This is a genomic window from Actinacidiphila rubida (assembly GCF_900110255.1).
Lineage (GTDB): Bacteria > Actinomycetota > Actinomycetes > Streptomycetales > Streptomycetaceae > Actinacidiphila > Actinacidiphila rubida.
Genome location: NZ_FODD01000032.1, coordinates 1 through 56,188, shown reverse-complemented (window position 1 = coordinate 56,188; position 56,188 = coordinate 1). Strand labels below are relative to the sequence as shown.

Here is a 56,188-nt window from a genome sequence, read left to right as displayed (position 1 = left end):
ACGTCTTCAAGTTCCTCGGCATCGGCGTGGCGACGCTGTTCCGCTTCTGGTCGTACCGCACCTGGGTGTTCAAGGCGCTGCCCGGGGCGGGCGCGGTGGGGCAGGCCGAAGCCATACTGGCCGAGTCCCGGGTGCAGGAGCGGCCCGGCAAGGACGGCCCCTCCCCGGCGAAGAAGCGCCTCTGATCCCGCGCGCCCCGGCCGGCCGGGGCGCCGGTCGGTCCTCGAGGCCCTCGGCGGCTCAGCCGACAACGTCGTCCGGGGGTGGCTGCGGGGTGATCTCCTGGGCCAGGAAGAGGGCGAACACCGGCGGCCTGTGCTGCAGCAGTTCCAGCCGGCCGCCGTCGGCCTCGGCCAGGTCGCGGGCGACCGCCAGGCCCAGCCCCGTGGAGTTGCGGCCGCTGACCGAGCGCTCGAAGACCCGCGTGCCCAGGTCGGGCGGCACCCCGGGGCCGTCGTCGGTGACCTCGACCACGGCCTGCGTGCCGGTGACGCGGGTGTGCAGCGTGACGGTGCCCGCACCGTGCATCAGCGCGTTCTCGATGAGAGTGGCCAGCACCTGGGCGACCGCGCCGGGGGTCCCGACCGCACGCAGCCGGCGCGCCCCGGTCAGCACCATCGAGCGCCCCTCGCCCTGGTAGGCCGGGCGCCACTCCTCCACCTGCTGCCTGACCACCTCGTCCAGGTCGAAGTCGACGGCCGAGCCGCTGCGCGGATCGCGTGAGTTCGTCAGCAGCCGCTGCACGACGTCGGTGAGCCGCTCGACCTGGCCGAGCGCGATGGCCGCCTCCTCCTTGACCGCCTCCTGGTCCTCGGCGGTGGCGACGATCTCCTCCAGCCGCATCGACAGCGCGGTCAGCGGGGTGCGCAGCTGGTGGGAGGCGTCGGCGGCGAGCCGCCGCTCGGCGGTGAGCATCCGCCCGATCCGCTCGGCGCTGGCATCCAGCACGTCCGCGATCCGGTCGAGCTCGGGCACCCCGTAGCGGCGGTGCCGCGGCCGGGGGTCGCCGGAGCCCAGGCGCTCGGCGGTCTCGGCGAGGTCGGTGAGCGGGCTGGTCAGCCGGCGGGCCTGGAGCACGGCCAGGGCGACCGCGGCCAGCACCGCGAGCAGCGCCACCGCCAGGATGACCAGCAGGGTGCGGCCGACCTCCTGGCTGACGGTGGACCGGGACTCCTCGACGGTGACGGTCACGCCGTGGTCGCCGTGCTGGGTGGAGCTGAGCACCGAACCCTCGGGCCGCGTGCCGAGCCGCACCTGGGGGTGGCCCGGGACGCGGACGACGGCGAAGCGGTCCTCCGCGATCTGCCGGCCGAGCCCGCTGCTGTCGATGGGCTCGCCGGCCGCGATGCGGTTCTCCACGACTCCGGTGAGCCGCACCGCCTCCGAGTCGACGCCGTCCTTGGCGGTGCTCTCGATGGCCCGGCTCTCGACCAGCACCAGGGACAGGCCGAAGACGCCGATGACGACGAGCACCACGGCGAGCGTGGACGCGATCAGCCGGCGCCGCATGGAGGGGCGGACTCAGTTCTTCTCGAAGCGGAAGCCCACACCGCGCACGGTGGAGATGAAGCGCGGGTTGCCCGCGTCGTCACCGAGCTTCTTGCGCAGCCACGAGATGTGCATGTCCAGGGTCTTGGTGGACGACCACCAGGTGGTGTCCCACACCTCGCGCATGAGCTGCTCGCGCGTGACGACCCGGCCGGCGTCCCTGACCAGGACCCGCAGCAGGTCGAACTCCTTGGCGGTGAGCTGCAGTTCGTCGTCGCCCATCCAGGCGCGGTGCGACTCGACGTCGATCCGCACGCCGTGGGTGGAGGGCTGGGCGGGCTCGGTGGTGCCGCGGCGCAGCAGGGCCCGGACCCGGGCGAGCAGTTCGGCGAGGCGGAACGGCTTGGTGACGTAGTCGTCGGCGCCGGCGTCCAGGCCGACGACGGTGTCGACCTCGTCGGCGCGCGCGGTGAGCACGAGGACCGGGAAGGAGTGGCCTTCGGTCCGGATGCGCCGGCAGACGTCGAGGCCGTCCATCCCCGGCAGGCCCAGATCGAGCACCACCAGGTCGACCGAGCCCAGCAGCGCGGTCTCCAGAGCGGTGGGTCCGTCCTCGCGCACCTCGACCTCGTACCCCTCGCGGCGCAGTGCGCGGGCAAGGGGCTCCGAGATGGATGCGTCGTCCTCGGCCAGAAGTACGCGGGTCATGGGCTTGATGGTAGTCCGCACGGAGCAGCCGCGACCCGGTGGTGGGCAGAGCGGATGGCCGCCGTGGGGCGGCCACCGCCAGGGTGCGCGAAGAGGGTCGGGACCCCTGAGGGAATTGCCGCGGGCACGGTTCCGCGATCGCCGGATGATCTCGCCCGACCTTGCCGACCTTCCGGACAATCCGGGCCGCGTCCCGTCGTGTGACCCAGATCGCAGATCGACCCATACCACACCTCTGAGTGTCATACAGTATTCAAACGCCCGTTCCCGGATAGTCATGCAGGCTTCCGGATGCGGAGCAGTCCTGCCGCGGTGACCGGGCCTGGCGACGATGCCGTGCCGCCCGCCTCCGCGGCCTCCCGGCCTCCCGGCCCCCCACGGGCCACCTGGGGCCCTCCCCCACGAGGACTCAGCACATGGCGACCAGCCTGACGAAGAAGGACGCCCGCGAGCGCGCCACCGGCGCGCCGTCCGGACGGACCTTCTTCGGCCACCCCCGCGGACTGGCCACCCTCTTCATGACCGAGATGTGGGAGCGATTCAGCTTCTACGGCATGCGCGCGCTGCTTCCGCTCTACCTGATCGCCGGCGGTCCCGCCGCCGACAAGGGGTCGCAGGGCGGCGGACTGGCGATGACCGCGGCCACGTCGACGGCCATCTACTCCATCTACCTGGCGATGGTCTACCTGCTCGCGATGCCGGGCGGCTGGTTCGGCGACCGCGTGTGGGGTCCGCGCAAGACCGTCACCATCTCCGCCGTCATCATCATGGCCGGCCACCTGACGCTGGCCCTGCCCGGCGAGGGCCCGTTCTTCGGCGGCCTGGCGCTCGTCGCGCTCGGTTCCGGCCTGCTCAAGGCCAACATCTCCACGATGGTGGGCCACCTCTACGACGGGCCGGACGACCCGCGCAGGGACGGCGGCTTCACCGTCTTCTACATGGGCATCAACATCGGCGCGTTCGCCGCGCCGCTGGTGATCGGCACCGTCGGCCAGAACTACAGCTGGCACCTGGGCTTCGCGCTCGCCGCGGCCGGTATGGCGCTGGGCCTGCTGCAGTTCCTGATCGGCACCCGGCACCTGAACCCGCGCAGCAGCGAGGTCCCCAAGCCGCTGAGCCGCGCCGAGCGGACGTCCGTGCTGCGCAAGGGCCTGTCCTGGCTGGTCGTCGCGGCCGCCTTCTACTCGGTCGTGGTGCTCACCGGCACCTACACGCTGAACTGGGCGCTGGTCCCGATCACCGTGATCGGCCTGGTCATCCCGGTCGCCGTGCTGCTCCGGATCAAGCGGGACCGCGAGCTGTCGGACTCCGACCAGTCGAAGATGACCGGCTACATCTGGTTCTTCGTGGCCGCCGCCGTGTTCTGGATGATCTACGACCAGGGCGGGTCGACGATGTCGATCTTCGGCGACACGAAGGCGTCCGGCGAGCTGTTCGGCTTCGGCTTCCCCTCGTCCTGGTACCAGTCGGTGAACCCGCTGTGGATCATGGCGCTGGCCCCGGTCATGGCCTGGGGCTGGATGTGGCTGGCCCGCCGCAACCAGGAGCCGAGCACCACGGTGAAGTTCGCCATGGGCCTGGTGCTGATCGGCGTCTCGTTCTTCGTCTTCGTGGTGCCGATGGCGATGGCCACCGGCGACACCAAGGTCAGCCCGATGTGGCTGGTCGGCATCTACCTGATCCAGACCGTCGGCGAGCTGTGCCTGTCGCCGGTGGGCCTGTCGGTCACCACCAAGATGGCGCCGGCCAAGTACGGCAGCCAGATGATGGGCGTGTGGTTCCTCGCCGTCACCGCGGGCGACTGCACCACCAGCCTGCTGTCCCTGGCGGGCGTCGACCTCAACGGCACCGGCATCGTGACCATGGAGGCCGCGCTGGCCTGCCTCGCGGGCTACGCGATCTGGATGTACCGCAAGCGCGTCACCGCCCTCATGGGGGACGTGCGCTGACCCTGGCGGGAAGCCCCTGAGCGGGCGGGCACCGGTTCCTCCGGTGCCCGCCCGCTCGTCGTCCCCCCGCTCGTCGTCCCCCCGCTCGTCGTCTCCTCCGCTCCCCGCTCGCGCTCAGCCCAGCGGCCACGGGCGGGCGACGGCGCCCAGCCGGTTCCAGGCGTTGATCACGGCGATCGTCCACACCAGTTCCGCCAGCTCCTTCTCGTCGAACTGGGCGGCGGCGCGCGCGAACACCTCGTCGCCGACCGGCTGCTCGGTCAGCCGGGTGCCCGCCTCGGTCAGCTCCAGCGCGGCCCGCTCGCGCGCGGTGAAGAAGGGCGTCTCCCGCCACACGGGCAGCGCGTACAGCCGCCGCTCACTCTCCCCGGCGTCCCGGGCGTCCCTGGAGTGCGCGTCCACGCAGTACGCACAGCCGTTGAGCTGCGAGGCGCGGGCCCGCACCAGTTCCAGCAGCGAGGCCTCCAGGCCCACCTCGCGGGACGCGGCGTCCAGCGCGTTCATGGCGCGGTTGACGTGCGGGACGAGGCGGTCGACGGCGAGGCGGACGGGCGGGACGACGATCGGGGAGGCGGGCGCGGCGGCGGGCGCGGCGGCGGAACCGGCGGTGTCCTGGGCGGCGGAGTCAGCGGCGGTCCGGGCGGCGGTCTCGATGCTCTGTGTGCTCATGGCCTCGACGTTACGGCGCGAATGGATCCCCGATAAGGTCCAGTTCCATGGCTGATTCCTGGCCCACTTTCCCGGGTTCCTCGGGCGTCGACCTGCATCTGGACCTGGGGGCGTCACCCGGCCCCGGCGGGCGCCGCGCCGCGCTGGAGCGCGCCCTGCGGGACGCCGTCCGCGGCGGGCGCCTCGCCCCGGCCGCACGGCTGCCGTCCACCCGGCGCCTCGCCGACCAGCTCGGCCTGTCCCGCGGCACGGTGAAGGCCGCCTTCGACCAGCTCATCGCCGAGGGGTACCTCACGGCCCGGCAGGGCTCGGGGACCGTCGTCGCCGAGCGGCCCGGCCGCGCGTCCCCCGCCGCGCCGCCCGCGCCCGGCTCGGTGCCGCCGCCCCGGCACGACCTGCGGCCGGGCAGTCCCGACGTCACGTCGTTCCCCGCGGCCGCCTGGGTGCGGGCGACCCGCCGGGCGCTGGCCGCCGCGCCCTCCGCCGCGTTCGACTACGGCGACCCGCGGGGCGCCCTGCCGCTGCGCACGGCCCTCGCGGACTACCTGGGCCGGGCCCGCGGCGTCGTCGCCGACCCCGAGCGGATCGTGGTGACCTCCGGGTACGTCCAGGGGCTGGCCCTGCTGGTCGCCGTCGCGGGCCCGGTCGTGGCGATGGAGGACCCCGGGCTGCCGTTCCACCGCGAGGTGGTGCGGCGCGCCGGCGGGCGCGTGGTGGCGCTGCCCACGGACGCGCTGGGCGCCCGCACCGACCTGCTGGGCGGCGCGGTGGACGCCGACGCGGTCGTGGTCACGCCCGCGCACCAGTACCCGACGGGCGTCACCCTGCACCCGGCCAGGAGGCACGCGCTGGCCGGGTGGGCGCGGGGCGGCGGCGGGCTGGTGGTCGAGGACGACTACGACGGCGAGTTCCGCTACGACCGCCAGCCGGTCGGCGCGCTCCAGGGCATGGCCCCCGAGCACGTGGTGTACCTCGGCACGGCCTCCAAGACGCTGGGCCCGGCGCTGCGGCTCGGCTGGATGGTGCTGCCGGCACGGCTGGTCGGGCCGGTCGCCGAGGCGAAGCTCTACAGCGACTTCCACACCGGCGCCGTCGGGCAGCTCGCGCTGGCCGAGCTGATCACCGACCACGGCTACGACCGGCAGGTGCGCGCGGGCCGGCTGCGCTACCGGCGGCGGCGGGACCTGCTGGTGTCCCGGCTGGCCGGGCGGCACGCGCCCAGTGGCATCGCGGCGGGGCTCCACGCCCTGCTGCGGCTGGACCCCGAGGGCCCGGACGAGACGGCGGTCCGCGACCGCGCCGCGCGCGCGGGTCTGGCCCTGGGCACGCTCGGCGACCACTGGCACGAGCCGGCGGACGACCGGCCGCAGGGCCTGATCATCGGATACGGCACGCCCGGCGAGGGCGGCTACCCGGCGGCGCTGGACGCGCTGGTACGGGTGCTGCGCGGCTAGGGCGGGTCGGCGGGGGCGCGGACCGGGCTGGGCCGGGCCCGTGGGCGGCTGGGCGTGCGGCGGCGCTCAGGACGGCGCGGCGAGCTCCGCCCAGACCGTCTTGCCGGGCCGGTCGGCGTTGCGCACCACGCCCCAGTCCAGGCACAGGCGCTGGACGATGAACATGCCGTGGCCGCCCGGGCGGCCGGAGCGGTGCGGAGTGCGCGGCGCCGGGTCACCGGTGCCGCCGTCGACGACCTCCATGCGCAGCGCCTTGGAGTGGCGCCACAGCCGGAGCTCCTCCGGCCCGCCGGCGTGCAGGCAGGCGTTGGTGACGAGTTCCGAGACGACCAGCAGCACGTCCTCCGCGGCGGCCCTGCGGTCGGCGGTGGCGGCGGGCAGCCAGCCCCACGCGTGCAGCGCCTGGCGGGTGAAGTCCCGGGCGCGCGGCACTATGCCGCTCTCCCCGGTGAGCGGCAGGGTCAGCACCTGCTCGTCGAGGGTCGGGGCCTGCCCGTCCAGGCCGGACGACTCGACGGTGTCGCCCGTGTCCGGACCGCGGTCGTCCGCGGCGTAGGGCCGGGTGGTGCTCATCTCAGCCTCACCTCACGGATGTCCGGCGCGGTTCCGTCTGTCTCCTGCCCGGTCGATCTCCGGGAACACGTCCGCGGTGCCACAAAAGCCCGGCCCCCACGGCTCACCTCTGCTGTGCGCAGTTCCCCCACCCCCACGGCGCGCTATTCCTGAAGTGCCTGGTCAAGGGTGTCGTGCAGGGTGAAGACCGCTTCCGCGCCGGTGATCTCGAACACCCGGGAAACGGTGGGCTGCATCGCCGCGAGGTGGACGCCGCCGCCCATCTGCTCGGCCCGCAGCCGGGCCCCCAGCAGCACGTTGAGGCCGGTGGAGTCGCAGAAGGCCAGGCTGCCGCAGTCCACGACCAGGCGGGAGATCCCGGTGTCCATGGCGTCGGCCATCGGACCCGACAGGAGTTCCGCCGTGTGGTGGTCGAGTTCGCCGGACGGGGTGAAGATCGCCGACCTGCCGTGCTCTCGCACCTCGACGTGCAGTCTGCCGAGGTCGGCGGTTCCGACGGCCTCGCGGTCCATGTGCGCTCCTTCGTGATCCCGGTGAAGCCCGTTTGACCCTACGCGTTTAGCGCACCCGGCGGTAGTCGGTGTGATTCGGGCTCTGAACTTGCGCCATACGAGGGAAAGGGGGTAGGGGTGGAATACGGCTAAGGAGCGGCCATCGGCCACGGCACAGCCATCCGCCCGCCGCAAGAGAGGGATGAGCACATGACACCCCGGCTCGGCCTGGATCATGAGCAGGAACAGCAAGGGGCAGCGCCCGTCCGCACGGCGCCCGTCCACACGGACAGCGGAGACAGCGGGACGGCACACGGCGTGCCGGCGGCGTTCGAGGGCCTGGAGGACCTCCCGGTCATCCCCCCGTACGACGAGATCGGGCCGGTGGACGCGCGAGCGCTGTCCAAGACGCTCTTCGCCCGCCTGCAGTCGCTCGACGAGGGCACCTACGAGTACTCCTACGTGCGCAACACGCTCGTGGAGCTGAACCTGGCGCTGGTGAAGTTCGCCGCGTCGCGGTTCCGCACCCGCAGCGAGCCAATGGAGGACATCATCCAGGTCGGCACGATCGGTCTGATCAAGGCGATCGACCGGTTCGAGCTGAGCCGCGAAGTGGAGTTCCCCACGTTCGCGATGCCGACGATCGTCGGTGAGATCAAGCGGTTCTTCCGCGACACCAGCTGGTCGGTGCGCGTGCCGCGCCGGCTGCAGGAGCTGCGGCTCGACCTGGCGAAGGCCGGCGACGAACTGGCGCAGCAGCTGGACCGCACCCCGACCGTGCGCGAGCTGGCCGAGCGGCTGGGCCTGCCCGAGCACGAGGTCATCGAGGGCATGTCGGCGAGCAACGCGTACACCGCCAGCTCGCTGGACGCGCAGCCCGCCGAGGACGACCCGGAGGGGGCGCTCGCGGACCGCATCGGCTACGAGGACCACGACCTGGAGGGCGTCGAGTTCGTCGAGTCCCTCAAGCCGCTGATCGCGCAGCTCCCGCAGCGCGACCGGACCATCCTCAGCCTGCGCTTCGTGGGCAACCTCACCCAGTCCGAGATCGGCGAGGAGCTGGGCATCTCGCAGATGCACGTCTCCCGGCTGCTGAGCCGCACGCTGCTGCGGCTGCGCCGCGGCCTGCTCGTCGAGGAGTGACACCCAGCCCGTATCCGGGAGCCCCGCGTCCGGCGGGCCCCGTTCCGGCACCCGAGGCGGCCCCTGCGCGTCAGCGCAGGTAGGCCGCCTTGCCGCGTCGCCACACGGCGCTGGTCAGGGGCACGCCCGGGCGGTAGGCGAGGTGGACGTGGCTGGGCGCGTCCAGCAGCAGGAGGTCGGCCCGCGCGCCGGGGGTGACCCGGCCCACGTCGTCGCGGCGCAGCGCCCGCGCGCCGCCGTAGGTCGCGGCGTGCACGGCCTCGTCCGGCGTCATGCCCATGTCGCGGACCGCGACGGCGACGCAGAACGGCATCGAGCTGGTGAACGACGAGCCGGGGTTGCAGTCCGTGGACAGCGCGACGGTCACGCCCGCGTCGAGCAGCCGGCGGGCGTCGGGGTAGCGGGCCCTGGTGGAGAACTCCGCGCCCGGCAGCAGCGTGGCCACGGTCGCGCCGCCGCTGCCGGCGAGCGCGTCGACGTCCGCGTCGTCCAGGTGCGTGCAGTGGTCGGCGGAGGCCGCGCCCAGCTCCACGGCCAGCTGCACGCCCGGACCGTGCCCGAGCTGGTTGGCGTGCACCCGCGGGGTCAGGCCGCGGGACCGGCCCGCCTCCAGGACGGCCCGGGCCTGGTCGCCGTCGAACGCGCCGCGCTCGCAGAACACGTCGACCCAGCGGGCGTGCGGCGCGCAGGCGTCCAGCATCTCGCCGGTGACCAGGGCGACGTACCCGGCCGGGTCGTCGGCGAACTCGGGGGCGACGATGTGCGCGCCGAGGTAGGTGGTCTCCTCGGTGTGCGCGCGGGCGATCCGCAGGCTGCGGGCCTCGTCCTGGACCGTCAGGCCGTAGCCGGACTTGGTCTCCAGGGTGGTGGTGCCCTGCCGCAGCGCCTCGGCGACGTAGCGGCCGACGGCGCCGGACAGTTCGGCGTCCGAGGCGGCCCGGGTCGCGGCGACGGTGGTGCGGATGCCGCCGGCGGTGTAGGGGCGGCCGGACATGCGGGCCGCGAACTCGGCGGTGCGGTCCCCGGCGAAGACCAGGTGCGAGTGGGAGTCGACGAAGCCGGGGAGCAGCGCGCGGCCGTCGGCGTCGACCGCGTTGTCGGTGGCGGGTGCTCTGCTGGAGGGGCCGACCCAGGCGATGCGGTCGCCCTCGATGGCGACCGCGGCGTCGCGCAGCACGCCGAGCGGGCCGGACGCGGGATCGGCGTCGGGGAGGGAGGGATCGTTGGTGACCAGGCTGCCGATGTGGGTGATGAGCGTGCTGGCCGTCATGGCCGTCGTTCTCCGTTTCCGTGTGCCGTCGTGGGGCAGGTGGTCGGGCCGGGGCTCCCGGCGCTCCGGCTCGGGGTGCGGCCCGGGGCGCCGGGCGGGGTCGGGGCGGGACGCGGCCCCGGCCGGGGGTCCGGCCGCGGGTCCGACGCCGGCGCCCGCACCGGGAGGGGATGAAGGGGAGGCCCCACCGGTGCCGGAGCTCAGCCGGTCGTGCCGCGGACGACGGCGGCGATCGCCGCGGCCAGCGCCCCCGGCACGTCGTCGATCAGCTGGTGCGCCCCGTCGCGGACGATCTGACGCCCCGCCACGACCGTGTGCCGGATGTCCGCCGCGCTCGCGGCGAACACGGCCGTCTCGGCGGCCAGCCGCGGGTGGGGTCCCGCGGTGCGCACCGAGTCCAGGGCGACGGTGGTGAAGTCGGCGAGCGCGCCGGCCTCCAGCCGCCCGGCGTCCGCCCAGCCCAGGCAGGCGTGGCCGTCCTCGGTGGCGGCACGCAGCAACTGGGCCGCCGTCCAGTGGCCGCGGGTACGGCTGCGCAGCCGCTCGTCGAGTTCGAGCGCCCGCGCCTCCTCCAGGATGTCGATCACCGCGTGGCTGTCACTGCCGAGGCTCAACGGACTTCCCGCACGCCGGAGTTGGGGCGCCGGGCCGATGCCGTCGGCCAGGTCCCGCTCGGTGGTGGGGCACATGCACACCGTGCTGCCGGCCCGCCCGAGCAGCGAGATGTCCTCGCCGGTGAGGTGGGTGGCGTGCACGGCGGTGGTGTGCGGGCCCCAGAAGCCGGAGTCGGCGAGCAGGCGCGCGGGGGTGCGGCCGTGGAAGGCGAGGCACGCCTCGTTCTCGCCCGGCTGCTCCGACAGGTGGATGTGGGTGGGCGTGTCCCGCGTCCACTCGGCGAAGAGCTTGTAGCCGTCGCGGTCGGAGAACGCGCGCACCGAGTGCAGGGCCGCGCCGATCCTGGCGTGGTCGCCGAGGTCGCCGTCGTCGAGCTGCGACCAGCGCGCGTGCCAGCGGTCCGCGGTGCCGTCGCCGAACCTGCGCTGCGCGCCCTCCAGCGGCTGGTAGCCGCCACGCGCCAGGCCGCCGTGCAGGTACGCGGTGTCCAGCAGCGTGATCCGGATGCCGGCCTCGGCGGCGGCGGCGATCAGCGCCCGGCCCATCGCGTTGGGGTCGGCGTACGGGGTGCCGTCCAGCTGGTGGTGCAGGTAGTGGAACTCCCCGACGCAGGTGATGCCGGCCAGTGCCATCTCGCCGTACACCGCGCGGGCCAGCTCGAAGTACGAGTCCGGGGTGAGGTGGTAGGCGACGGAGTACATGAGCTCGCGCCAGGTCCAGAAGGTGCCGGTGCCGACCTGGACGGTGCCGCGCAGGGCGCGGTGGAAGGCGTGGCTGTGGGCGTTGGCGAGGCCCGGCAGGGTCAGGCCGCGCAGCACCGTCGCGCCCGGCGGCGGTTCGGGCACTGCCGTGCGCACCTCGGTGATCCGTCCGTCGGCGGCGGTCAGCGCGACCCCCGGTTCGACGTGGGTGCCCAGCCAGGCGTGCTCCAGCCAGTACGTCACCTGCACGCGAGACCCTCCAGTACGTCGGCCAGTGCCGTCACCCCTGCCACGCAGTCGTCCTCGGCCGCCGATTCGGCCGGGGAGTGCGACACGCCCGTGGGGTTGCGTACGAACAGCATGGCGGTCGGCACGGCGGCGGAGAGGATTCCGGCGTCGTGTCCCGCTCCGGTGGGCAGCACGGGGACGGGGGCGTCCGGGCTGACCAGCGCGGCGAGGGTGTCGCGCAGTTCGTGTGCGAACTCCACCACGGGGGTGAAGGACTCCCGCGTGACCGTCACGTCGACGCCGTCGCGGGCCCCGCGTTCGCACGCCGCCTGTTCGATGGCCGCGACGACGGTGGCGAGCGTCTCCTCGTCGGCGGCCCGCGAGTCCAGCCAGCCGCGGACCAGGGAGGCGATGGCGTTCACGCCGTTGGGTTCGACCTGGACCTTGCCGAAGGTGGCGAGCGCGCCGGCCAGCCGGGCCTTCTTGCGGGCGGCGAGCACGGTGGTGGCGTAGGTGAGCATCGGGTCGCGGCGGTCCTCCAGGCGGGTGGTGCCCGCGTGGTTGGCCTGGCCGCCGAAGTCGAACCGCCAGCGGCCGTGCGGCCAGATCGCGGAGGCCACGCCGACCGGGCCGCCGCCGAGGTCCAGGGCGCGGCCCTGCTCGATGTGCAGCTCGACGAACGCGCCGATGCCCGCGAGGCGTTCGGGGTCGGGACCGATCGCGTCCGGGTCGTGCCCTGCGGCCTCCATGGCCTGCGGCAGGCTCACCCCGCCGGCGTCGCGCAGCTCGCGCGCCTGCTCGGGGCGGAGCTGGCCGGCGGTCAGGCGGGAGCCGACGCAGGCGAGGCCGAACCGGGCGCCCTCCTCGTCGCCGAAGTTCACCACGGCGAGCGGCCGGCCGGGCCGGGCGCCGCGCGACCGCAGCTCGTCGAGGGCGGCGAACGCGGAGACGACGCCGAGCGGGCCGTCGAACGCGCCGCCGTCGGGCACCGAGTCCAGGTGGGAGCCGGTGACGACGGCATCGCCCTGGGCGGGATCGCCCAGCCAGGCCCACTGGTTGCCGTTGCGGTCGACCTCGTAGGCCAGGCCGCGGGCGGCGGCCTCCTGCCGGAACCAGGCGCGGCAGTCCGCGTCGGCCGCGCTCCACGCGTAGCGCCGGTAGCCGCCGGTCCGCGGGTGCCGGCCGATGCCGTGCAGGTCCCGCCACATGGCGTGGAAGCCGCTGCCCGCGATGCTGTCCGGGGCGCCCGCGGACGCGGCGGATCCCGCCGCGCCGGGGGTGTCGTGCGTGCCGCGGGTCACCGGGTGTCGCCCTCCCGCATGGGAACGCGCACCCCGCGGTCGGCGGCGACCTCGTCGGCGCGGTCGTAGCCGGCGTCGACGTGGCGGATGACGCCCATGCCCGGGTCGTTGGTGAGCACGCGGCGGATCTTCTCGCCGGCCAGCGCGGTGCCGTCGGCGACGGTGACCTGCCCGGCGTGGATCGAGCGGCCGATGCCGACGCCGCCGCCGTGGTGGATGGACACCCACGAGGCGCCGGAGGCGACGTTGACCATGGCGTTGAGCAGCGGCCAGTCCGCGATGGCGTCGGAGCCGTCGAGCATCGCCTCGGTCTCCCGGTACGGGGAGGCCACCGAGCCGCAGTCCAGGTGGTCGCGGCCGATGACGACGGGGGCCTTCAGCGTGCCGTCGGCGACCATCTCGTTGAAGCGCTCCCCGGCGCGGTCGCGCTCGCCGTAGCCGAGCCAGCAGATGCGGGCCGGCAGGCCCTGGAAGTGCACGCGCTCGCCCGCCAGCTTGATCCACCGGGCCAGCGACTCGTTCTCGGGGAACAGGTCGAGGATCGCGCGGTCGGTGGCGGCGATGTCGGCGGGGTCGCCGGACAGCGCGGCCCACCGGAACGGGCCCTTGCCCTCGCAGAACAGCGGCCTGATGTACGCGGGGACGAAGCCGGGGAAGGCGAACGCCCGCTCGTAACCGGCGAGTTGGGCCTCGCCGCGGATGGAGTTGCCGTAGTCGAAGACCTCGGCGCCGGCGTCCTGGAAGCCGACCATGGCCTCCACGTGGCGTGCCATGGACTCGCGGGCCCGCTGGGTGAAATCGGCGGGCTTCTCGGCGGCCAGCGCGGCCATGTCGTCCAGGTCCACGCCCAGGGGCAGGTACGCCAGCGGGTCGTGGGCGGAGGTCTGGTCGGTGACGACGTCGATCGGGGCACCCATCGCCAGCAGCTGCGGGACGAGCTCGGCGGCGTTGCCGAGCACGCCGATGGACAGCGGCCGGCGCGCGTCGCGGGCCTCGGTGGCCAGCTGCAGGGCGTGCTCCAGGGAGTCGGCCCGCACGTCGAGGTAGCGGTGCTCGATGCGCCGGGTGATGGCCCGCGGGTCGCAGTCGATGCACAGGGCCACGCCGCCGTTCATGGTGACCGCGAGGGGCTGGGCGCCGCCCATGCCGCCGAGGCCGGCGGTCAGCGTGATGGTGCCGGCCAGGCTCCCGCCGAACTTCTTGGCGGCGACGGCGGCGAACGTCTCGTAGGTGCCCTGGAGGATGCCCTGGGTGCCGATGTAGATCCAGCTGCCGGCGGTCATCTGCCCGTACATGGTCAGGCCGAGCGCCTCCAGGCGGCGGAACTCCTCCCACGTCGCCCAGTCGCCGACCAGGTTCGAGTTGGCGATGAGCACCCGCGGCGCCCACTCGTGGGTCTGCATGACACCCACCGGCCGGCCGGACTGGACGAGCATCGTCTCGTCCTGCTTCAGGCCGCGCAGCGTGCGCACCATCGCGTCGAACGAGTTCCAGTCCCGGGCCGCCTTGCCGGTGCCGCCGTAGACGACGAGCTTGTCGGGGTGCTCGGCGACCTCGGGGTCGAGGTTGTTCTGCAGCATCCGCAGCGCGGCTTCCTGCTGCCATCCCTGAGCGCTCAGTTCCGTGCCGCGCGGTGCGCGCACCGGCCTCGGTCCCGTCATCGGTCCGGCCTCCTCGTCGTGATGTGGTCCATTCACATCCTGGTCAGCTGAATAGCTCTAGTCAACAGGTCCGCCCACTGGACCGGGTGGCGGCGCTCCGAGACGAGGTGATGGGATGGCAGTCATGACGGATGAGCTGGGGATACGGCGAGGGCACGCGCTGCGTGCCGCGGTGGAGCGCGGGCTGATCGACGAGCGGGAGCCGGTCGTCGGCCTGCTGGACATCACGGGCATCGAGGACTCGGCGACGGCACTGCACGCCGCCTTCGCCACGCCCGGCGTGGAGATCACGCACACCTTCGCCGTGAAGGCCGCCTCCCTGGTGCCGGTGCTCGCCCTGCTCGGCGAGTGCGGTCTGGGCGCGGAGGTCGCCAGCCCCGGCGAGATGGCGCTGGCCCGCGCCGCGGGCATCCCGGCCGACCGCATCGTGCTGGACTCCCCCGCCAAGACCCGCGCGGAACTGCGCGAGGCGCTCACCCTGGGCGTCGCCGTCAACGCGGACAACCCGCAGGAACTGGAGCGGATCGACGCGCTGCGCGCCGACGCCGGTTCCGCCTCGCCGGTCGGCCTGCGGGTCAACCCGCAGATCGGCGCCGGCAGCATCGGCGCGATGAGCACCGCGACGGCCACCTCCAAGTTCGGCGTGGCACTGCGCGACCCGGGCGCCGAGGAGTGGGTGCTGCGCGCCTACGCCGGGCGCCCCTGGATGAACCGCCTCCACACCCACACCGGTTCGCAGGGCGTGCCGCTGGAGCTGATGGTCGCCGGGGTGCGGGCCGCGTACGAGCTGGCCGAGCGGATCAACGCCGCCGCCGGACGCCGGCAGGTCACCGTCCTCGACATCGGCGGCGGCCTGCCCGTCAACTTCGACTCCGACGCCGTGACGCCGTCCTACGCCGAGTACGCCGACCTGCTGCGCGCCGAGGTGCCGGGGCTGTTCGACGGGCGGTACGGGCTGGTCACCGAGTTCGGCCGGTCGATGCTCGCCAAGAACGGCACCGTGCTGGCCCGCGTCGAATACGCCAAGTCCGCCGGCGGGCGCCCGATCGCGGTGACGCACGCGGGCGCACAGGTCGCCACCCGCACCGTGTTCGTGCCGGACGCCTGGCCGCTGCGCGTGCTGGCACTGGACGCCAAGGGCCGCGAGAAGGCGGGCGAGCCGGTCGTCCAGGACGTCGCCGGGCCCTGCTGCTTCGCGGGCGACCTGGTCGCCAAGGGGCGCCCGCTGCCGCTGCTGGAGTCGGGCGACCACGTGGCCCTGCTGGACACCGGCGCGTACTACTTCTCGAACCACTTCGCGTACAACTCGCTGCCGCGCCCCGCCGTCCTCGGCTACACCGCCCTCCCGGACGGCACCGTGGAGTTCACGCCGGTGCGGACCGCGCAGTCCGAGGCGGAGCTGATCGCGGAGAGCGGCGGCGGCCTGCCGCCGCTGCGGCGCGCCAGCCGCTAGTCCGCCGCGCGGTGCTCAGCGGCGCCGGCCCCCGCCGGGGGCGGCGTCGCCCGCCGCGATGCCGGTGAGCTGGTAGACGGCCTGGTCGCCGTCCGGCCGCACCCACAGCAGCGCGTCCCTGGCGCGCTCCAGTCCCGCCAGCCGCACCGAACGGGCCCACAGGCCCGCACCGAGCCCGGCGACGAGCATGCCGCCGGCGCACGGCAGCAGCGCGTTCGAGCCCAGCGCCACCACGAACGCGAGCAGCAGCCACCACCGGCGCCGCCGCGCCCAGGCCCGCACGGTCACCCTGCGGTCCTGCAGGTACACCGACTTCGCGGCCCGCGACGCGGCACGCGCCCGGGTCGCGTAGCGGCCGCCGCGTATCGCGAAGACCGCCGCCGCCGCCACGAGGAACAGGGCCGCGCCGGCCATCACGCCGATCCGCCGCCCCGTCGGGCTGAACGTCACCGCCGTCCCGGCCCCCGCCGCGACCACGCCCAGCCACCACAGCCGGCTCGCCGCCGCACGCACCGTCACCGCCACCCGCGCCAATGTGTAGGCCCCGCGCACCACTGGGCGCTCCCTCCTTCGTCAGCCGTCGTTCGTGCTGCGGAGCGTACGGCCCGATTCTCAGATTCTCGTGAGGAATCCATGAGGACCCCCTCCGCTCGGCCGGCGACTCGCCCGCACAACCGAGCCACCGGCTTCGGGGAACCGGGGCCTGCCCGCGACGCCCGCACGGACGGGCCCGCCTCCGCAGGGGGAAGGCGCACCCCGGGGGCACCTGGGCGTCCGGGACGCCGGGCCTTCGGGCCTCCGGGCTCGGCGAGGCGCTAGTCGACGAAGATGCCGCGGGCGGCGGCGTGGGTGTCGAACTCCTCGAGGCGGGACTGGGCGTCGGGGAGGTCGTCGCACATGGACTCGAGCAGGACCCGGCCCAGGAGCATCGGCGCACAGGCGGTGTCGAAGGCGAGGCCGGTGCCGACGGCCGCGGGCAGCAGCAGGTCGCTGTGGGCGGCGACAGGGGCGAACGCGCTGTCGGCGACGGTGACCACCGTCAGGCCGGCGCCCTTGGCGTACGCCAGCGACTCGACGGTCTCGCGCGGGTGGCGGGGCAGCGCGAAGCACAGCAGCGCGCTCGCGCCCGCGCGCACCGCGGCGTCCAGGCGGTCGGCGAGCATCGTGCCGCCCTCGTCCAGCAGCCGGACGTCCGGATGGACCTTGGCGGCGAAGTACGCGAACCCGCCGGCCTGGGCGCCGGCCGCCCGCAGCCCCAGCACGGGCAGCGGCCGCGACGCGGCCAGCAGCGCTCCGGCCCGGGCGACCGGACCGGGATCGGCCAGCAGCGCCGCCAGATGCCGCAGGTTCTCGATCTCGGCGAGCACCGCCTGCTGGTACTCGTTGCAGGCGGCCGCCGCCGGGGACGCGGACCCCGGCGCGACCTCGCGCAGGTGGCGGCGCAGCGCCGGGTAGCCGTCGAAGCCCAGGGCGACCGCGAACCGCGTCACCGACGGCTGGCTGACACCGGCGAGTTCGGCGACCTCCACGCTGGACAGGAACGGCGCCTCGTCGGCCTTGCGCACCAGGCAGTGCGCGATGCGCCGCTGGGTCGGGGTGAGCCGGTGCGCCTCGAACAGCCGCAACAGCCGCGCGGACCCCTGGCCCGCGCCCCCCTCGGCACCCGCACCGCCCGTGGCGTCCGCCGCGCCCACGGCGTCGTCCCCGCTGCCCATCGTCGTCCGTCCCTGGCCTCGTCCGCCGGTCTCCACCGGCCGTTATTCAGTCGCTCCTGACTCTGCATGAGGATATGCAGTCCGGCAACCCCGGCAACCGTTCCCAGCCACCCGGCTACCAGGCCTCCCTGCCACCCCGGCCCCCCTGGCCACCAGTCGACGGCCCGTCAGCCGCCCAGCACCGCCGACAGCGCCCGGGCCCCCGCCCCCGCACAGCTCCAGTACGCCTCGCCGGCCTCGGCGTGCACCCCGTACACCGCCACGGCCTGGAAGATCACCACCAGGACGTCGGCCACGCATATGCAGACCGCCGCCGTGCCCTGCCAGCACTCGGCGCCGTGCCGCCCCGCGCGCCGCGCCGCACGGAAGAACAGGGCGCACACCGCCATCGCGGCCACCCCGCACACCAGCGACGCCCACGCCCCCACGAACAGCGCCCACGGCACCGGCAGTTGGTGGCAGAGCGCGGACGCGCGCTTGCCGTGCCGGTCGTCCAGCACCGCCGTCGCCACCAGGAGCACGAACCCGAGCACCGCCAGGCCGGGCGCGATCAGCACCCACCGGCGCCACCGCGCCTCGGGCAGCAGCACCTCCGCCGGCCGGCCCGGCCGCCGGAACCAGCCCCGGCCCACCTGCCCCACCGCGTCCGACCGTGCGGCCGCGTCCGGCAGCTCCGTCACGCCCACCCGCTCGGCGCGTCCGCGCACCTCGCCCGCCGTCCGGCCCTCGGCATCACCCGCGGTCGGGCCCGCCGCGCCCCGCGACTCGTCCCCCGTCACGACCCCTCCCGTCCCCTCAAGTCCCCCAGGACAGCGCTGGCGGTCCGTCACTCTGTGCTACCGCTCGCGTTCCGGCCAGGGTAGCCGAAAGGGCCGGGCAGGTGATCCACACCTGCCCGGCCCCTGTGGACAACTCCGCGGAAAGCCGCCCGCGGACTCAGCCCGTCCGGATCGACCCCTCTGGATCGAACCCTCCGGATCAGCGTCCTGATCAGCCCTGCCGGGAGTCCAGCTCCAGATCCCGCGGGTCCCGCGGGCCGCCGTCGCCCTGGCCGCCGGAGCCGCCCGGCGCTTCGCCCTGCGGCAGGCTCGCGGCCCGGTCCGCGTGGCCCGGCCACCACGCCGCGTGCCCGATGAGGGCGGTGAGGGCCGGCGTGAAGAACATCGCCATCACGAACGCGGCGATCACGATGCCGAACGCGACGGCGAAGCCCATCTCGGTCAGGAAGTCGTTGCCCGAGAGCATCAGCGTGCCGAAGGTCGCGGCCAGGATGAAGCCGGCCGCGCCGATCGTCGGCCCGGCGTGCTTGAGGGCCTCGCTGGCGGCCTCGCGGGGGTTGCGGCCCTCGCGGGCCTCCTCCCTGAGCCGGGCGATCATCAGGATGTTGTAGTCCGTTCCGATCGCCACCACGAACAGGTACATGATGATCGGCAGCAGGAAGATCAGGCCGTCGCCGCGGCCGAAGATCCACACCGTGGTGCCGAGCGTCGCGCCGAAGCCGAGGCCCACGGACGCGATGAGGTACCAGGGCGCGACCACGCTGCGCAGCAGCAGGCCCAGGATCACCATGATCAGCACCGCGGCGACCGGGAAGACCGTGCGGTAGTCGTGGTTCACGGCCGCGTTGATGTCCTTGAAGATCGAGGACGAGCCGCCGACCAGGGCCTCGGTCCCGGGCGGCGCGTTCTCGTGCGCGACCGTGCGCACGTCGCCGACCGTGGCGATGGCCTGGTCGGTGGCCGCCTCGTACTTCAGCGTCACCGTGTAGTTGGCGGTGGTGCCCGCCTTGTTGACGTCCTTCGCCTGGTCGAAGGCGACGCTGGAGACGCCGTCCACGCCGCGCAGCTTCTGCGCGAAGGCGCCCAGGTCACCGGCGAGCGGCTTGCTGTCCTTGCTGGTGAGGTAGACGTTCGTCGGTTCGGCGGCGCCCGCGGAGAACGCCTTGGTCAGCGTGTCCTGGACGACCATCGACTCCTTGGTCTTGGGGATGGAGCCGGAGGCCAGGTCGTAGGACGCCTTGTAGCCGAAGGTGCCGAGGGCCAGCACCAGCATGACCGCGCCGGACAGGACGGCGACCAGGGCGGGCTTGCGCCCCAGCAGCCGGCCGACGGACGCGTACCGGGTGCCCTTGGGCTCGTCGCGCCACTTCTTGCCGGGCCAGAACAGCGCCCGCGGCGGGATGAGCGAGCAGATCGCCGGGAACAGCGTCAGGCCCGCGATGAGGGTGACCGCGACCAGGATCGCCAGGGCCGGGCCGAGCTGGGTGAGGAAGCCGAGCGTGGACAGCGCCAGCGCGCAGAAGGCGATGATGACCGCGCCGGCCGCCGAGGCGATCGCCTCGCCGACCCGGGTGACCGCGTTGATCATCGCCTGCTTGGGTTCGTCACCGGCCCGCAGGCGTTCGCGGTAGCGGAACATCAGGAACAGGAAGTAGTCCGTTCCGACGCCCAGCACCACCACGATCAGCAGCGCCGAGATCGAGCTGTTGGCCTGGAGTCCGAAGATCTTGGTGGCGTCGGCGATCAGCGCGTTGGCGACCGTGAAGACCACGCCGACCAGCAGGATCAGCGGCATCACCGCGACCAGTGGGGACCTGAAGATGATCGACAGGGTCACGATGATGATCAGCAGCGAGCCGAGCAGCGCGACCGCGTCGGACGTCTTGCCGGCGTCCTGCTGGTCGAGGTTCTGCGCGGCCTGACCGCCGACCTGCACCTTCAGGGCCGTGCCCTTGGCCAGTTGCGTCGAGTCGGCGCGCAGCGCCTTGGCGGCGTCGGCCTGCTTGGGCTGGCCCGCGGACTTCTTGTCCATCTGGACCAGCGCGGTCTCGTACCTGCCGTCCTTGGACACGGAGCCCTCGACGACCGTCTGGACCTGGTCGATCTTCTTGTCGCCGAGGCCGGTGGTGATGCGCGAGGCGTCCGCCTGGTCGGCGCTCGTCAGCGGCTTGCCGTCGGTGCGCTCGAAGAGCACGATCGCGGCCGGCGTGAACGCCTGCGGGAACGCCTTCTCCTGGACGTTCATCGCCTTGATCGACTCGTAGCTGCTCGGCAGGAAGCTGCTCTCGTCACTGTTGGACGGAAGGCTCGGGGCGGTGGCGATGATCGCGACGGCGGCGATCACCCACGCCACGAGCGTCCATACGGGATGGCGGACGACGGTGCGTCCGATGCGGTGGAACATGCGGTGCTGCCTCCATGGCAGGACGTATCACCGCCACCCTTCGGAGCGGTTCCCGGGTATCGGCGACCCGGACGGCGATCGCCGTCCGGTAATGGGGTTCGGTTGTAGCGGCACGAGCCTACTTGCCGACCGGCAAGGAGCAAGCTCGGGGCTTCCCTACGGGGTCTACGCCTATCCCGGTCAGACGGGCGGAAGCAAACGCTTTTGCGGCTTGCCCATGGCGTTGCGCGGCAGCGCGGAGAGGAAACGCACCTTCCTCGGCCGCTTGTGCGCGGACAGGTGCGCGGCGACGAAGTCGGTCAGCTCGCGCTCCCCGACGCCGTCGGCCACCACATAGGCGACGATCTCCTGCCCGAGGTCGGGGTGCGGCGCGCCGACCACCGCCGCCTCGCGCACCGCCGGATGGGCGAGCAGGGCGTTCTCCACCTCGCCCGCGCCGATCCGGTAGCCGCCGGACTTGATCAGGTCCGTGGAGGCCCGGCCGACGATCCGGTGCGTGCCGTCCTCGTCGACGGAGGCGATGTCACCGGTGCGGAACCAGCCGTCGGGCGTGTACGCGGCCGCGGTGGCGTCCGGGCGGCCCAGGTAGCCGTCGAACAGCGTCGGCCCCTGGAGCTGCAGTTCGCCGATACCGTCGGCGGACTCCGCGATCCGGGTGGTGACGCCGGGCAGCGGCGTGCCCACCGCACCGGGCCGCCGCGGCCCCGACGCCCGCGCGCTGACCGTGATCAGCGACTCCGTCATGCCGTAGCGCTCCACCGGCTCGTGCCCGGTCAGCGCCGCCAGGTCGTGGAAGACCGGGGCGGGCAGCGCCGCACTGCCCGACACCAGCAGCCGTGCCCCGGACAGCGCCCGGGCCGACGGTTCGTCACGCGCGACCCGGTGCCAGACCGTCGGCACGCCGAAGTAGAGGCTGCCGCCGGCCGCCGCGTAGGCCGCGGGCGCCGGACGGCCGGTGTGCACCAGGCGGCTGCCGGTGCGCAGCGCGCCGAGGACGCCCAGCACCAGGCCGTGGACGTGGAACAGCGGCAGCCCGTGCACCAGCGTGTCCTCGGCCGTCCACGCCCAGGCCGCGGCCAGCCCGTCGAGGCAGGCGGCGACGGCGTCCCGGCCGATCACCACACCCTTGGGCGGGCCGGTCGTCCCGGAGGTGTAGAGGATCAGCGCGGCCCGCCCGGCGGGCTCGCCGGAGAAGTCCGCGCGCTCGCGGAAGTCCACCGGCAGCAGTTCGGCGCCCGAGTCGTGGAGGATGTGGTCGCGTTCCGCGGGACCGGCGTCCGGCGGGACCGGGACCAGGGGCACGCCCGCGAGCAGCGCCCCCACCGCGGCGGCCACCGTCTCCAGGGAGGCCGACGCCTCGACGGCGAACGCCTTGGTGCCGGCGGCCCTGCGGGCCACCGCGCCCGCCGCCCCCAGCAGCTCCTCGTACCCGCAGGACCGCCCGTCGACGGTGACGGCGTCCTCGCGGTCGCGTCCGTCCGCGCCGCCCTGGAGAGCGGTGAGCACCGGGACAACCGGGGCAGGGGCCATCGCGAATCCTCCTCAAGAACGGCGGACCCCCGAGGGAAATCGGGGGCTAACCCCAGTGTGGCCCACACCCCCCACTCCCTACGGTGGGTCCATGGACGCCCGCGACCCGGAACTGAACAAGGAACTCTCCGCCACCTTGCAGGCACGCAAGGACCTCGGGGCGGAGTACGAGTCGGAGCTGGTCGACTCGTTCATGGAGAAGATGGCCAAGCGCGTCGACAGCCACGTCGAACAGCGCGTACGCCGTGAACTCGCCCAGCAGCAGACCTCGTTCGCCCGCGCGGACCGCCGGCCGATCGGGCCGCCGCGGCCCGGGCCCCGGTTCGCCCGGTACGGCTTCGCGGGCATCACGCTGGTCCTGGCGATCCCGCTGTCGGCGATCGGCGCCACCCAGGCGGGCCCGGGCGGCCTGTTCATCACCTGGGCGGGCATCGTCGGGGTCAACGTCGCCCAGAGCCTGGGCTCGATCTTCGGCCCGCAGGCCAAACAGGACAAGGACGACTGGTCGTAGCCGCCGTACGGCGTCGTGCGCCGCCGGGTTCAGCCGTCACCGGGGTGGCCGGACGCCCGCGAGGAGAAGTGACACCCGGGAAAGAGTTATGGCGGGAACCGCCGCACCCCCGAGACGAGCTCGGAGGGCGGGACGACGGCGGTTCCCGCGGGGACGCGGGCCCAGTCAGGGACAGGCCGTGCGCGTCCGCACCATGGATCCGGGAGCCGCTCCGGAAACCCTGGTGCCGTCGGTGTGCCGCCCCGGCCGGGTGCCCCGCGGGGGTCTCGTTCCGTTCCCCGCGGCCGCCCGGTGCGACATCACCTAATGTGCCGGACGCGTGTTAAGCGCGTGCTGCGCGGACGTGTCGTGGGTGTACCACTTCCACGAACCCTCGTCCGGCCGCGACGACCGGCTGGGCGCCGGGCTCGGACGTCCGGTTCATGCGGCGCCGTGACCGGCCAGGAAGGCCAGCAGGTCCTGGCGGCTGACCACCCCGGTCGGCTTGCCCTCGACCAGCACGACCGCGGCGTCCGCGTTCTCCAGCACGCCCATCAGGTCGCCCACCCGCTCGCCCGAGCCGACCTGCGGCAGCGGCTTGCACATGTGCTTGTCCAGCGCGTCCTCGAGGGTGGCGCTCTTGGTGAACAGCGCGTGCAGCAGGTCGCGCTCGACGACCGAGCCGACGACCTCGGCGGCCATCACGTCCGGGTGCCCGGCGCCCGGCTTGACCACCGGCATCTGCGACACGCCGTACTCGCGCAGCACCTCGATGGCCTGGCCGACCGTCTCGTCCGGGTGCATGTGCACCAGGTTGGGGATGGCGCCCTGCTTGTTGGCGAGCACGTCGGCGACGCGGGCCTCGCCCTCGCCCTCGTCGAGGAAGCCGTGCGAGCTCATCCACTCGTCGCTGAAGATCTTCGACAGGTAGCCGCGGCCGCTGTCGGGCAGCAGCACGACCACCACGTCGTCGGGGCCGAGCCGCTCGGCGACCTTCAGCGCGGCCACCACGGCCATGCCGCACGAGCCGCCGACGAGCAGTCCCTCCTCCCGGGCCAGGCGGCGGGTCATCTGGAACGAGTCCTTGTCGGAGACCGCCACGATCTCGTCGGCCACGTCACGGTCGTAGGCGGTCGGCCAGAAGTCCTCGCCGACGCCCTCGACCAGGTAGGGGCGCCCGGAGCCGCCGCTGTACACGGAGCCCTCGGGGTCCGCGCCGACCACCTGCACCCGGCCGCCGCTGGCCTCCTTGAGGTAGCGGCCGGTGCCGGAGATGGTGCCGCCGGTGCCGACGCCCGCCACGAAGTGGGTGATCCTCCCGTCCGTCTGCTCCCACAGCTCGGGACCGGTGGAGTGGTAGTGCGACAGCGGGTTGTTCGGGTTGCTGTACTGGTCGGGCTTCCAGGCGTTGGGCGTCTCCCGCACCAGGCGGTCCGAGACGTTGTAGTACGAGTCCGGGTGCTCGGGGTCGACGGCCGTCGGGCAGACCACGACCTCGGCGCCGTACGCGCGCAGGACGTTGATCTTGTCCATGGACACCTTGTCCGGGCAGACGAAGATGCAGTGGTAGCCCTTGGTCTGGGCGACCATGGCCAGGCCCACGCCCGTGTTGCCCGAGGTCGGCTCCACGATGGTGCCGCCCGGCTTGAGCTCGCCGCTGCGTTCCGCGGCCTCGATCATGCGCAGCGCGATGCGGTCCTTCACCGAACCGCCGGGGTTGAAGTACTCGACCTTGGCCAGGACGGTCGCCTGGATGCCCTCGGTCACGCTGTGGAGCCTCACCAGCGGGGTGTTGCCGACGAGGCTGATCATCGAGTCGTGAAACTGCACCGTTGTCTCCGGGTTCTCCGTGATGGTGCGGCCAGCCTATTGGTGCGGTCGGCCCCCCGCACGAAACGTCGGCGGCCCGGTGCGCGTTGACGTTGGGGACGGGGCTCCGCGGGGCACCACTTGGTGTGACGGCCCGAGCACAGGGAAGGCGGCTGGTCGATGTCGAGGGCGAGGGTGGCACGGCGGATCGCGACCGCCGCCGCGTACGGCGGCGGCAGCATCGGCCTGATCGGCGGCGCGGCCGCGGGGCTGCTGCTGACCGAGGTCCGGCTGGCCAAGCGGCTGGTCGGCGGCTCGGGCGACGTCCCGCCGCGGGCGGACGGCAGGTACGGTTCGGCGTTCGCGCACCGCACCGACGAGCCGCCGCTGCGGCTCGGTTTCCTGGGCGACTCCACGGCCGCGGGGCAGGGGGTGCGGCGCGCCCGGGAGACGCCGGGGGCGCTGCTCGCCTCGGGGCTCGCCGCGGTCGCCGAGCGGCCGGTGCGGCTGGTGAACGTGGCCCTGCCCGGCGCGAAGTCCGACGACCTGCAGCGCCAGGTGTCCCTGCTGCTGGACTCCTCGATCCCCCCGCCCGACGTGGTGGTCATCATGATCGGCGCCAACGACGTGACGCGCCGCGTCCCACTGGCCGCCTCGGTGCGGCTGCTGTCGGACGCGGTGCGCAGGCTCCGGGACGCCGGCGCCCAGGTGGTGGTCGGCACGTGCCCTGATCTGGGGTCCGTCGAGCCGGTCTACCAGCCGCTGCGCTGGCTGGCCCGGCGGGCGAGCCGGCAGCTGGCGGCCGCGCAGACCATCGCGGTGGTCGGGCTCGGCGGCCGGACGGTCTCGCTGGGCGACCTGCTGGGCCCGGAGTTCGAGGCGCGGCCCCGGGAACTGTTCGGCCCGGACAACTTCCACCCCTCCGCCGAGGGGTACGCCACCGCCGCGATGGCGGTGCTGCCGACGCTGTGCGCCAGCCTGGGCCTGTGGCCGGAAGCCGACGAGCAGCCCGACGCCCGGCGCGGCGAGGGCTTCCTGCCGGTCGCCAAGGCGGCCGTGGCGGCCGCGTCCGAAGGCGGTACGGAGGTCACGCCGGCCGCCGCCGGCACCGGCCCGCGCGGGCGCTGGGCGCTGCTCAAGCGGCGCCGCCGGCGGCCGCTGGACGACGCGGCGACCGAGGAGCGGGCCGGGGAGGACGCGGCCGGCGGCCCGTCGGGGGCGGACGCCGGGGGCGCCGGGGGCACCACCGGGGACGCCGCCCACCGGTCGGCGTAGCATCGCGGTAAGCAAGCGCTCAGAAAGTAGTCCGCATCACAGCGGCGGTCTGATGACTCGCTGCGATACCTGCGGGTAACTTCCCTGGGGGTCTGCCCGACCGACCTTCCGTCACCTTCCGTCCACGGACGCCCCGAGCCGTCCGCCCCGCAGCCGCCGAGGAGTGCCGCGATGCCCGAAGCCGTCATCGTCTCAGCCGCCCGTTCACCCATCGGACGGGCCTTCAAGGGCTCGCTCAAGGAGCTGCGCCCGGACGACCTGGCCGCCACGATCATCCAGACCGCACTCGCCAAGGTGCCGCAGCTGGACCCGCGGGACATCGACGACCTGATGCTCGGCTGCGGCCTGCCCGGCGGCGAGCAGGGCTTCAACCTGGGCCGCATCGTGGCCGTGCAGATGGGCATGGACCACCTGCCCGGCTGCACGGTCACCCGCTACTGCTCCTCGTCGCTGCAGACCACGCGGATGGCGCTGCACGCGATCAAGGCCGGCGAGGGCGACGTCTTCGTCTCGGCCGGTGTCGAGATGGTGTCCCGCTTCACCAAGGGCAACTCCGACAGCCTCCCGGACACGATGAACCCGGTGTTCGACGACGCCCGGGCGCGCACCCTCAAGCGCGCCGAGGAGGGCGGCGGGGAGTGGCACGACCCGCGCGAGGACGGCCTGGTGCCCGACGCGTACATCGCGATGGGCCAGACCGCGGAGAACCTGGCGGCGCTCAAGAGCATCACGCGCGAGGACCAGGACGCGTTCGGCGTCCGCTCGCAGAACCTGGCCGAGGCCGCGCTGGCCAACGGCTTCTGGGAGCGCGAGATCACCCCGGTGACGCTGCCGGACGGCACGGTCGTCTCGAAGGACGACGGGCCGCGCGCGGGCGTCACCCTGGAGGGCGTGGCCGGCCTGAAGCCGGTGTTCCGCCCCGACGGCACCGTCACGGCGGGCAACTGCTGTCCTCTCAACGACGGCGCGGCCGCACTCGTGATCATGTCCGACACCAAGGCGCGCGAGCTGGGCGTCACGCCGCTGGCGCGGGTCGTCTCCACCGGCGTCTCCGGGCTGTCGCCCGAGATCATGGGCTACGGCCCGGTCGAGGCGTCCCACCAGGCGCTGCGGCGGGCCGGCATGTCCATCGGCGACATCGACCTCGTCGAGGTCAACGAGGCGTTCGCCGCCCAGGTCATCCCCTCCTACCGCGACCTCGGCATCGACCTGGACCGCCTCAACGTCAACGGCGGCGCGATCGCCGTCGGCCACCCCTTCGGCATGACCGGCGCGCGCATCACCGGCACCCTCATCAACAGCCTCCAGTTCCACGACAAGCAGTTCGGCCTGGAGACGATGTGCGTGGGCGGCGGCCAGGGCATGGCGATGGTGCTGGAGCGGCTGAGCTGAGTCGCAGCGGACGGTAGGGGCCGCCCGAGGCACGAGGACGGCACCTGCCGACCGCGGAGGCGAAGCGAAACGCGACCACAAGAACAGCGCGGTTGAGCTGAGTCGCAGCGGACGGTAGGGGCCGCCCGAGGCACGAGGACGGCACCTGCCGACCGCGGAGGCGAAGCGAAACGCGACCACAAGAACAGCGCGGTTGAGCTGAGTCGCACCTGCCGACCGTGAATTGCGCAGGATGCGACGCACCGTCATTGCCTGATGACAAGGAGCACGCGGTGTGACATAAGTCGCAACGAAATCGCCCCCGGGATGTGATTTTTCCTGGGGGCGTCCCGTTTGCGCAGGTCAGGCAGCGGAGTTCGGGGTGACTCGGGGCCGCAAACCTGTCCAATTGATGACGTTCCGCACTGCGAAGGCCAGGGGTTTACCGGCAAAGTGAGGTGTGGGGGAAGTTTCGCCCGCCACTGTGGTGGGCATTGCTCGGGTCGCATCAGTCGGGAGTACGTCAGTGAGTGCCAACTTCACCGTCCTGCTGGTGGCCGCGGGTCTCGCCGTGGCCGCGGGTTCCGCCGCCCTGCTCTCCACCCGTGCCGTGCGCCGTGAGCTGGCCGCTCTGCGCCGGGATCTCGCCGCCCTCCAGGTGCCCGCCCCGCGCGACGCCGGCGTCGACATCCGGGCCGCCGTGGCCGGGGCCCTCGCCGACGAGCGCGAGCGCGAGCTCGCCGAGGCCCGGGCCTTCTGGGCCGAGCAGGAGGCCCGCGAGACGGCCGGCGACACCGGTCTCTTCCGCGGCGGTCTCTTCGGCGCCCCGGGTGGGGCCGGCGCGTCCGCGGCGGCCGCGGACCTCCCGGACGCCGCGGACCCGTCCGGCGTGCCGGACTACGCCGCGGACTACGAGGTCCCGCCCGTCCTCCCCTACCTGCCGCGGCAGGCGGACTTCGCCGGGTTCGAGCCCGGCGGCGACCCCCTCCCCGACGTCTTCGAGCCGGAGGCGTCCGAGGCCACGCTGCCCGTGCCGGGCATGATCCCGCACCCGTCGGGTCCCGACTTCGCGCCGTCCCCGGTGGTCGCCTCGCGCGACCAGACCGCGGAGCGCCTCTCGGACCTCGCCGACGCGCGCATCCCGCTCGCCGACGTGCGGCCGGGCCCGCTCGGCACGCTCGACGTGTACGTGTTCGCGGACGGCACCACGCTGTGCATGACCCCGGGCCACCGCGAGACCGCGCTGCAGCTGTCGCAGGCGCTCAACCGCGGCGAAGTCCCGGTGCTGCGCGGCGGTTCGGCGATAGCGGGCGCGTACGCGCTCACGTTCGCCTACGGCGAGGAGAGCGTGTACGTCCTCGCCGACCGGGTCGTGGCCTCGCTCTGAGCCGCGCCCGCGGCCGCGTCGGTACCGGATCCGACCGGCACCGCGGCGCTCCGACGGCCTTCGGGGGCCCGCCGGCCGCGTCCTGACCCATCCGGGCCGGGCCGGGGTGGCCAGGGCCGTACCGGGCGGCACACGGCCGCCGTTGGGCCCTTCCCGGGCGATCCCCGCCCGGCCTGCCGCCACGCGCGGGCCCTTTCCGGGCCCTTCGCGCGCGTCCGGCGCCGCCGCGTCCGTCAGCCGACGGCCTTCGCGGTGCGAGCCATCCGCTCCAGCGCCTCGGTCAGCACCGCCTCGGCCCGGGCCGGGTCGTTCGCCGAGGCCCTGAGCAACTCGTTGCCCGCGACCGCCAGTTGGTCGCCGACCACGAAAAGGCCGTCGTCCGGGATCTCGTACGGTTCGCGTCCGGGGAACTCCAGCAGCTGCGCCTCCCGGGCCAGCCAGCGGGCGAGTTCGAGGCCCTCGGCCGCCGCCCCCGCCTGCAGACGGCGCTGCGGCAGCGAGCGCAGGCGCCCGGCGAGGCGTTCGACGGCGGTGTGCACAGCGGCGCGTTCCGGCATACCCGCGACCCTACCGGGGCGCGCGGAGGCGGCCCGCGCCTCTTTCCGCTGGCGCGGGATGGTTGCCAACAACCGACCATTCGGGCACGGTGGGGTGACCGGACCACATACCGGAGGCGCCGATGTCCCAAACGCACTTCTCCGAGGAAACCCACCGGAACCTGCTCGACCGCATTCCCCAATGCACGGGCCGCGACGTCAACGAGTGGCTGCGCGCCCTCGCCGACGGCCCCTCGTTCTTCCGCTTCGACGACAAGGTCAGCTGGCTGCGCAGCGAGCACGACCTCTCGTACGGGCACGCCAAGGCCCTCGTTCACGAGTACGACCTGCGCCGGGCCGCGCGCAACCTCCTCTAGGCCCTGTCGCCGGGCCGCCCGCAACCCTCCTTCAGCGCCGGGCCGTTCGGCCCCGCCCCTTTCTCCTCCGCCCGCAGCCGACAGCGACGGGCCGCCGGGAAGTCCTGCTTCCCGGCGGCCCGTTCGGCTGCCCTGCGGTCCGTGCCCGCGGTCCGTGCCCGGGGCCGGTGCGACGCGGGCGCTCGCGCCCGGACGCGCGTCAGTCGCGCAGGATCGCGATCAGGCGCAGCAGTTCGAGGTAGATCCACACCAGCGACAGCGTCAGGCCGAACGCGGCCAGCCACGACTCGTTGCGCGGGGCGCCGTAGCGGATGCCGTCCTCGATCTGCTTGAAGTCCAGCGACAGGAAGAACGCGCCGAGCCCGATGCCGAGCAGGCAGAAGACGATGCCGAGACCACCGGTCGCCAGACCCAGTCCGTTGCCGGCGCCGAACGCCGCGAACAGCAGGTTGACCACCAGGGCGAACATGAAGCCGATGGCGATCGCCATGCCGATCCGCTGGTAGCGGGCGGTGACGCGGATGATCCTGGCCCGGTAGGCGATGAGCATGCCGGCGAACACCGCCATGGTGCCGAGCACCGCCTGCACCGGCGCGCCCTGCCACGCCTCGTTGTAGGCACGGCTGAGGACGCCGAGGAACACGCCCTCGAAGATGGCGTACCCCACGATCAGCGCGGGTGACGGGGTGCGCTTGAAGGACTGGATGATGGCCAGCACGAACGCCACGAGGGCGGCGCCGTACGCGATGCCGACGTGGTCGCCGAGGGCGAACCAGCCGAGGACGACACCCACCACGACCGTGCCCAGGGTGATCCCGGTCCGCATGACGACGTCGTCGATCGTCATCCGGCCCGTCTCGGCGGGTCCCGCGGACGGGCCCGCGTACGCCTCCTCCATCTGCTGGGGAGTCATGGGCTGCTGCTGGTCGTACGGGTTGCGCCCGGCCTGCTGGTAGGGGGCGCCGGCGCCTTGCTGGGCGTACGGGTTGCCACCGCTGTACTGCGCGTAAGGGTCGCCGCCCTGCTGGGCACCCGTGCCGAATCCGGCGTACTCGTTCCCGCGGGTGAAGCCCCGCCGGGAGAAGACCGGGTTGCTGCTCCTCATCTCACTCCTCCATGGCCGCGTGATGCGACAGTTCCTCAAGAGTAATGGCTTGGCAAAAAGTCATGCGTACGCCTGGAGGAGGATCTTCCCCCTGACCCGACCCGCAGTCACCCCTTTCAGCGGTTCGCGGGCTATCCGGTGGACTCCTGCCGCCGGGCGGGGTATCACTGAGGAGTGGAGACGAACACGCGTTCGAACATCAGGGAGCAGGCCATGCCACGCCCCGACCACACGCGCGCGCTGCACGCGGCGCTGATCACCGCGGCGCGCGGCCTGCCGGTCATCCCCCTGTCCCGCAGCAAACTCCCCGCCGTCCGCTCCCCGCACCGCGACGAGCTGCGGGCGACCGCGTGCCGCGGCGAGTGCGGCCGCCCCGGGCACGGCGTGCACGACGCGACGTCGGATCCGGCCCGGATCCGCGCGCTGTTCGCGGTCGCCCCCTGGGCGACCGGCTACGGCATCGCGTGCGGCCAGGCGCCGCTGCACCTCGTCGGTGTCGACCTGGACGTCAAGCACGGCACCGACGGAGTCGGCGCGCTGCGCGCGCTGGCCGCGTCCCACGGCTTCGACGTCCCGCCGACGGTGACGGTGGTGACCCCGAGCGGCGGCCGCCACCTGTGGTTCACCGCACCGGGCCCGGTGCCCAACTCGGCGGGCCGGCTGGCTCCTGGCATCGACATACGCGGGGCCGGCGGCTACGTCGTCGGCCCGGGTTCGCGCACCGTCGCCGGCCACTACCACCTGGCACCGGGCAGCGCGGGCAATCCGCTGGCCGAGGCCCCGCCGGCCCTGCTCCACCTCGCCGCCCCGCCCCCGGCACCCCCGCGCACGGACGAGCAGGACCACCCGCGGCACCCCGCGGAGAAGCGGGCCGCCGCCCTGGTGCGCTTCGTGCTGGACTCCCGCGCGGGCGAGCGCAACGGGCGCCTGTTCTGGGCCGCGTGCCGCGCGTACGACGCCGGGTTCGGTGACGCGCTCGCGCCCGCGCTGGTGACCGCGGCCGTCCACACCGGCCTCAGCGAGCGCGAGGCCGCCGCGACCGTGGCCTCGGCCGGCCGTCTGCGGGCCGCGGTGGAGCCCTGACGGCGCGGATCACCACACCGGGGTGCGGCGCACGGGGCCGCACCCCGGTGTGCGTTCCGGCGGCGGAGGATCGTGCGGGCGTGGGGCCCGTCGCCGAACCCGCGAGACCGGCGGGACCGGCAGGAGTCAGCGGGGGTGAGGGAAGTCGGCGGGAGTCGGCGGGAGTCCGGAATACAGCGGCTTCGTGAGCGGGCCACCCATGAATGGGGCGCACCGTGATCCCCACGGTGCGCCGAACGCCCCAGCCGGACGGCCGGGTTCCGGCCGCTTCCCCCGTCAAGCCTGCGAACGAGCCCTGTGCCCGGAGCCGGACTTGAACCGGCACGCCCACGTGGGGGCAGCGAGGTTTAAGCTCGCCGTGTCTGCGTTCCACCATCCGGGCCGGCGGGGCGCAAGTGAAAGCGTATCTGTGTCGGGCGTCACGAACAGGACGCCCAGGTTGCCATGTTGTCTGATTTTAGGCGTTACTGACTCGACGTCAGGTGCAAGAGACCGGTCCCACCGCACCACAGCGCAGTTCACAGCAGTAACAGCCCTTACGTACAAGTGACGTGATTTCGCTCTCCGCGACCGGACGCCGACCCACCGTGGGGGCAACGTTATCCCCGGCCGGAGGGGGTTTTACCCCCGCCGGCCGCGGGACTCGGGCTAGGAGAGCCACTCCGTACGGGTGGCCGGCATCCCCGCGTCGCCCTCGTCGCCGGTCCGCACGGCGAGGACCTGATTCACGCCGATCCGGTTCCGCTGGAACGACACCGCCGACGCCGCCATGTAGAGCCGCCACACCCGGGCCCGGCCCTCGGACGTCGCGGCCGCGGCCGCCGTCCAGTGGTCCTCCAGGTTCGCCACCCAGGCGCGCAGCGTGCGCGCGTAGTGCTCACGCAGCGCCTCCACGTCGCGCACCTCGAAACCGGCCTCTTCCAGGCGGGCGACGGTCGTCCCGACCGGCGACAGCTCCCCGTCCGGGAAGACGTACCGGTCGATGAACTCGTCGACGTGGTAACCGGCCTCGTCGACGAGCGGACGGCGGGCGATCTGGTGGTTGAGCAGCCGCCCGCCGGGGCGCACCAGCGCGTACAGGGTGCGGGCGTACTCCAGGTAGCCCTCGCTGCCGACGTGTTCGGCCATGCCGATCGACGAGATCGCGTCGAACGGCCCGTCCTTGACGTCGCGGTAGTCCTGCACCCGGATGTCGATCCGGTCGGTGAGCCCGGCGTCGGCGACGCGCTTGCGGGCGTAGCCGGCCTGCTCGCCCGACAGGGTGATGCCGGTGGCCCGCACCCCGTAGTGCTCGGCCGCGTGCAGCACCATCGAGCCCCAGCCGCAGCCGACGTCCAGCAGCCGCAGGCCGGGCCGGAGCTGCAGCTTGCGGCACACCAGGTCCAGCTTGGCGCGCTGCGCGTCCTCCAGGGTGGCGGCGCCCCCACCCTCGGCGGCGGGGCCCGCCCCGGCTCCGGACGCGGCGGCGGGTACCGCCACATCCGGCCACACCGCGCAGGAGTACACCATCGAAGGGCCGAGGACCATCGCGTAGAAGTCGTTGCCCACGTCGTAGTGGTGGGAGATGGCCGCCCTGTCGCGCCGCTTGGTGTGGACGGGGCCCGTCCTGCGCCGGGCCTCCTCCGGTGGCGGCGCCGGCGGCAGCCCCGGCCCCGTCAGGGCCAGCGCGCTGCGGGCCATCCGGTAGGTCACCGGGTCGCGCAGCGCGGCCGCGGCGTTGCGGACGACCTCGGCCGGGCCGCGGGAGGCGCCGGGTTCCGGCCGCTCCCACAGGAGTCCGGCCAGCCGGTCGAGCGCCTCGTACAGGTCGCCCTCGATGTCGAGCTCGCCGGCCACCCAGGCGCGGGCCAGGCCGAGTTCTCCCGGCCGCCACAGCACGCGGCGCAGCGCCTTGCGCTGCGCGAGGACCAGGACGGGTGCGCCGGTGGGCCCGGCCTCGCTGCCGTCCCACGCGCGAACGCGCAGCGGGAACGGGGTCGAGAGAGCGTGTTCGGCGAGTTCCACGATGCGATGAGCCGCGTCAGCCATGCTTCGAGCGTACGACCGGAATTCGCCCTTGACCCGTATATCTACCTTGCGGATACACCCAGTTGACCCAGAAGGCTCCAGGCCGGCGCGCCCGGCCGGGGACGCGGGGGCGGAAACGGCTGGTCGCATGGCCCGTCCGGCCTATTCCGCGCACCTTCCGCGCACCCGCCGCGGCCCGCCCCCGGACACGCCGAAGGGCGCCCGCACCACGGATGGCGGGCGCCCTTCGGTTCAGTGGGCTGTGCTGCTGCCCCGCGTCAGGACGCGGCGGCCTTCTCCGCCGGAGCGGACGGAGCCGGGACGGCCTTGGCGGACGGCTGGGCCGGGATCGGCGGCCGCGCGGCCTCGTAGAACTCCTCGCGGGGGTTCTCGATCGCGCCGAGGGAGACGACCTCGCGCTTGAGGAACATCCCCAGCGTCCAGTCGGCGAAGACCCGGATCTTGCGGTTCCAGGTCGGGACCGCGAGGCCGTGGTAGCCACGGTGCATGTACCAGGCGAGGCGGCCCTTGAGCTTGATCTTCGTCTTGCCGACGACGATCATCGCGACGCCCTTGTGCAGGCCCAGGCCCGCGACGGCGCCCTTGTTGGCGTGCTTGTACTCGGCCTGCGGGAAGCCGCGCATGCCGGACACCACGTTGTCGCCGAGCACCTTGGCCTGACGGAGCGCGTGCTGCGCGTTCGGCGGGCACCAGGCGCCCTCGCCGACCGCGAGGTCGGGGATCTGGGCGTTGTCGCCGGCGGCCCAGATGTAGTCGGTGCCCTGCACCTGGAGGGTGGCCGCGGTGTCCACGTGACCGCGCGGGCCGAGCGGCAGGCCGAAGTGGGCCAGCGCCGGGTTGGGCTTCACGCCGGCGGTCCACACGATGGTGGAGGCGTCGACCTCGAGCCCGTTGGCGAGCACCACGTGCTTGTCGACGCACGACGTCATCGACGTGCTGAGGTAGACCTCGATGCCGCGCTCCTGCAGGTGCTCCAGCCCCCACTTGCCGAGCTGCGGGCCGACCTCGGGGAGGATCTTGTCCGCGGCGTCGACGAGGATGAAGCGCATGTCCTCGCGCTTGACGTTCGGGTAGTACGCGGCGGCGTCGCGGGCCATGTCCTCGACCTCGCCGATCGTCTCCGCGCCGGCGAACCCGCCGCCGACGAAGACGAAGGTGAGCGCCTTGCGGCGGATCTCCTCGTCGTTGGTGGAGTCGGCCTTGTCCAGCTGCTCCAGGACGTGGTTGCGCAGGCCGATGGCCTCCTCGACACCCTTCATCCCGATGCCGTTCTCGGCCAGGCCGGGGATCGGGAAGGTCCGGGAGACCGCGCCGAGCGCGATCACCAGGTAGTCGAAGGGCAGCTCGTAGGACTCGCCGACGAGCGGCTCGACCGAGGCGACCTTGCGGTCCTGGTCGATGGTGGTGACCCGCCCGGTGAGCACCTCCGCCCCGGGAAGCACGCGTCGCAGCGGGACGACGACATGCCGCGGGGAGATGCTGCCTGCTGCGGTTTCGGGAAGGAAGGGCTGGTACGTCATGTACGAGCGCGGGTCGACGACCGTGACGGTCGCCTCGCCGTACCGCATCTTCTTCATGATGCGGCGCGCCGCGTACAGGCCGACGTAACCGCCGCCTACAACGAGGATCCGTGGACGCTCCGTGGTGCTCATGCTTTGAGTATCCAGCACGGTGGAGGGGGGACCTCGTGAGCCCCTTCACAAGGTCTGCAACACCCTGTGCTACACTGCGCGACTTCATGACCTGGGGCGGAAGCCGCCCCTGGGGCCGCAGCGGTCCCCCGCCGTTTATACATGGCGCTGAGCAGCGTGGATCGGTTCACGGGCGGCTGAGACCGTGCGGCGCGACACCCCCGGGAATCCTCGACACACCAGGGATTCCAGGGGATTTGGCGCCGCACGCCTTGGAAAGTCGGGCCATCTCCCGGGAACTTCATGTGAAGAGTTTCACAAAGGTTGTCGCCGGACCACGATCCGGACACCCCGCGGACCCCCCGCAACCCGCTCACCAGGCGCGTCGCACCCTCAGCTGAGCACACTCCAGGCGATTCCGTCGAGGATGTCGTGCTCGCTGACGACCACGTCCTTCGCCCCCGTGCGCTCCATGACGCGCAGCAGGACGAGGGCTCCCGCGGCGATGACGTCGACCCGGCCCTCGTGGATGACGCGGTGCGCGGCGCGCTCGGCGTGGGTGGCGGTCAGCAGCTCGCCGCTGATCCGCCGCACCTGCTCCAGCGACACGCGGGAGTGGTGGATGGCCGCGGAGTCGTACTCCGGCAGGTCCAGCGCGAGGGCGGCCACGGTGGTCACCGAGCCGGCCAGCCCGACCAGCGTGCGGGCCCGCTCCAGCGGCACCGCGCGGGCCGCCTCGTCCAGTGCCGCGTCGACGTCGGCGGTCATCGCCGCGATCTGCGCGGGCGTCGGCGGGTCGGTCACCTCCCCGTCGTGCACGAGGTGCCGCTCGGTCATCCGCACGCAGCCGACGTCCACCGAGCGGGCCGCGCTCACCTGACCGTCGCCGAGCACGAACTCGGTGGAGCCGCCGCCGATGTCGACCACCAGATACGGCGTCTGCATGCCGTGCTCGCCGGTGAGTTCGCGGGTGGCGCCGGTGAAGGAGAACTCCGCCTCCTGGTCGCCGCTGATCACCTCGGGCTCGACGCCGAGGATGCCGACGACCCCGCGCACGAACGCGTCCCGGTTCTCCGCGTCGCGGGACGCGGAGGTGGCCACGAAGCGGATCCGGTCGGCGGGCACGCCGTGCTCCCGGATCACCTCCGCGTACTCGCGGCACGCCGCGAAGGTGCGCTCCAGCGCCTCGGGCGCCAGCCGCCCGGTGCGGTCCACGCCCTGGCCGAGCCGCACGATCCTCATCCTGCGGTCCAGCTCGTCCAGCGCGCCGGTCACGGGGTCGAGGTCGGCGACGAGCAGCCGGATGGAGTTGGTGCCGCAGTCGACGGCGGCGACACGGGTGGTCACGCGGGCTCCTCGGGGGACGTGCCGGGGGTCTGCGGGGTCACGCACGGCCCCTTGGCCCACCAGTCGGGCAGCAGGTCGAGCGTCTCGTCGCCCAGCGGGTTGACGCCGCGTCCCGCGGCCAGCGCGTGGCCGGCGAGCACGTGCAGGCACTTGACCCGGTCGGGCATGCCGCCCGCGCTCGGGAAGCCCTCGAGCACCTCGACGGCGTCGCGCCGCGCGAGGTAGTCCTCGTGCGCGGCCCGGTAGCCGGCGGCCAGTTCGGGGTCCTCGGCGAGCTGGGCCGTCATCCGCTTCATCACGCCGTCCGCCTCCAGCGTGCCGATCGCGGAGGCCGCGCGCGGGCACGTCAGGTAGTACAGCGTCGGGAAGGGCGTGCCGTCCTCCAGCCGCGGCTGGGTCTCGACCACGTCGGGGTTGCCGCAGGGGCAGCGGTGCGCGACGCCGCGCAGCCCGCGCGGCGGACGGCCCAACTGGGCGTGCACGGCCTCGATGTCCGCGGCGCTCGGCGGCGTCGGGGCGGGCGGCGGGGGCGGGAAGCGGTCCTCGGAGCTGTTCATGAGAGGTTCTGGAGCCTTCTGCCTCGGCGGGAGGCATGTCGTTCGCGGGGCGCGGGCGCCGTCCGCCGGTTCGGGGCGACGCGCGGGGTCGGGGTCGGGACGCGGGTGGCCGGATCGGTGCGCGCGGGGTCGGGGTCGGGACGCGGGTGGCCGGATCGGTGCGCGCGGGGTCGGGGCGGGGTCAGTGCGAGCGGGGGGCGGCGGCCGCGTCGGCCCGGTCCACGCCGTTCCACAGGTTGTCGTACCACGGGCGGTGCGCGGCGGCCTCGGCCGTGGCGCGGTGCTCGGCCACCGCGTCGCCGGTGGGCGCCGGCCCGCCCGCGACCTGGTAGCCGGTCTCCCCCGGCATCACGTAGTGCAGGTGCTCGCGGGCCTGGGCGCGGACGTAGTCCGGGTCCTGCCAGCGGGCCTTCTCCTGGCGCAGCTGCTCGACCTTCTTCTCCGCCTCCCGCGCCTGGCGGCGCTGGTCGGCGATGTCGGAGCGCTGGGCGACGTACTGCCGCATCGGGTAGGCCAGGGCCACGACCAGGGAGCAGAGCACCAGGGCGAGCAGGGCGGCCCGTCCGGTCAGCTTGTTGCGCCGTACCGGGCGCCTGGCCGCGGCCCGGTAGACCCGGGCCTGGGCCTCCTGCCCGATGGCCTTCAGCCGGGCCGCGGTGGAGAACCGGTCCGCCCCCACGAGTCACTCCCCTCGTCGCCGTCACGCGCACGTCCCCGCCCACGGTACGGGACCGGGTGCGGGGACGTACGGAGCGGCGGGACAGCGGCGCGCGGAGCGGCATGTGCCGCGCCCGGGTCAGCCCTTGAAGCGGGGGAACGCGCTGCGGCCGGCGTACACCGCGGCGTCGTCGAGGATCTCCTCGATGCGCAGCAGCTGGTTGTACTTCGCGACGCGCTCGGAACGGGCCGGGGCGCCGGTCTTGATCTGGCCGCAGTTCACCGCGACGGCCAGGTCGGCGATGGTGACGTCCTCGGTCTCGCCGGAGCGGTGCGACATCATGCACTTGTAGCCGTTGCGCTGGGCCAGCTCGACGGCGTCCAGCGTCTCGGTGAGCGAGCCGATCTGGTTCACCTTCACCAGCAGCGCGTTGGCGGTGTCGTTGTCGATGCCCTTCTGCAGCCGCTCGGGGTTGGTGACGAACAGGTCGTCGCCGACCAGCTGGACCTTCGCGCCCAGCTTGTCCGTGATGGTCTTCCAGCCGTCCCAGTCGTCCTCGAACAGCGGGTCCTCGATGGAGACCAGCGGGTACGCGTCCACCAGCTCCGCGTAGTACTCGGTCATCTCGGCCGCGCTGCGCTTCTTGCCCTCGAACTCGTAGGCGCCGTCCTTGTAGAACTCGGAGGCGGCCACGTCCAGCGCGAGCGCGACGTCCTGGCCCGGGGTGTAGCCGGCCAGCTTGATGGCCTCCAGGATGAGGTCGAGTGCCTCGCGGTTGGAGCCGAGGTTCGGGGCGAAGCCGCCCTCGTCGCCCAGGCCGGTGCCCAGGCCGCGGGACTTCAGCACGCCCTTGAGGGTGTGGTAGACCTCGGCGCCCCAGCGGACGGCCTCGGAGAACGACTCGGCGCCGATCGGCGCGATCATGAACTCCTGGATGTCGACGTTGGAGTCCGCGTGCGAGCCGCCGTTGAGGATGTTCATCATCGGGACCGGCAGGACGTGCGCGTTCGGGCCGCCCAGGTAGCGGAAGAGCGGCAGGTCGGACGCCTCGGAGGCGGCGTGCGCGACGGCCAGCGAGACGCCCAGGATGGCGTTGGCGCCGAGCGAGGACTTGTCCGGGGTGGCGTCCAGGTCGAACATCGCCTGGTCGATCAGGCGCTGCTCGGTGGCGTCGTAGCCGACGAGCTCCGGCCCGATCTGCTCGATGACCGCGAGGACGGCCTTCTCGACGCCCTTGCCCTGGTAGCGGTTCTTGTCGCCGTCACGGAGTTCGAGGGCCTCGAAGGCGCCGGTGGAGGCGCCGGACGGAACGGCCGCACGGCCGGTGCTGCCGTCGTCGAGGCCGACCTCGACCTCGACGGTGGGGTTGCCTCGCGAGTCGAGGATTTCCCGGGCTACGACGACGTCGATGGACGGCACGTGGTCTCCTTCAGAGAGCTGAGATGTCTTCTCGCTTTTTTTCGGGACGAGCCTAACCGCCCCGGACCCCTGGATCGGCGGTCGGCCCGTCCCCTGAGACGGAAGTCGACCGCCCGGACGGCCCACCGCGACGACGGCGACCCCGCCCCGGGCACGCCGCAGGGGGACTGCGTGTCCGGGGCGGGGCCGCCGATGGGTGCGGGCGCCGTCGCCGCGCGGCCGGCCGGTGATCCGCTGGCCGCGATCACCTGGGGGTGATTCAGGCGAGCTTGAGGTGCTGACCCGGGTAGATCAGGTTCGCGTCCTTGACGGTGTCCTTGTTCAGCTCGAACAGCTTGTGCCAGCCGCCGGACACGTGGTGCGCCGTGGCGATCTTGGACAGGGTGTCGCCGTGGCGGACGACGTAGCTGCCGTGGCCCTTGGACCAGGTGCCGCTCTTCTTCCACGAGGTCGCCGCGTGGGACGACGACGCGGTGCTGGAGCTGCTGGAGGAGCTGGAGCTGGCCTGGGTGGAGGTCGAGCCGGTGGAGCTGGAGGAGCTCGACGAACCGCCGGGGTTGATGTCGGGGGACGGGCCGCCCGCGGTCAGGCCGCCGGCCGAGGCGCAGGACCAGGCGGACGGGCCCTGCAGGGCGAGCAGCTTCTCCGCGACGGCTATCTGCTGGTCCTTGGTGGCCAGGTCGGCGCGCTGCGCGTACTGCAGGCCGCCGGCGGCCGCCCAGCTGGACTGCGAGAACTGCAGACCGCCGTAGTAGCCGTTGCCGGTGTTGATGCTCCAGTTGCCGCCGGACTCGCACTGGGCGACCGCGTCCCAGGTGGCGACCGAAGCGGCGGAGGAGGAGGTCGCGCCGATCAGCGGCGCGGCGATCGCGACGCCGGCGACGCCGGCGACGGAGGCGAGACGCACGAGCGTCTTGTTCGAGGGACGACGGTGCTTACCCATGGTGTTAGTCCTCACCGACGCCTGCGAGGTCAGCTGTCGGGTTCGGGCGTGAGTTGCCCGGCCGGGCCGCGAGCAGGCGGCGTTGTTCGGCTTCACCCCGAGCCGGAGCCGGCGTCGTACTCCTCCGCGCAGCGGGTTGCTGTCCGGTGCTGCGCGGCGTACGTCTGCCGGTCCGGCGGAAGACTTTGGGTCCCCCGCTCCTGCCTACGGCGCTCTCGCGTCGACTGTTCCCGTCGGCCGGCGGCAGGACTCGGCGTTCCGCTCCGGCGGGGCTCGCTGTGGCGAGCGAGAAGACGGTAAGCACACCCCCCCGGCTTGTTCAAACAATCCGATTTCGGGCGCCAACTGCGGCCGCCTGTTCGGCGGGTGGGGTAAACCGCAGGTCGGAGGGGTGGATCTCAGCGCTCTGCGAGCGGGCGGTCACAGCGGCCGGCGAGACCCTTGTCACATGCGGAATGATCACCGCACGGCAGTTCGTCCGTTTTTGTCTTCCGGCCGCCATGACCCTTGTTCTCAGCCGATGTTGAGGATCTGTCCGGGTTTGATGAGGTTCGGGTCGTCGCCGATCAGGTGGTGGTTCGCGTCGTAGAGCGCGCGCCATCCACCGTCGACGTGGTGCCCGGTGGCGATCGACGAGAGCGTGTCGCCGAGGTCGACCGTGTACCTGCTCACACCCGAAGTGCCGGACTTGTCGGCCTTGTTGGCGTTACCCGGGGTAGCCGATGCGGTGGAGTCCGAACTGCCGGAAACGTCCGAAGCGTCCTTGCCGGTGCTGGAGTACAGCTCGGTGCGGCTCGCCCGGTCGGCGGCGGCCAGCTCCTCGTCGGTGGGGCTGTACGGCTTGGCGTGGCGCCCGCTCGGGGCGCTCGCGGTCGGCGCGCCGCCGTCGGAGGGCCCCGCGGGCGTGGCCGCGGACGGGGGCGCGAAGGTCCCGCCGGGGTCGGTGTTCGAGCCGCCGGCGCCGGTGGAGCCGGTCGCGCCGGGGGCTCCCGTCGGGGACCACGTGCCGCCCTGGCCGTCGGAGCCGCCCTGCCCGCCGGAGCCGCCGGAGTCCCCCGGGGCCGTGGACGGCGAGGCCGGCGCGGTGGGGGCGGTGGGCGCCGAGGGGGCGCCGGACGCGGTGTCGGACGGGGTGTCGGAGTCGCCGGGCAGCAGGCCGGTCGGCAGCGGCACACCCGGCATCGCGGGCAGCGGCATGCCGGGGATCACCGGCCCGGACGAGGAGTCGCCCGGGTCCACGTCGGGCGTGCCGTGGTCCTTGGCCAGACCGGTTTTCTTGTCGCAGCCGGGCCACGCGCCGGGGCCGAGGTCGGCGAGGATCTTCTCCGCCACGGTGATCTGCTGGGCGCGGGAGGCCAGGTCGGGGCGCGACGCGTACTGGTCGCCGCCGTGCTGGTCCCAGGTGTCCTGCGAGATGGCCAGACCGCCGAAGAAGCCGTTGCCGGTGTCGGCACTCCACAGGCCGCCGGTCTCGCAGACCGCGACCCGGTCCCAGGTGCTGCTTTCCGCGGCCTGGGCGGTGGCCGCCCCGAGCAGCGGAATCGCGATCCCGGCACCGGTCGCGGCCGCCGTCGCGACGGTCACGACGGCCGGCGAGGTGGGCCGGGGGCGTCGGTGCCTGCCGTTACCGGACGAGAGCATGCGGTACGCCTTTCGTTGGGCTGTACGCGCCTGACGCGGGCCTGCGCCGCGAGGGCGGCGGTGCGGCCACCCGGCGGCTGCCCGACGCTGTGGGGGCGGCGCGCGGCGCGAGCCGTGGATGCCTCGCGCTGACCGCAGAACGTAGCGGTGTTGGCCAACGGATCACAAGTCGATGTAGCGGGTATCACGTCGCGATCACGGGCGTGACGGAGCGTCACTTCCGTTGCGGGACGCGGCCGCGGGCTCCGGGGTGAAGGCCACGGGCAGGGTGCGGAGTCCGCGCATGATCAGCCCGCCGCGCCAGCGCAGTTCGTCCGGTTCTGCGGCAAGGCGCAGATCCGGCAGCCGGGTCAGCAGCGCGGCCAGCGCCGTCCTGGCCTCCAGGCGGGCGAGCGGGGCGCCCAGGCAGTAGTGGATGCCGTGCCCGTAGCCCAGGTGCTGGTTGTCGCGCCGCGCCAGGTCCACGGTGTCGGGCGCGCCGAAGCGGTCCGGGTCGCGGTCGGCGGCCGCGAGCACCACCAGGACCGGCTCCCCGGCGGCGACGGACTGCCCGCCGATGGCCAGCGCCTCGGTCGCGTACCGCCAGGTCGCCAGCTCCACGGGGCCGTCGAACCGCAGCAGTTCCTCGACCGCGCTCTCCAGCAGGGCCTCGTCACCCCGGGTCAGCGCCTGCTGCAGTTCCGCCCGCTGCGCCGGGTGCCGCAGCAGGGTGTGCATCCCGTTGCCGATGAGGTTGACCGTCGTCTCGAACCCCGCGAACAGCAGGATGAAGGCCATCGCCGCGGCCTCGTTCTCCGTCAGGTGCTCGCCGTGGTCACTGGCCCGGATCAGGCCCGAGATGAGGTCGTCGCCCAGGTCGCCGCGCTTGCGGTGGATCAGCTCGACCAGGTAGGCGCGCATCTTCTTCACCGAGCGGGCGACGCCGCCGCGCGGGCCGCCGCCGTGACGGATCATCATCCCGGCCCAGTCGCGGAAGTCGTCCTGGTCCTCGGCCGGCACGCCCAGCAAGTCGCAGATGGCGTAGATCGGCAGCGGGAACGCGAACTCGTGGATCAGGTCCGCCTCCCCCCGCTCCGCGAAGCCGTCGATGAAGCGGTCCGTCAGCTCCCCCACCCGCGGCGCGAACTGCGCGACGCGGCGCGGGGTGAACGCCTTGGACACCAGCCGGCGCAGGCGCGTGTGGTCCGGCGGGTCGATGTTCAGCAGATGCGTCATCAGGTCCGCGCTGCGCTCCCCCGGGATGCCGGTCTTCCCGCGCGCCCCGGCCTCGTCCGCGTGGTGCACCGGGTTCTTGCTGAGCCGCGGGTCGGCCAGCGCCTCGCGGGCGTCGGCGTAGCGGGTCACCAGCCACGCGCCGACACCGCTCGGCAGCCGCGTCCACCGCACCGGCGCGTGCTCGCGCAGCCACGCGTACGCGGGGTAGGGGTCGGTGGCGAACTCCCACGAGAACAGCTCGGGCATGTCGCCGGGCACGCCGCCCTCCCGCGGGCCCTCGGGGCCCGGAGGGTGCGCGGGGCCGGACGGGCGTGGGGGGACGGGGCCGGGGTCGTTCACCCCTCGACGGTATCGGCCGGCGCGTCCGGCCGGGCCGCGGCCTCCGCCAGCGCGTCCCTGCTCAGCCGGTCGGCCTGCCGGGTCGTCTCCGGCAGCCGGTACGCGGGCGCCAGCGCGAGGACCTGCGCGCAGGCCGTGGGCAGGTCCACGAGGTGGCCGGTGGACACGAAGACGGGCTTGACGCCGTCCTGCGTGCGCAGCACCCGTCCGACGGTCTCACCCGCGTCCACCAGGTCGGCGTATGATCCGCGCGTCCCGGCCAGGTCCGCGGGATCGTAGGCGCCCACGAACGGCGTCTTGGCGACCCCGGCCGCGGGCAGCCCGGTGAGGACGCCCAGATGGCAGGCCAGCCCGAACCGGCGCGGGTGCGCCAGGCCGTGCCCGTCGCACAGCAGCAGCTCGGGCGTGTTGCGCAGCAGCCGCAACGCCTCGACCAGTGCAGGGAGTTCGCGGTAGGCGAAGAGGCCCGGGACATAGGGGAAGGTGCTCGTCGCGGTGGCCGTGGCCCGCTCCACGACCTCCAGCGTGGCCGTGTCGATCACCACGACCGCCGCCGCCACCAGGTCGCCGGTGCCGCGGCCGTCACCGGCGTAGGCCACGTCGAGCCCGGCGACCAGCCGCGGGTGGCCCGGGCCCGGGCCGCGGTGGTCGGCCAGCGGCCGCAGCCGGTCCTGGAGGGCCAGCGCGGACGCCTCGTCGGTGGGCCAGTCGTAGGGGACGTCGACACGCACGGTCAGCGGTCCCCGCCCTCTTCTCCCTGCTCTCCCTCAGCCATGTCCCCGTCCCCGTACTCGCCGGGGTCGGCCTCGCCCCAGGGCGTGGTGTCGTCGGGCGCCGGGCCCGGAACCGCGCCGCGCGACGCGGACTCCGCCTGCCGCAGCGCCGCCCGGTAGCGGCGGGCGGCATGGCGCAGCGCCGCCTCGGGGTCGATGCCCGCGGCCTGGGCGGCGGCCGCCTCCGCCAGCAGGTGGTCGCCGAGCGTCGTCTCGTCGTCGTACAGCGGAGCCGGCGGGGTGACCGGCTGCCGCAGCCCGGCGTCGCGCGCCCGCCCGGCGAGCTTGGCGGCGAGCGCCAGCGCGGGCGAGGCCAGCGGCACGCCGTCGGTCACCGACTCGCGGGACTTCTCCACGCCCTTGAGGCGCACCCAGTTCGCCCGCACCTGCTCGGGCGTCTCGGCGACCTCGTCGCCGAAGATGTGCGGGTGGCGGTGCACCAGCTTGGCGACCAGCCCGGCCGCCACGTCGTCGATGCCGTACGGGTCCTCGGGGTCGCCCTCGGCGATCGCGGCGTGGAAGACGACCTGGAGCAGGACGTCCCCCAGCTCCTCCTTGACCGCCTCCCGGTCGCCCTCCTCGATCGCCTCGACCAGCTCGTACATCTCCTCGATGCCGTACTTGGCGAGGTCCTCGTGGGTGCGCAGGCTGCTCCAGGGGCACTCGGCGCGGATCCGGTCCATCACCTGCACCAGGTCGATCAGCCGCGCGCCCGGCAGGTCGTAGGAGCCGGGGAGCAGTTCGAGGTCGGGCATCTGGATCCGCCCCGAGCCGCCGAGGCGGGCCAGCTCGTCGGTGACGGCGGGTGCGTCCCCGCCGGCCGGCGGCAGGTACACCACCGTCCGGCCGCCCTCCGTCGCGTCGACCAGCTCCCGGCCGGTGGGATCGGCCAGTTCGCACTCCACGCCCGCCTCGCGCAGGTAGGGCAGCTGCGGGTGCTCCGGGTCCGCGCACACCACCCGGTCCGCCTCGCGCAGCAGCTGCCAGGCCGGCCAGGACAGCTGCCCCGGGGCGACCCGGTGGCTGGTGGCGAGGAGCACCAGGCGGCCGGTGGCGGGGGTGCCGCCGTTGTCGTCGTTCACCCCTCGAACGTACCCCGCCGTGCCGGCGGCCGGGTCACATGCCCTGGCCGCCCGCGGCGGTCTGGGTCGGGGTCTTGTTCACGACCCACGGGTCGGACACCGAGCCGATGGTGCCCTTCGACGCGTCCCATGTGCCGTACCGCGGGTTGATGGTCACGCCGACGCTCTTCGAGGTCTTCACCACCGCCTGCTGCAGCGCCGCGTTGCCGCCGTCGCTGCCCGGCTGGTAGCCGAGGTGCTGGATGATCTTGCCGAAGGCGACGTTGCGCTGGAAGAAGTGGTCGATGTCCTGCGGCGCCACGCCGTACTGGCCGAGCAGCGCGGCGTCCAGCTGGGTCTCGCTGCCGCCGAACTGCTGGAGCGCGGCGGCGTGTTCCTGCTGCACCTCGCTCGCCGTCACGCTCAGCCCCTGGTCGGCGAGCGTGCGGTCGAGGACCTGGTCCTCCACGAGGCGGCCGAGCAGCTGGGTGGGCAGGTTGCCCGCGGACTGCAGGAGCTGCTGGCCCTGCGGCGACTTCTCGGCCGCCGACCGCAGGTCGTTGACCTGCGACTGCAGCGTCGCCACGGTGATCCGGTGGTCGCCGACGACGGCCGCGGAGCCCGTGTGCACCGGTCCCGATCCGCACGCGGTGAGCGCGGGGGATGCGAGCAGCAGCGCTGCGGCGGCCAGTGGGACGGCGGTGCGGCGGACCATGCGGCGGTCTGACGCTCGAACTCCCGCAGTGGCCGGCTGAGGTACGAGGCCGTCCGCGGAGGGAGTGAGCAGGAAGACCGACCGGACCATGATGCCTCCTGGCAGGAGAACGAACCTCGCGCTGACGGGGATGATCGCCCCGAGCCTATTTCCCCCGGCCCGCCGATATCCAGCACTCGGCACAACCTGATCCACCGGGCCGCCGCCCGGGCGCCGGACGGCCGTGCCCCGCGGGGGAGTTGCCGCGGTCCGCCAGGCCGCGCGCCGGGGGTGTCCGCGGGAATGCCGACTGGCGGGTGTCAGGCGGAAGGCCGGCCGGAGGATGTCAGGCGGGTGAGCGGCCGTCGGATGCCGGGCGGGCCGCTGGCCGCGGACGCCGCCCGGACCGGCAGCCGCCCGGACCGGCAGCCGGTCGGGCCCGCGGACGCTCGCGGCCGCCCGCGGCCGTCAGCCGACGACGGCGACCGGCGCGTCCCACGCGTCGCGGTCGACGGTGACGGTCGCGCCGCCGTACGACTCCTTCTGGTTCACCAGGTACTGGTGGCCGCGGCGGTGCCCGGTGAAGAGGCCCGACGAGAACGGGAAGCCGGTCGTCGTGCTCGCGGTGCCGTCGTACTTGGCGTACCACAGCGCGTCGGGCATACCCGTCGTCGTGCTCTTCGCCTGCGCGACGACGGCGGCGCTGGACGAGGTGAAGCCGTAGAAGCCGGCCCAGTAGCCGCGGGCGTGCAGGGCCCCGTCCCAGGCCTGGATGTAGGTGAGGACGGCCGACACGCACGAGGTGTTGCCCGAGTCGAACGCCTCCATGTCCAGGTAGACCGCGCTGCCCGCGCGCATCCCGAGCGCCTGGGCCTTCGCGACCGCGTCGGACCCGTCGGCCGCGCCCAGCGAGGCGGCGGTGGACGCGGTGATCTTCTCCGGGTTGGAGCTCGTCTGGCACGGCGGCTGCGCGCCGACGTACAGCGGGACGAGCCGCCAGCCCGCCGTCGTCACGGTCTGCACCCAGGACGAGGTCAGCTGCGGCTGCGCGCAGCCGCGGTTGCGGCCGCCGACGTAGACGGCCGCCGCGCCGTAGGGGGAGTGCGCGCGCCAGGCGCTCATGGTCGTCGCCGAGGGAGCCGTGCAGGTGTCGAAGGCGAGGCCGGTGAACACCCGGGGCGTCGTCGACGGGCGCGGCACGCTCTTCACCGCGGGCGCGGTCACCTTCGCGGGCAGCGTGACCGGCACGGGCCCCTTGCTCGCGGTGCCGCTCGCGGTCGCCGACGCCGAGGCGGTGGCGGTGCCGCTCGCGCTCGCGGACGGGCTGGCCGTGCCGTCGAGCGGCTTGAGCGCTCCGGGCGACGCCTGGTTCGCGGGGGCGCCGGTGCCGGTCGACGCGGCGGACGCGGCGCTGGTGGCCGTTCCGCCGCTCCCACCGGTGGCGGAGGCGGCCCAGGCCGCACCACCCGCGATGACGATCACTCCGGCGGCAATGGCGGCGTAGCGGTGCCGGCGGGGCTTGGGCAGGCGTCGGTGCGACACGGGACCTCATCGGGCTCGGTGGGCTCATCGCTGGGCGCGTGAACGCGGCCCGCGCTCCGGAGTTCGCTGCACGGAGCGCAGCAAGTATGACCGGCACCCGAACGCCTTGACAATCAGGGTGGTGAGAGGGGTAAGGGGGCCGCGCAGGAAGGATGTTACGGGGCTTTTAGGTCCGTGGTGATCGGATGGCGGCCATGACCGAAGCGCTGCGCGAAGGACACCACGGCACGGGACCGGGCGCGATCACGCCCGACGGCTGCGCCGTCGACCTCTACCTGCGACTTCCGGCGCGCAACGAGCCGGACGTCATCGAGCGGGCCCTGCCGGCCGGGGCCACGCTCCTCGAACTGGGCGCCGGCGCCGGCCGGGTGACCGGCCCGCTCGCCGCCCGCGGTTTCGCCGTGACGGCCGTCGACGAGTCCCGCGCCATGCTGGACCGCGTCGAGGCCCGCGTGCCGGGCGTGCGCACCGTCCACTCCCCCATCGAGTCCCTCGACCTCGGCGAGCGCTTCGACGCCGTGATGCTCGCGTCGTTCCTCGTGCACGCCCCGGAGCCCGCCAAGCGGCAGGCCCTGCTGCGTGCGTGCCGCCGCCATGTCGCCGACGGCGGTCACGTCCTGCTCCAGCGCGAGGGCGAGGGCTGGCACACCGGCCTGCCCCGTGAGGCCCCCCTCGGCGACGGGGTCTCCCGCGTCCTGTCCTCGCAGGAGGTCTCACCCGGGGTGCGCTCGGTGCACGTGGAGTACGTCTTCCCCGACGCCCGCTGGACGCAGACGTTCCTGTCCCGTCCGCTGACCGCCGCGGAGTTCACCGAGGCGCTGGCCGACGCGGGGCTCGCCGTCGACACCTACCTCACCGAGGACGGCACGTGGGTCAGGGCGCTGCCCGTGTGAGCGGCCGCGCCCCGGCCCGGCCTCGCCCTGGCCCGGGGGTCAGCCGCCGCACTGGGCGAGCATCGCCTGCTTGTCGGCGGTGGTGACGGGCAGCGCGTACTTCAGCGAGACCTGGGCGATCCGGACGGCGTACGAGCAGCGGATCTGCTTGTTCGGCGGCAGCCAGGACGCGGGCCCCGAGTCGCTCTTCGCGCCGTTCGACGGGCCGTCCACCGGGATGAGGTTGAGCGGGTCGTTGGCGATCTGCTCCCGCTTGTCCTTCGACCAGTGGGCGGCGCCCATCTGCCAGTCGTAGGACAGCGGCATCACATGGTCGATCTGGATGGTGGTCGCCTTGGACTTCGTCCAGTGGATGGCCTTGCCGGTGTAGGGGTCGTCCAGGGTCAGCGAGACCAGCACGCAGTCGGACCCGGAGCGGTAGTGAAGGTCGAGGCCGTCTCGCTTGAGCAGGTCGTTGCGGGTGTCGCAGCCGTTGTGCGCGAACGGCACGCCATTCGCGGAGTCCATCCACGCCTGGCCGAACTGGTCACGCGAGTATCCCGTCTTGGGCCCGCGGCCCTTGGTGGCGACCTTCTGGATCAGCGCGCGGGCCTTCGCCTCGTCCGAGGAGGAGGTGATCGCCTTCAGCCCGTCCTTCGTCCCGTCGGGGTTGTCCAGCGGGCTCACGGCCCGCCCGTTGCTGACCACCGGCCCGTTGCCGCCCGCGGACTGCCCGCTGCCGGTCGGGTCGGCCACCCCGATGGTGTCCTTGCACCCCGCCACGCCGACCGCCGCGATCAGCGCCACGGCACACGCGAGGCTCCCCGATATCCGTCTGTCCATCCCGGCGCCCTTTCCCGAACGCTCGTCCCCTGCCCGAGCGTTGAGCGCCGGGCCCTGCTGCTCACCTGCCCAGCGTCCGCGATTTTACGGCGCCGCCGGGGAGAGCGGGCCTCCCGCCCGGGCGGGACGAGGGATGCGCGCGGGTCAGAGGGACGCGGTGCGGCCCGCCGGCGGACGCTCGTCCGCTGCCTCGCCCGTCAGGGCGCGGCGGGCCGCGGCGACGAACTCCCAGCTGCCGTCGGCCCGGACGCGAAGGGCGCGCGTACGGGCCGACGGCTCGCGCTCGGCGGCGCTGCCCGCCGCGTCGGGGCCACCGGCGACGAGGCGCGCGTGCAGACGGAACTCGTCACCTATGCCGCGGACCACTTCCGCGCCCCGCTCCGCGACGTCGTCCGGCCCGGCCAGCCGCACCCGGACGTACGCCTCGTCCAGCGCCCGGCGCGCGGCGAACCCCGCCTCCCAGCGGCCCGACTCGGTGAACGGCGCGGCGAACCACCCCTCGTCCAGCACGCGGTAGGCCTCGTCCGCGCGGGACAGGAACGTCTCGTACACGCCGCGGCACACCTCCCGGTGGTCGGCCGCCCGCCGCTCGGCCCGCTCCTGGCGGGCCAGCACGCTCTGGTGCCGCAACTGCCGCCCGGTCACCCACGCGGTCGCCGCGCCCGCCACCCCCGCGGCGCTCAGCGTGGACAGGGACGTGATCAGGGCGACCGCGACGGTGTCGTTCACGCCCGCCATTCTTCCGCCCGGACGGGCTCCCGCGTCAGCCCCGGAAGTCGCCCGCGGCGAGCCCCGCGAGGAACGCGGACCACGCGTCCGCCCCGAACACCAGGGCCGGTCCCTGCGGGTCCTTCGAGTCCCGCACCGGGACGGCGCCGGGCACGTTGCGCGCGACCTCGACGCACTCGGCGCCCTCTTCATTGCTGTAGCTGCTCTTGTGCCAGCAGGCGGCGTTCAGGTCGGGTCGCTCGGTGTCTCGCATGGATACCGCTCCTCCATCACCTTGCGGACAAGTGCCACGGATTCTTCGCGGGACAGGGCCCCCGCCTGAGTGCGATCGTAGGCGATCCGATACCGAGCAATGTCCCGGAGATCCTGGACCAGCACTCCAAAACGGCCCTCCAGATACAAAGACTGCTCGCCATCGGAAGTCGTCGTGAACAGCGAACTTCCCGTGAGCATCGCCGGATCGACTCGGTCCATCGGACAGATGCGGATCGACACACGTGGCAGTTCGGCCATGACCAGCAGGTGCGCCAGTTGGTCACGCATGACGGCAGGTCCCCCCACCCCCCGGTGGAGCGCCGCCTCGTCGATGACGGCCCAGAGCCATAAGCCTCCGTCTCCGAGCCGCCGCTGACGGTTCAATCTGGTCTCCACCGCCTCGTCGACGTCCAGCCCTGTGTAGATCCGACCTGCTTCGATCTGCGCACGTGCGAAACCCTGCGTCTGGAGCAGGCCCGGAATCACCGGCCAGAACCCGTGCAGAACCATGGCCTCCGCCTGGAGTGCCATGTAACGCTTCGCGTAATCCGGATACGGGTTGGGCGTCAGGTGCGGCCATAACTCGACCAGTTCGCCACTTGCGTTGAGGGACTCGTCAAGTCGCTCCGCGAGCTTCCAGCCCGGTGGTTCGGTGGCCAGTTCGATCTTGGCGATACGGGTATGGGTGACGTACACCCGCTCGCCCAGCTCCTGCTGCGTCATTCCGGCGCGCTCGCGCAGTTTCCGGGTCTTCGCTCCGAAGAGCGCCGCCACACTGTCCGCCGGGTCGAGGTTCTTCATCGGCACGGTTCCGCCCCCGTCTTCCGCCACTTGCCGGTCCGGGGCGGCAAGTCCCGCCCCCTACCGAGGGTAGTTATCGCTGGCGACGCTGTGTGCATGAAAGACAACTCTGTGGATAACTCTCCGACAGTGGCGACGGCGGGATGCCGTTTCCCGCGTCACCGGCAGTCGGCGAGCCGGGCGCGGGCCTTCGTCCGGGCCTTCCTGGCGACGGTCGAGGCCGGCGAACGGTACCGGGAGACGGGCGAGCTGGTGGTCTCCGAACTCGTCGCCAACGCCGTCGAACACGCCCGCACACCGCCGGACCGGCTGATCGAGGTGATGTGCGCCCTGCACGGCGGGGTGCTGCGGGTCGAGGTGCACGACGGGGACCCCGCGCCGCCCCGGCCCCGGCGAGCGGACGCGTACGACGACCGGGGCCGGGGCCTGGTCCTGGTGGAGGCGCTGTCGGCGGCCTGGGGCCACGGGTCGCGCGTAGGCGCGGTGGGCAAGTGCGTGTGGGCGGTGATCGCCCTGGGCCCGGCATCCGTGCCGGTGGCCGCACCGAGCAGCACCCCCCGCGGGGAATCGACCCCGGCCACAGCGTTGGATGCCGGGCGAACCCCGACCCTACGGTGACCGTGCGCGCTCACGCAGCCGTACCGGCCCGGCCCGGCTGGTGCGGGGCGCGCGTGCGGCACGCGCTGTGGGGCGGGGGCCGGGCCCCCGCCATGGTCGTGGCTGACGTCCCGTCACCGGCTGGGCGGGCGGCCTTGGCCGGGGCGTCGCGGACGGTACTCCCGGCTCGGGTACGATGCCGTCTCCCTCAGCACAGGTGTTCGCCCGCTCCGGCCGCGCGGAGGCAGGTGCCGGTGCCGGGCTTGCTCCTGTCCGGCTCCGAAAGAGGTCCTGTCCCATGCCGAGACCCGGCCGCGCCGCTGCCGCCGGCCCGAGCCGCAGCACACTGCTCGCTCGGACGCTCGTCGCGCTCGCCCTGTTCGTGGGCTACCACCTGCTCGCGCCGCTGATCCTGGCCGCGCTCGTCGCCCTGGACCTGCTGCTCCTGCGCGGCTCGCAGCCCTTCGCCCTCACCAGCCTGGGCGCGTACGCGGGTTCCGTCGCGATGGCCTCCTCGCTCGTCAGGGTCGTCTATCTGACGCGGAGCGCCACGCAGGACCCCGCTGACCTCCCCGGCCTGCCGCTGACCCGGGCCGCGCAGCCGGAACTGTGGCATCGCGTGGAGGAGTTGGCGCGGTCCGCGCGCACCGCGCCCCCCGCCGAGATCCGGCTGTTCTCCGACGTCAACGCCATGGTGACCGAGGACGCCCGCCTGCTCGGCCTGCGGCGAGGCACGCGGCGGCTCTACGTCGGCACCCCCTTCCTCCTCGGCCTGACCGAACCCGAACTCGACGCGGTCCTCGGCCACGAACTCGGCCACTACGCCAACGGCGACACCCGGCTGGCCGTCACCGTGTGGGCGGGGCGCGCGGCCCTGGAGCGTACGGTCAGGACCCTGAACGCGCGCGCGGCCGCCCACCGCGCGGGCGAGACGGCCGAGGCGGAGGCCAAGGCCGCGCGGCGCAGGGCCCGGGGGAAGCCGGAGCCGGTGACCGTCCGCGTGTCGCGCGGCCCGGACCATTCCCTGAACGTCGTCTACACCGCGTACGCGAAGCTCTGCCTGCGCTGCACCGAGGGGGTCAGCCGCCGCCAGGAGCACGCCGCCGACCTCGTCGCGGTCAAGGTCGCCGGGCGGCGGACCGCCGCTTCCGCGCTGAGCCGCCTCACGGTGCTCAGCATCGCCACCGACGTGTACCTGACCAGCTATCCGGCCATGGGCTGGGACTCCGCCACGGGCTGGGGCACCGCGTTCCTCCCTCCGCCCGGCCAGTTCCACGGCGGCCTGGCCCTCCTGCTCGCGGACGGGGCCCGCATGCGCGAACTGGAGGAAGCGGCACCGCGCCTGCCCGAACCGCACCGCTCCCCGTACGACGCCCACCCGCCCCTCGCGGAACGCGTCGCGGCCGTGGAAGCGCTGCCGGACGACGGCCGGCGCGCTGCCGGTGCGGGACCGGCCATCGGCCTGCTGCGCGACCCGCACACCGTGCTCGCCGCCCTGGAGGAAGCCGAGTTGGGCCCGGACGCGCGGACCGCGCGCCGGGTGCCGTGGCACGAACTCCCGTACTGGTCGCAGCGCGCCGCCCACGCCCGCACCGCCGAGCCGCTGCTGCGCGCGACGGCCGAGGCCGCGGCGGCCCGCGGCGTCCCCCTGGGCGGGCCTGCCGACCTCGCCACTCTGCTCGACCTGGTCGACGCCGGGATGCAGCCGGAGATCGCCGCGCTGCTGCCCAAGTCCGCCGCGGCGGAACGGAGTACGGGCCGCGCCGCGGCGGAGTTCGCCCGCACGGCCTTGCGCTCGCACCTGCGCGCGCTGGCCGTCGTCGCCCTCGCCGACACCGGGCACATCCGCTGGGAACTGTCCTGGTCCGGCGCCCCCGTACGGCAGTTCGCGGCCGAGGGGCTGGCCGGAGCCCTGGAGGCGGCGCTGGACGCCGCCATCGCCCACCCGCCCGCCACGGCACCGTTGCGCGCCCTGTTCCAGCCGGCGGCCCCGCCCCAGGGCGCCGTCCCGACCACCACCATCCGAAGGCTCCCATGAACACCGTCGTGTACATCGCCGGCGCTTGCCTGCTGGTCTACGCCGCCGTGACGATCCCGCGCAACGCCAAGAAGGCCCGCGCCAAGCGGGCGCAGGCCAAGGCCGCGATGCCCGTCAAGATCGACGCGGCCGCCTACGGCCTGGTGCCGGCCGCCCAGGTCGACACCGCGCGCCCCGGCCCCGACCCCGAGGCCGACGCCGCCGTCGCCGCGGCCCGCGCCGGCGACTGGCGCCATCCCGCCGCCTACCTCGCGGACGCCGGGAACGACTGGGATCTGCGCTGGTACCGCGTCGGGCACCTCGTGCGGGCCGCCGCGGACGACGACGCCTGGCTGACCGCCTGGCGCACCGAACGTCCGGGTGACCCCGCGGCCGCCCTCATCCACGCCGACGCCCTGGTCCAACTGGCCGGAAAGGTACGGGGCGCCCAGGGGGGAGCGCGCACCACAGCCGAGCAGTTCGAAGGGTTCCACCGTCTGCTCGGGCAGGCCCTGCCCGCCTGCCAGGAGGCGGCCCGGCTGGCCCCGTACGACCCGAGCCCCTGGGTCGCGCAGATCACCATCGCCTACGGCCTGGGCTGGTCGCACGACGACTTCCGCCAGTTGTGGGCGGAGATCACCGCCCGCGACCCGTACCACTTCGGCGCACACGTGTCCGCGCTCCAGTACTGGTGCGAGAAGTGGCGCGGCTCCAGCGCGTTGATGTTCGACTTCGCCGAGCGGGCCGCGTCCTCGGCGCCGCGCGGCAGCCTGCTGCCGGTCCTCCGGCTCTACGCGACCTTCGAGCACGTGCTCAAGCAGACCGATGACAGCTTCTACGAGGACCCCTACGTCAGCGCCGCCGTCGACGCGGTGCTCGACGCGGTCGACCTGGCACCCGCCGGCCACCACCGTCTGCCGACGGTGCGCCATCTGCTGGCGAACGCGGCCTACCGGACGGGGCGTTACGCGGAGGCAGCCGAGCAGTTCCGCGAGATCGGCGGTTACGCGGGCGGCGTGCCCTGGATGTACTTCACGTCGCCGCTCAAGCAGTTCGTCCATGTGCGGACGCACACGTTCAACGAGTGGGAGAAGGCCGGCCGCCCGGCCGCCCCGCCCCGGGTCGCTCTCTGACGTCCCCGGGCCCCGGATCCCCGGTCTTCTCCGGGGGTCCGGGCCACAGGCCATCCCTTCTCGCGCGGGCCATGACCGTTGCCACACGCTGCCGACGCGAACGTGTGGCCGGCCATGTCACGTCTCGGCGAACGCCCGCAGTGCCGACGTCAGTTCACTGCTGAACCCGTCGCAGACCGCCATGCATCGGCGGACGGCGGCCGGGTCGAGCGCTTCCGCTTCGGGCCCGGCGGAGGCGATGGCCTCATGGCAGGCGGCCTCGACCTCCAGATTCCGCGTACCGAAGTAGCCCAGCCCGTAGGCACGCGGGCCGTCGCCGACCTCCGCCAGGTAGCGTGCGCGCGCCCCGTCCCCGGGGACCACGATGAGCGACGCCTCCATGACGTCGTCAAGGTAGACGGCCAGTTCGCGCGCCAGCCGCACGATCCGCTCGGTGTCCTCCTCGCCCATCGCGCCCAGCACGTCGGCGAACGTCAACCATGCACTGAGCGCGTCCAGTTGGAAGCTCTCGGCAACCTCCGGTTCGACCTCCGACGCGAACAGCGGCGTGGACCTCAGGTCGGCGATCGCCGTCGCCAGTTCGCCGTCAGCCCCGCCGTCCAGCCGGCCGGCCCCCGCGCCCAGCAAGCGCGCGAGCACCGCGGGGTCCACTCCCCACTCCTCCGGCATCGCGATACCGGCCAACGGTCCCTGCACCCTGCGCAGTGCGCAGTACGCCGCCTGACGCCTTTGCCGCGGCCCCGTGCCGCGGATCCACGCCCACAGCCCCGCGTCGTCCCGCCAGACCGGCCCACCCCACGCCGTCCTCACTCACTCTCCCCTTCGGAGATCCGCGATTCCGTCCTCCGGAAGGAGATCGCGTCGGCGCCGCATCGGCGAGCACCGGGCTTACTGCTGACGGATGGCCGGCCTGGCGAGGGTGAGTTCGGTCCACCGTGCCAGTTCCGTGGCATGGCTGCCTGCGGCGGTCGCGCGGGCGACCGCCGTGCCCTCGTCGGGTGTGGGCACGCCGCGACGGGAGAGCAGGGCAAGCGGCCACGCCGGAGTGCGGGGCTGCGCTCCGTCGAACGGGTGCCATTCCCAGGCCGCGTCGAACCGCCAGGCCCGTCCGGCCCGGTCGGCGACCTCGTCGCCCGGTTCGAGAAAGGCGTAGGGGCGGAAGAGCAGTTCGATACGGATCGGTTCACCGCCGGCGGGGTCGAGCGCGTAGGCCTGGTCCTCGTCTTCCGGGTCGTGGGTCTCGCCCCGTGGCAGGAGTTCCAGGTAGGAGGCAGGCCGCGGCAGCATCCCGGTCACCAACGGCGGGTCGAAGTGGTGGACCGCCAGGACATGCACCACGGTCGGGGGGATCCCCACCCGGCACACGTCGCCCGACGTCAGCTCCGCCTCGGCCGGTTCGGTCCGGAAGATCTCCCACTCGCGGGCCGCCGGCGTGGGAAGCGCCCTGTCGCCGTTCCACCGGAAGCCCTCCGCTTGGGGGTCCGCCTCCAGCCACGGGCAGCGCACCGAGACGTGATAGCGAGAGGCA

The 56,188-nt window shown here is 73.6% G+C and carries 51 protein-coding genes and 1 tRNA gene (1 of these 52 cut by a window edge); 15 read left to right on the top strand and 37 right to left on the bottom strand.

All coding sequences use genetic code 11. The features are described from left to right. Positions 1–185, top strand: the end of a protein-coding gene (locus BMW99_RS28070; protein ID WP_069462035.1) for a GtrA family protein. 349 nt of this gene lie to the left of the window's left edge; 185 of the gene's 534 nt are visible here — the last part of the coding sequence; its start codon lies beyond the left edge, outside the window; it ends in the stop codon at positions 183–185. Between the two features lie 55 nt (positions 186–240). Here BMW99_RS28070 and BMW99_RS28065 read toward each other — a convergent pair whose 3' ends face one another. Beyond that, positions 241–1,509 carry an ATP-binding protein gene (locus tag BMW99_RS28065; protein ID WP_069462034.1) on the bottom strand — a complete coding sequence of 423 codons (1,269 nt, stop codon included), beginning with the start codon at positions 1,507–1,509 and terminating at the stop codon, positions 241–243. A gap of 12 nt (positions 1,510–1,521) precedes the next feature. Then, positions 1,522–2,196 (bottom strand): response regulator transcription factor, encoded by a 675-nt coding sequence (locus tag BMW99_RS28060; protein WP_069462033.1) that lies wholly within the window; start codon positions 2,194–2,196, stop codon positions 1,522–1,524. A gap of 416 nt (positions 2,197–2,612) precedes the next feature. On the opposite strand from BMW99_RS28060, the gene BMW99_RS28055 reads away from it, so the two are divergent. Then, positions 2,613–4,145 (top strand): peptide MFS transporter, encoded by a 1,533-nt coding sequence (locus tag BMW99_RS28055; protein WP_069462032.1) that lies wholly within the window; start codon positions 2,613–2,615, stop codon positions 4,143–4,145. A gap of 114 nt (positions 4,146–4,259) precedes the next feature. Here BMW99_RS28055 and BMW99_RS28050 read toward each other — a convergent pair whose 3' ends face one another. Beyond that, the gene (locus BMW99_RS28050) at positions 4,260–4,814 is read right to left on the bottom strand and encodes a carboxymuconolactone decarboxylase family protein (protein WP_079176201.1); all 555 of its coding nucleotides are present in this window, start codon (positions 4,812–4,814) and stop codon (positions 4,260–4,262) included. Between the two features lie 47 nt (positions 4,815–4,861). Between BMW99_RS28050 and pdxR the strand changes: the two genes are divergently transcribed. Continuing rightward, positions 4,862–6,268 (top strand): MocR-like pyridoxine biosynthesis transcription factor PdxR, encoded by a 1,407-nt coding sequence (pdxR, locus tag BMW99_RS28045; RefSeq protein WP_075017777.1) that lies wholly within the window; start codon positions 4,862–4,864, stop codon positions 6,266–6,268. Positions 6,269–6,334: 66 nt separating this feature from the next. On the opposite strand, the gene BMW99_RS28040 is transcribed toward pdxR, so the two are convergent. Both BMW99_RS28040 and BMW99_RS28035 read right to left on the bottom strand, forming a co-directional pair. Next, the gene (locus tag BMW99_RS28040; protein ID WP_069462191.1) at positions 6,335–6,841 is read right to left on the bottom strand and encodes an ATP-binding protein; all 507 of its coding nucleotides are present in this window, start codon (positions 6,839–6,841) and stop codon (positions 6,335–6,337) included. 143 nt (positions 6,842–6,984) lie between these two features. Continuing rightward, positions 6,985–7,353 (bottom strand): STAS domain-containing protein, encoded by a 369-nt coding sequence (locus BMW99_RS28035; protein WP_069462192.1) that lies wholly within the window; start codon positions 7,351–7,353, stop codon positions 6,985–6,987. 189 nt (positions 7,354–7,542) lie between these two features. On the opposite strand from BMW99_RS28035, the gene BMW99_RS28030 reads away from it, so the two are divergent. Next, positions 7,543–8,475 carry an RNA polymerase sigma factor SigF gene (locus BMW99_RS28030; protein ID WP_069462193.1) on the top strand — a complete coding sequence of 311 codons (933 nt, stop codon included), beginning with the start codon at positions 7,543–7,545 and terminating at the stop codon, positions 8,473–8,475. Between the two features lie 70 nt (positions 8,476–8,545). Here BMW99_RS28030 and hutI read toward each other — a convergent pair whose 3' ends face one another. The 4 genes from hutI to hutU all read right to left on the bottom strand — a co-directional run bounded on the left by hutI (position 8,546) and on the right by hutU (position 14,251). Then, positions 8,546–9,745: an imidazolonepropionase gene (hutI, locus tag BMW99_RS28025; RefSeq protein WP_075017776.1), complete on the bottom strand. Its 1,200-nt coding sequence runs from the start codon at positions 9,743–9,745 to the stop codon at positions 8,546–8,548. 200 nt (positions 9,746–9,945) lie between these two features. Then, positions 9,946–11,310, bottom strand: coding sequence for a formimidoylglutamate deiminase (locus BMW99_RS28020; protein WP_075017775.1), 1,365 nt, complete (start codon positions 11,308–11,310; stop codon positions 9,946–9,948). Next, on the bottom strand, positions 11,301–12,497 hold the full coding sequence (locus tag BMW99_RS28015) for an allantoate amidohydrolase (RefSeq protein ID WP_107451767.1): 1,197 nt from the start codon (positions 12,495–12,497) through the stop codon (positions 11,301–11,303). The genes BMW99_RS28020 and BMW99_RS28015 overlap by 10 nt, the downstream gene beginning before the upstream one ends. Before the next feature lie 89 nt (positions 12,498–12,586). Further along, positions 12,587–14,251: a urocanate hydratase gene (gene hutU, locus BMW99_RS28010; RefSeq protein ID WP_069467067.1), complete on the bottom strand. Its 1,665-nt coding sequence runs from the start codon at positions 14,249–14,251 to the stop codon at positions 12,587–12,589. A 124-nt stretch (positions 14,252–14,375) separates the two neighbouring features. On the opposite strand from hutU, the gene BMW99_RS28005 reads away from it, so the two are divergent. Further along, a complete protein-coding gene (locus BMW99_RS28005; protein ID WP_069467070.1) occupies positions 14,376–15,704 on the top strand; it encodes a type III PLP-dependent enzyme domain-containing protein in 1,329 nt (442 codons plus the stop codon). A gap of 15 nt (positions 15,705–15,719) precedes the next feature. Here BMW99_RS28005 and BMW99_RS28000 read toward each other — a convergent pair whose 3' ends face one another. From BMW99_RS28000 to BMW99_RS27980, 5 genes are all read right to left on the bottom strand, one after another. Beyond that, complete coding sequence (locus tag BMW99_RS28000; protein WP_245791655.1) at positions 15,720–16,229, bottom strand: hypothetical protein; 510 nt, start codon at positions 16,227–16,229, stop codon at positions 15,720–15,722. Between the two features lie 290 nt (positions 16,230–16,519). Beyond that, entirely contained in the window at positions 16,520–17,419 is a 900-nt protein-coding gene (locus tag BMW99_RS27995) for a MurR/RpiR family transcriptional regulator (protein WP_079176200.1), read from the bottom strand. A 167-nt stretch (positions 17,420–17,586) separates the two neighbouring features. Then, positions 17,587–18,198 carry a hypothetical protein gene (locus BMW99_RS27990; RefSeq protein WP_075017774.1) on the bottom strand — a complete coding sequence of 204 codons (612 nt, stop codon included), beginning with the start codon at positions 18,196–18,198 and terminating at the stop codon, positions 17,587–17,589. A 211-nt stretch (positions 18,199–18,409) separates the two neighbouring features. Further along, positions 18,410–20,602, bottom strand: a complete 2,193-nt coding sequence (locus BMW99_RS27985) for an MMPL family transporter (protein ID WP_069466694.1) — start codon at positions 20,600–20,602, stop codon at positions 18,410–18,412. Positions 20,603–20,782: 180 nt separating this feature from the next. Next, positions 20,783–22,132: an AMP-binding protein gene (locus tag BMW99_RS27980; protein ID WP_069466693.1), complete on the bottom strand. Its 1,350-nt coding sequence runs from the start codon at positions 22,130–22,132 to the stop codon at positions 20,783–20,785. Between the two features lie 91 nt (positions 22,133–22,223). Between BMW99_RS27980 and BMW99_RS27975 the strand changes: the two genes are divergently transcribed. After that, positions 22,224–22,643 (top strand): hypothetical protein, encoded by a 420-nt coding sequence (locus BMW99_RS27975; protein WP_069466692.1) that lies wholly within the window; start codon positions 22,224–22,226, stop codon positions 22,641–22,643. A 420-nt stretch (positions 22,644–23,063) separates the two neighbouring features. Here the strand turns inward: BMW99_RS27975 and BMW99_RS27970 are convergent, their stop codons facing one another. Further along, positions 23,064–24,452 carry a cystathionine beta-synthase gene (locus tag BMW99_RS27970; RefSeq protein ID WP_069466691.1) on the bottom strand — a complete coding sequence of 463 codons (1,389 nt, stop codon included), beginning with the start codon at positions 24,450–24,452 and terminating at the stop codon, positions 23,064–23,066. 159 nt (positions 24,453–24,611) lie between these two features. Here BMW99_RS27970 and BMW99_RS27965 point away from each other — a divergent pair, with 159 nt between their 5' ends. The 3 genes from BMW99_RS27965 to BMW99_RS27955 all read left to right on the top strand — a co-directional run bounded on the left by BMW99_RS27965 (position 24,612) and on the right by BMW99_RS27955 (position 28,464). Further along, positions 24,612–25,706 carry an SGNH/GDSL hydrolase family protein gene (locus tag BMW99_RS27965; protein WP_075017773.1) on the top strand — a complete coding sequence of 365 codons (1,095 nt, stop codon included), beginning with the start codon at positions 24,612–24,614 and terminating at the stop codon, positions 25,704–25,706. A gap of 171 nt (positions 25,707–25,877) precedes the next feature. Further along, positions 25,878–27,098 carry an acetyl-CoA C-acetyltransferase gene (locus tag BMW99_RS27960; protein WP_075017772.1) on the top strand — a complete coding sequence of 407 codons (1,221 nt, stop codon included), beginning with the start codon at positions 25,878–25,880 and terminating at the stop codon, positions 27,096–27,098. A gap of 505 nt (positions 27,099–27,603) precedes the next feature. Then, positions 27,604–28,464 (top strand): hypothetical protein, encoded by an 861-nt coding sequence (locus tag BMW99_RS27955; RefSeq protein WP_069467226.1) that lies wholly within the window; start codon positions 27,604–27,606, stop codon positions 28,462–28,464. A 233-nt stretch (positions 28,465–28,697) separates the two neighbouring features. On the opposite strand, the gene BMW99_RS27950 is transcribed toward BMW99_RS27955, so the two are convergent. Beyond that, a complete protein-coding gene (locus BMW99_RS27950) occupies positions 28,698–29,021 on the bottom strand; it encodes a hypothetical protein (RefSeq protein ID WP_069467227.1) in 324 nt (107 codons plus the stop codon). 122 nt (positions 29,022–29,143) lie between these two features. On the opposite strand from BMW99_RS27950, the gene BMW99_RS27945 reads away from it, so the two are divergent. Next, positions 29,144–29,377, top strand: a complete 234-nt coding sequence (locus BMW99_RS27945; RefSeq protein ID WP_069467228.1) for a DUF4287 domain-containing protein — start codon at positions 29,144–29,146, stop codon at positions 29,375–29,377. Positions 29,378–29,576: 199 nt separating this feature from the next. On the opposite strand, the gene BMW99_RS27940 is transcribed toward BMW99_RS27945, so the two are convergent. After that, the gene (locus tag BMW99_RS27940) at positions 29,577–30,482 is read right to left on the bottom strand and encodes a Bax inhibitor-1/YccA family protein (protein ID WP_069467229.1); all 906 of its coding nucleotides are present in this window, start codon (positions 30,480–30,482) and stop codon (positions 29,577–29,579) included. 213 nt (positions 30,483–30,695) lie between these two features. Here BMW99_RS27940 and BMW99_RS27935 point away from each other — a divergent pair, with 213 nt between their 5' ends. Beyond that, the gene (locus BMW99_RS27935) at positions 30,696–31,565 is read left to right on the top strand and encodes a bifunctional DNA primase/polymerase (protein ID WP_075017771.1); all 870 of its coding nucleotides are present in this window, start codon (positions 30,696–30,698) and stop codon (positions 31,563–31,565) included. Positions 31,566–31,863: 298 nt separating this feature from the next. On the opposite strand, the gene BMW99_RS27930 is transcribed toward BMW99_RS27935, so the two are convergent. The 14 genes from BMW99_RS27930 to BMW99_RS27865 all read right to left on the bottom strand — a co-directional run bounded on the left by BMW99_RS27930 (position 31,864) and on the right by BMW99_RS27865 (position 47,107). Then, positions 31,864–31,947, bottom strand: a tRNA-Leu gene (locus tag BMW99_RS27930). 266 nt (positions 31,948–32,213) lie between these two features. Further along, positions 32,214–33,593, bottom strand: coding sequence for an SAM-dependent methyltransferase (locus tag BMW99_RS27925; RefSeq protein ID WP_069461962.1), 1,380 nt, complete (start codon positions 33,591–33,593; stop codon positions 32,214–32,216). 257 nt (positions 33,594–33,850) lie between these two features. Further along, the gene (locus BMW99_RS27920; RefSeq protein WP_069461963.1) at positions 33,851–35,245 is read right to left on the bottom strand and encodes an NAD(P)/FAD-dependent oxidoreductase; all 1,395 of its coding nucleotides are present in this window, start codon (positions 35,243–35,245) and stop codon (positions 33,851–33,853) included. Between the two features lie 372 nt (positions 35,246–35,617). Then, on the bottom strand, positions 35,618–36,571 hold the full coding sequence (locus BMW99_RS27915; protein ID WP_069461964.1) for a Ppx/GppA phosphatase family protein: 954 nt from the start codon (positions 36,569–36,571) through the stop codon (positions 35,618–35,620). Next, entirely contained in the window at positions 36,568–37,128 is a 561-nt protein-coding gene (locus BMW99_RS27910; RefSeq protein WP_075017770.1) for a DUF501 domain-containing protein, read from the bottom strand. The genes BMW99_RS27915 and BMW99_RS27910 overlap by 4 nt, the downstream gene beginning before the upstream one ends. A 181-nt stretch (positions 37,129–37,309) precedes the next feature. After that, positions 37,310–37,807 (bottom strand): FtsB family cell division protein, encoded by a 498-nt coding sequence (locus tag BMW99_RS27905; protein WP_075017769.1) that lies wholly within the window; start codon positions 37,805–37,807, stop codon positions 37,310–37,312. 117 nt (positions 37,808–37,924) lie between these two features. Further along, positions 37,925–39,205 carry a phosphopyruvate hydratase gene (gene eno / locus BMW99_RS27900; RefSeq protein ID WP_069461961.1) on the bottom strand — a complete coding sequence of 427 codons (1,281 nt, stop codon included), beginning with the start codon at positions 39,203–39,205 and terminating at the stop codon, positions 37,925–37,927. A 259-nt stretch (positions 39,206–39,464) separates the two neighbouring features. Beyond that, a complete protein-coding gene (locus BMW99_RS27895; protein ID WP_069467477.1) occupies positions 39,465–40,148 on the bottom strand; it encodes a transglycosylase family protein in 684 nt (227 codons plus the stop codon). 513 nt (positions 40,149–40,661) lie between these two features. Next, positions 40,662–41,789 (bottom strand): transglycosylase family protein, encoded by a 1,128-nt coding sequence (locus BMW99_RS42945; RefSeq protein WP_075017768.1) that lies wholly within the window; start codon positions 41,787–41,789, stop codon positions 40,662–40,664. A gap of 195 nt (positions 41,790–41,984) precedes the next feature. Continuing rightward, complete coding sequence (locus BMW99_RS27885) at positions 41,985–43,250, bottom strand: cytochrome P450 family protein (protein WP_079176207.1); 1,266 nt, start codon at positions 43,248–43,250, stop codon at positions 41,985–41,987. A gap of 89 nt (positions 43,251–43,339) precedes the next feature. Next, positions 43,340–44,080 (bottom strand): endonuclease V, encoded by a 741-nt coding sequence (locus BMW99_RS27880; RefSeq protein ID WP_407640328.1) that lies wholly within the window; start codon positions 44,078–44,080, stop codon positions 43,340–43,342. Next, a complete protein-coding gene (locus BMW99_RS27875; RefSeq protein ID WP_079138567.1) occupies positions 44,077–45,198 on the bottom strand; it encodes a nucleoside triphosphate pyrophosphohydrolase in 1,122 nt (373 codons plus the stop codon). The genes BMW99_RS27880 and BMW99_RS27875 overlap by 4 nt, the downstream gene beginning before the upstream one ends. 34 nt (positions 45,199–45,232) lie before the next feature. Further along, positions 45,233–45,892 carry a SurA N-terminal domain-containing protein gene (locus tag BMW99_RS27870; protein ID WP_069464485.1) on the bottom strand — a complete coding sequence of 220 codons (660 nt, stop codon included), beginning with the start codon at positions 45,890–45,892 and terminating at the stop codon, positions 45,233–45,235. Between the two features lie 447 nt (positions 45,893–46,339). Beyond that, the gene (locus tag BMW99_RS27865; RefSeq protein ID WP_407640327.1) at positions 46,340–47,107 is read right to left on the bottom strand and encodes a glycoside hydrolase domain-containing protein; all 768 of its coding nucleotides are present in this window, start codon (positions 47,105–47,107) and stop codon (positions 46,340–46,342) included. 500 nt (positions 47,108–47,607) lie between these two features. Here BMW99_RS27865 and BMW99_RS27855 point away from each other — a divergent pair, with 500 nt between their 5' ends. Continuing rightward, the gene (locus tag BMW99_RS27855; RefSeq protein WP_069464486.1) at positions 47,608–48,306 is read left to right on the top strand and encodes a class I SAM-dependent methyltransferase; all 699 of its coding nucleotides are present in this window, start codon (positions 47,608–47,610) and stop codon (positions 48,304–48,306) included. A 39-nt stretch (positions 48,307–48,345) separates the two neighbouring features. Here BMW99_RS27855 and BMW99_RS27850 read toward each other — a convergent pair whose 3' ends face one another. From BMW99_RS27850 to BMW99_RS27835, 4 genes are all read right to left on the bottom strand, one after another. Further along, positions 48,346–49,128, bottom strand: coding sequence for an HNH endonuclease family protein (locus BMW99_RS27850; RefSeq protein ID WP_069464482.1), 783 nt, complete (start codon positions 49,126–49,128; stop codon positions 48,346–48,348). Between the two features lie 144 nt (positions 49,129–49,272). Further along, the gene (locus tag BMW99_RS27845; protein ID WP_141726208.1) at positions 49,273–49,857 is read right to left on the bottom strand and encodes a hypothetical protein; all 585 of its coding nucleotides are present in this window, start codon (positions 49,855–49,857) and stop codon (positions 49,273–49,275) included. 34 nt (positions 49,858–49,891) lie between these two features. Beyond that, a complete protein-coding gene (locus BMW99_RS27840) occupies positions 49,892–50,110 on the bottom strand; it encodes a DUF397 domain-containing protein (RefSeq protein ID WP_069464480.1) in 219 nt (72 codons plus the stop codon). Beyond that, positions 50,083–50,913: a helix-turn-helix domain-containing protein gene (locus BMW99_RS27835; protein ID WP_069464479.1), complete on the bottom strand. Its 831-nt coding sequence runs from the start codon at positions 50,911–50,913 to the stop codon at positions 50,083–50,085. The genes BMW99_RS27840 and BMW99_RS27835 overlap by 28 nt, the downstream gene beginning before the upstream one ends. Positions 50,914–51,009: 96 nt before the next feature. Here BMW99_RS27835 and BMW99_RS27830 point away from each other — a divergent pair, with 96 nt between their 5' ends. The 3 genes from BMW99_RS27830 (at position 51,010) to BMW99_RS27820 (ending at position 54,660) form a co-directional block, all read left to right on the top strand. Further along, the gene (locus BMW99_RS27830) at positions 51,010–51,531 is read left to right on the top strand and encodes an ATP-binding protein (protein ID WP_075017765.1); all 522 of its coding nucleotides are present in this window, start codon (positions 51,010–51,012) and stop codon (positions 51,529–51,531) included. A gap of 277 nt (positions 51,532–51,808) precedes the next feature. Then, positions 51,809–53,548, top strand: coding sequence for a M48 family metalloprotease (locus BMW99_RS27825; protein ID WP_075017764.1), 1,740 nt, complete (start codon positions 51,809–51,811; stop codon positions 53,546–53,548). After that, positions 53,545–54,660, top strand: a complete 1,116-nt coding sequence (locus tag BMW99_RS27820) for a hypothetical protein (RefSeq protein ID WP_075017763.1) — start codon at positions 53,545–53,547, stop codon at positions 54,658–54,660. Before BMW99_RS27825 ends, BMW99_RS27820 begins: the two co-directional genes overlap by 4 nt. A gap of 117 nt (positions 54,661–54,777) precedes the next feature. Here the strand turns inward: BMW99_RS27820 and BMW99_RS27815 are convergent, their stop codons facing one another. Together BMW99_RS27815 and BMW99_RS27810 are read right to left on the bottom strand one after the other, a co-directional pair. Further along, positions 54,778–55,344, bottom strand: a complete 567-nt coding sequence (locus tag BMW99_RS27815) for a hypothetical protein (protein WP_141726644.1) — start codon at positions 55,342–55,344, stop codon at positions 54,778–54,780. A 204-nt stretch (positions 55,345–55,548) separates the two neighbouring features. Further along, on the bottom strand, positions 55,549–56,188 hold a 640-nt coding region (locus BMW99_RS27810; protein WP_075017762.1), incomplete at its 5' end, for a hypothetical protein.

Bases quoted from the DNA above. Each gene is read 5' to 3' on its own strand.
- BMW99_RS28005 (WP_069467070.1), top strand. From the start codon at position 14,376: ATGACGGATGAGCTGGGGATACGGCGAGGGCACGCGCTGCGTGCCGCG.
- BMW99_RS27950 (WP_069467227.1), bottom strand. From the start codon at position 29,021: ATGCCGGAACGCGCCGCTGTGCACACCGCCGTCGAACGCCTCGCCGGG.
- BMW99_RS27835 (WP_069464479.1), bottom strand. From the start codon at position 50,913: ATGAAGAACCTCGACCCGGCGGACAGTGTGGCGGCGCTCTTCGGAGCG.
- BMW99_RS27935 (WP_075017771.1), top strand. From the start codon at position 30,696: ATGCCACGCCCCGACCACACGCGCGCGCTGCACGCGGCGCTGATCACC.
- BMW99_RS27910 (WP_075017770.1), bottom strand. From the start codon at position 37,128: ATGAACAGCTCCGAGGACCGCTTCCCGCCCCCGCCGCCCGCCCCGACG.
- BMW99_RS28040 (WP_069462191.1), bottom strand. From the start codon at position 6,841: ATGAGCACCACCCGGCCCTACGCCGCGGACGACCGCGGTCCGGACACG.
- pdxR (WP_075017777.1), top strand. From the start codon at position 4,862: ATGGCTGATTCCTGGCCCACTTTCCCGGGTTCCTCGGGCGTCGACCTG.
- BMW99_RS27870 (WP_069464485.1), bottom strand. From the start codon at position 45,892: ATGGTCCGCCGCACCGCCGTCCCACTGGCCGCCGCAGCGCTGCTGCTC.
- BMW99_RS28030 (WP_069462193.1), top strand. From the start codon at position 7,543: ATGACACCCCGGCTCGGCCTGGATCATGAGCAGGAACAGCAAGGGGCA.
- BMW99_RS27940 (WP_069467229.1), bottom strand. From the start codon at position 30,482: ATGAGGAGCAGCAACCCGGTCTTCTCCCGGCGGGGCTTCACCCGCGGG.
- BMW99_RS27825 (WP_075017764.1), top strand. From the start codon at position 51,809: ATGCCGAGACCCGGCCGCGCCGCTGCCGCCGGCCCGAGCCGCAGCACA.
- BMW99_RS28055 (WP_069462032.1), top strand. From the start codon at position 2,613: ATGGCGACCAGCCTGACGAAGAAGGACGCCCGCGAGCGCGCCACCGGC.
- BMW99_RS27895 (WP_069467477.1), bottom strand. From the start codon at position 40,148: ATGGGTAAGCACCGTCGTCCCTCGAACAAGACGCTCGTGCGTCTCGCC.
- BMW99_RS27820 (WP_075017763.1), top strand. From the start codon at position 53,545: ATGAACACCGTCGTGTACATCGCCGGCGCTTGCCTGCTGGTCTACGCC.
- BMW99_RS27850 (WP_069464482.1), bottom strand. From the start codon at position 49,128: ATGGACAGACGGATATCGGGGAGCCTCGCGTGTGCCGTGGCGCTGATC.
- BMW99_RS27920 (WP_069461963.1), bottom strand. From the start codon at position 35,245: ATGAGCACCACGGAGCGTCCACGGATCCTCGTTGTAGGCGGCGGTTAC.
- BMW99_RS27840 (WP_069464480.1), bottom strand. From the start codon at position 50,110: ATGCGAGACACCGAGCGACCCGACCTGAACGCCGCCTGCTGGCACAAG.
- BMW99_RS27925 (WP_069461962.1), bottom strand. From the start codon at position 33,593: ATGGCTGACGCGGCTCATCGCATCGTGGAACTCGCCGAACACGCTCTC.
- BMW99_RS28015 (WP_107451767.1), bottom strand. From the start codon at position 12,497: ATGTGGCGGGACCTGCACGGCATCGGCCGGCACCCGCGGACCGGCGGC.
- BMW99_RS27980 (WP_069466693.1), bottom strand. From the start codon at position 22,132: ATGGCCCCTGCCCCGGTTGTCCCGGTGCTCACCGCTCTCCAGGGCGGC.
- BMW99_RS27945 (WP_069467228.1), top strand. From the start codon at position 29,144: ATGTCCCAAACGCACTTCTCCGAGGAAACCCACCGGAACCTGCTCGAC.
- BMW99_RS28050 (WP_079176201.1), bottom strand. From the start codon at position 4,814: ATGAGCACACAGAGCATCGAGACCGCCGCCCGGACCGCCGCTGACTCC.
- BMW99_RS27855 (WP_069464486.1), top strand. From the start codon at position 47,608: ATGACCGAAGCGCTGCGCGAAGGACACCACGGCACGGGACCGGGCGCG.
- BMW99_RS28060 (WP_069462033.1), bottom strand. From the start codon at position 2,196: ATGACCCGCGTACTTCTGGCCGAGGACGACGCATCCATCTCGGAGCCC.
- hutU (WP_069467067.1), bottom strand. From the start codon at position 14,251: ATGACGGGACCGAGGCCGGTGCGCGCACCGCGCGGCACGGAACTGAGC.
- BMW99_RS28035 (WP_069462192.1), bottom strand. From the start codon at position 7,353: ATGGACCGCGAGGCCGTCGGAACCGCCGACCTCGGCAGACTGCACGTC.
- BMW99_RS27985 (WP_069466694.1), bottom strand. From the start codon at position 20,602: ATGTTCCACCGCATCGGACGCACCGTCGTCCGCCATCCCGTATGGACG.
- BMW99_RS27885 (WP_079176207.1), bottom strand. From the start codon at position 43,250: ATGCCCGAGCTGTTCTCGTGGGAGTTCGCCACCGACCCCTACCCCGCG.
- BMW99_RS28065 (WP_069462034.1), bottom strand. From the start codon at position 1,509: ATGCGGCGCCGGCTGATCGCGTCCACGCTCGCCGTGGTGCTCGTCGTC.
- BMW99_RS27975 (WP_069466692.1), top strand. From the start codon at position 22,224: ATGGACGCCCGCGACCCGGAACTGAACAAGGAACTCTCCGCCACCTTG.
- hutI (WP_075017776.1), bottom strand. From the start codon at position 9,745: ATGACGGCCAGCACGCTCATCACCCACATCGGCAGCCTGGTCACCAAC.
- BMW99_RS27995 (WP_079176200.1), bottom strand. From the start codon at position 17,419: ATGGGCAGCGGGGACGACGCCGTGGGCGCGGCGGACGCCACGGGCGGT.
- BMW99_RS27965 (WP_075017773.1), top strand. From the start codon at position 24,612: ATGTCGAGGGCGAGGGTGGCACGGCGGATCGCGACCGCCGCCGCGTAC.
- BMW99_RS27960 (WP_075017772.1), top strand. From the start codon at position 25,878: ATGCCCGAAGCCGTCATCGTCTCAGCCGCCCGTTCACCCATCGGACGG.
- BMW99_RS42945 (WP_075017768.1), bottom strand. From the start codon at position 41,789: ATGCTCTCGTCCGGTAACGGCAGGCACCGACGCCCCCGGCCCACCTCG.
- BMW99_RS27830 (WP_075017765.1), top strand. From the start codon at position 51,010: ATGAAAGACAACTCTGTGGATAACTCTCCGACAGTGGCGACGGCGGGA.